This window comes from Ruegeria sp. SAZA006, assembly GCF_059613465.1.
Genome location: NZ_JBXWSO010000014.1, coordinates 54,590 through 112,260, shown reverse-complemented (window position 1 = coordinate 112,260; position 57,671 = coordinate 54,590). Strand labels below are relative to the sequence as shown.

The following is a 57,671-nucleotide window of genomic DNA, read 5'->3' as shown; positions in this document are numbered from 1 at the left end:
CCCGTGGGTCGGCCTGTTCGTTCTGGCCGCCGGCATGTCGGTGCTGCGCTGGCCGGTGATCTATCTGACCCGTTGGACAAAGGCGAAAATGCAAGGCATGAAGGCGGCGGACAAATAACCCGACACCCCTTCGGAGACCAACGATGACGGACATCGCCACATTTGCTTACCTGCCGCTCGCGGCGCTTGTGCTCGGGACGTTGGCCGGCTTTGTCGCCGCGCGATGGCTTGGCCTGCGCGCGCTGTTTTGGCTGATCGGTTTGACTTCGGTTGTTGCGCTTGTCCTGATCGTGATGTTGGCGGGCGTCGGCACGGGCGAGGAGGAGCAGGCCTTTGGCCCCTTCGTCTGGCTGACCGGAGGTGTTCTGCCAATTCTGTTCGCGGAAATCATGGGCGGAGTCGTCGGGCGCAGCCTGGCGGTGCGATCCGGACAATGACCACGATCCCAACGCCTCGTGGCCGTCTGACCGCGGCCCGTGCTCTGAACGACCTCACGTGGCTGCGTGTCGGTGGCCCGGCGGATTTCCTGTTTCAACCGGCCGATCTGCAGGACTTGCAAGCCTTTCTGCGCGATCTTCCAGCCGAGGTGCCGGTGTTTCCGATGGGCGTCGGCTCGAACCTGATCGTCCGCGACGGGGGGCTGCGGGCCGTGGTGATCCGACTGGGGCGCGGCTTTAACGGCATCTCGGTCGCGGGCACCACCGTCACTGCGGGGGCGGCCGCGCTGGATGCGCATGTGGCGCGCAAGGCAGCGGATGCGGGGGTGGACCTAACTTTTCTGCGCACCATCCCCGGTTCCATCGGCGGGGCCGTGCGGATGAACGCCGGTTGCTATGGCAGCTACACGGCGGATGTTCTGAAATCGGCCACCATCGTCACCCGGCAGGGCGAGGTGGTCGAGCTGACGCCGGCCGACCTGAACTTCCGCTATCGTCAGTCCGACCTGCCCGAGGGTGCGGTGCTGGTGTCGGCCACGTTCCAGGGCCCGGCGGGTGATCCGGCCGACCTGCACGCCCGGATGGAGGCGCAGCTGAAAAAGCGCGACGAGACCCAGCCCACCAAGGACCGCAGCGCCGGGTCGACCTTCCGCAATCCGGCCGGGTTTTCCTCGACCGGGCGGGCCGATGATGTGCACGACCTGAAGGCCTGGAAGGTGATCGACGACGCCGGAATGCGCGGCGCCCGACGCGGGGGCGCACAGATGAGCCCCAAGCACGCGAATTTCCTGATCAACACCGGAAACGCCACCGCCGCCGACCTCGAAGGGCTGGGCGAAGAGGTGCGAAAAAAGGTTTACGAAACAAGCGGGATCACGCTAGAGTGGGAAATCATGCGGGTCGGTGATCCGCTAACAGATTAAAGCCCCGACCGTCAGACCAAAACAGGCAAATTCAGGCGACGGATCAAAGGCATAACGAAATACGGACCACCAGATAAGGTCCGGGGACATTGAGGCGCACGAACGTGGGTAGGTCGAGCAGGACAAACCCCAAAGTGGCGGTATTGATGGGTGGCCCCTCGGCGGAACGCGAGGTGTCTCTCAGCAGCGGGCGCGAATGCGCAGCCGCCCTTGTGGGAGAAGGGATCGAGGTCGTCGAACTGGACGCCGGTCCTGACCTTTGTGCGCGTTTGCAGGACATCAAGCCCGACGTGGTTTTCAACGCCCTGCATGGCCGCTGGGGCGAGGACGGTTGCGTACAGGGTCTGCTGGAGTGGCTGCGAATGCCCTACACGCATTCCGGCGTGTTGGCCTCGGCGCTGGCCATGGACAAACAGCGCAGCAAAGAGGTGTACCGCGCGGCCGGCCTGCCGGTGGCCGACAGCGTGATCGTTCCGAAATCGGACGTGATGGCGGGGCACGTCATGCCCGCGCCATATGTGGTCAAGCCCAACAACGAAGGCTCGAGCGTCGGGATCTACCTTGTGTTCGAAGGGTCGAACGGCCCGCCGCACCTGTCGGATGACATGCCCGAACAGGTCATGGTCGAACAATACGTGGCCGGGCGCGAGCTGACGGCGACCGTGATGGGCGACCGCGCCCTGACCGTGACCGAGATCCTGACAGACGGCTGGTACGACTACGACGCCAAATACAAGCCCGGCGGTTCGCGCCACGTGCTGCCCGCCGACATTCCGCCGCGGATCTTCGATCTGTGCATGGAGTATGCTCTGCGTGCCCATCAGGTTCTGGGGTGCCGGGGCGTCAGTCGCACCGACTACCGCTGGGACGACGCCAAGGGCGAAGAGGGCCTGTTCCTACTGGAGACCAACACCCAGCCGGGTATGACCCCCACCTCGCTGGTGCCTGAACAAGCCGCGCATCTGGGCATGACCTTCGGTCAGCTCTGCGCCTGGATGGTCGAGGACGCCTCATGCGACCGCTGACCGCCACTCGTGCGCCGGTGATCCACCGCGCCAAGCCTCTGTCCGGCCCGGATGCCGAGTTCCAGTCTGCGGATGCCGACGCCGACCGCGCAGAGCCCAAATTGCGGTTGCGCGGTGGTCGGTTTTTCCGCCGTGGCAAGGGCCGTGCGGACCCGGCACCGTCGCGGTTCAGTTATCGGTTCCAGCGATGGATGCTGACGCCGGGAATCCGGCTGGGGGTCAAGATCGGTGTGCCGCTCTGCGCGGTCGTGGCGACGGTTGGGCTCTACTTCGCAGCCGAAGATCGGCGAGAAGCGGTTCGGGCGCAGGTGGACAACTTGATCACGTCGTTTCAGGAGCGTCCTGAATTCATGGTCAAGCTCATGGCGATCGACGGGGCGGGGGCCGGCCTTGCTGATGACATCCGCGAAGTCGTGCCTTTGGACTTCCCGCTCAGCTCTTGGGATCTGGATGTCGAGCAGATCCGGGACACGATCACCGGCTTGGATCCGGTCAAATCGGCAACCGTGCGGATCCGTCCGGGCGGCATTCTGCAGGTCGATGTTGTTGAACGTCAGCCCGTGATCGTCTGGCGCACCCGTGAAGGCATCCAGCTGTTGGACGAAACGGGTACCCACGTGGCCGAGATCGCGGCTCGGACCGAGCGCTCCGATCTTCCGCTGATTGCCGGTCAAGGTGCAGATCAGCATGTGGCCGAGGCACTGGACCTTCTGGCCACCGCGCGCAGCTTGGGCAGCCGGGTGCGCGGTCTGGTCCGCGTCGGCGAGCGGCGCTGGGACCTGGTTCTGGATCGGGGCCAACGGGTCATGCTGCCGACGGAACGTCCGGTGCGCGCGCTCGAGCGTGTACTGGCAGTGAACGAGGTGCAGGACCTTCTGGAACGGGATGTTGCCGTGGTCGATATGCGCATAGGGGCGCGGCCGACCATTCGGATGACAGAAGCCGCCAGCGCGGACTGGTGGAATACAAAAGTGACTAAGGGTAACGGGCAGTAATACGATGATGACGGATCTCTATCAGTCTCAACGCGCAATGCGTCAGATGCGCAGACAGGCCATGCAACGCGGTGTCGTTGCGATCCTGGATGTCGGAAGTTCCAAGATCGCCTGTCTTGTGCTGCGGTTTGATGGGTCGGCGCGGCTCAGCGAGGACAACTCGATCGGGTCCATGGCCGGGCAGACCGGGTTTCGGGTGATCGGTGCGGCGACGACCCGATCGCGCGGGGTGCGCTTTGGTGAGATCACGGCCATGCAGGAAACCGAGCGCGCCATCCGCACCGCGCTGCAGGCTGCTCAGAAGATGGCCGATATCAGGGTAGACCATGTGATCGCCTGTTTCTCGGGGGCAAACCCTCGGTCTTATGGGCTGGATGCGCAGGTGGATCTGGACGGTCAGCTGGTGACCGAGGCCGAGATCGGTCGTGTCCTGAACGCCTGCGATGTCCCGGACTATGGGGCAGGGCGCGAGGTGCTGCATGCACAACCTGTGAACTTCGCTCTGGACAACCGATCTGGCTTGATCGACCCGCGGGGGCAGATGGGTCAGACGCTTGCGGTCGACATGCACATGTTGACGGTCGATGCGGTGGCGATTCAGAACATCGTTCGTTGCGTCAAGCGGTGCGACCTGGAATTGGCTGGCATCGCGAACTCAGCCTATGTGTCGGGGATTTCTGCGCTGGTTGAAGACGAACAGGAACTTGGGGCGGCTTGTATCGACATGGGCGGTGGGTCCACCGGCGTTTCGATCTTCATCAAAAAGCACATGATCTATGCCGACAGTGTCCGCATGGGCGGGGATCATGTCACCAGTGACATTTCGATGGGGCTTGGTGTGTCCGCCTCGGTTGCCGAGCGGATCAAGACCTTCAATGGCGGGGTTCACGCCACCGGAGCCGATGACCGCGACATGATCGACATTGGCGGGGACACCGGGGATTGGGAACACGACCGGCGTACCGTCAGCCGGGCCGAGCTGATCGGCATCATGCGTCCGCGCGTCGAAGAAATCCTCGAGGAAGTCCGTGTTCGGCTGGACGCTGCAGGGTTCGAACATATGCCAAGCCAACAGATCGTTCTGACTGGTGGAGCCAGTCAGATCCCCGGTCTGGATGGGCTGGCCAGCCGCATACTGGGTCAGCGGGTGCGTCTGGGCCGACCGCTGCGTGTGCATGGGTTGCCGCAATCCGCGACGGGCCCGGGGTTCTCCTCGGCGGTCGGTCTTGCGCTGTTCGCGGCGCATCCGCAGGACGAATGGTGGGATTTTGAAATCCCGGTCGATACCTACGCAGCACGGCCATTCAAGCGTGCCGTGCGCTGGTTCCGTGACAACTGGTAGGTTCCTGCTCCGGGCTGCGGTGTTTTGCGCAGCCTGGGTTCCGGCTGCGGCTGTCGCGCAGACCCGTATCTCACCCGAAGCATTCCTGGACGCGGTGGTCGGAAAAACCGTCACGTTCCACGAATTGACCAGCGGTATGCTTGTCGGCACCGAGGAGTTCCTCAGCCCAACCCGCTCGGTCTGGCGGCGAGAGGGCGAGGGCTGTGTCTACGGCCAGATCACGACGCCTGACGGCAAGCTGTGCTTCCTCTATGACACCGAGCCCGGCCCGGTATGCTGGTGGCCATTCGAGCATGATGGGCGGTTGCTGGTCCGGATCGCGCGGCTGGGGGATGGCGAAATCCAGGAAGTCAGCGGATTTTCGGACGACGGCCTTGATTGTCCTTCCGTTCCCATCAGCTGAAAATTCCGGTTGCGGTGCAGGGATTTATCCCTCAGAATATCAACAAGGCCCGTCAGAGGCTCGTCGGCAGGACCCGAGCAGTCAGCCGCAGTTTGAACAGGATGTCCAGCATCGCACCCGCGAAATCAGGCTGGGCGTTTTCGCGTGTGTGGTGGTCTGTCCGCCCTGAACCGCTATATTTACGCAGTCGGGCGAAATGCCGCGAAGAACCGCCTTATTTCTTCCATATTTTGTGGATTCACGCGATTTTTGGCGTGACGTTTGACGTTTGGAAAGGTAGAATCACAAGCGGATAGGCAAGAAAAACACCGCTTTGCGGGATCATAAATACAGGCGGACAGAGCATGACATTGAATCTTTCGATGCCCGGGCACGACGAACTCAAGCCTCGGATTACGGTATTTGGCGTAGGCGGTGCAGGTGGAAACGCCGTCAACAACATGATTGAAAAACAACTCGACGGTGTCGACTTCGTCGTGGCCAACACGGACGCGCAGGCATTGCAGCAAAGCCGCTCTTCGGCGCGGGTGCAGTTGGGCATCAAGGTGACCGAGGGTCTGGGCGCGGGCGCCCGCGCATCGGTAGGGGCCGCCGCCGCCGAAGAGAGCATCGAACAGATCGTCGACCATCTGGCAGGCGCGCATATGTGCTTCATCACCGCCGGTATGGGCGGGGGCACCGGTACCGGCGCCGCTCCGATCATCGCGCAGGCCGCGCGTGAGCTGGGTGTGCTGACCGTGGGCGTGGTGACCAAGCCGTTCCAGTTCGAGGGCGCCAAGCGCATGCGTCAGGCCGAAGACGGTGTCGAGGCGCTGCAGAAGGTCGTCGATACGCTGATCATCATCCCGAACCAGAACCTGTTCCGTCTGGCCAACGAAAAGACCACGTTCACCGAGGCCTTTTCGATGGCCGATGATGTGCTGTACCAGGGCGTCAAGGGCGTGACTGATCTGATGGTGCGTCCGGGCCTGATCAACCTCGACTTCGCCGACGTCCGCGCGGTGATGGACGAGATGGGCAAGGCCATGATGGGCACCGGCGAGGCCGAGGGCGAAGATCGCGCCATCCAGGCTGCGGAAAAGGCCATCGCCAACCCGCTGCTGGACGAAATCAGCCTCAAGGGCGCCAAGGGTGTTCTGATCAACATCACCGGCAGCCATGACCTGACTCTGTTCGAACTGGACGAGGCCGCCAACCGCATCCGCGAGGAAGTGGACCCCGAGGCCAACATCATTGTCGGCTCCACTCTGGACCCCGAGATGGAAGGCAAGATGCGCGTATCGGTCGTGGCAACCGGCATCGACGCCAGCGAAAGCGGCTCCGAGGCACCGGCTCCGCGTCGGTCCATGTCCGCACCTCTGACCCGTACCGTATCGGCGGAAGAAGAGGCGGCACAGCCGGCTCCGGTCGCGGCGGAAGTTGCTGAACCTGCGCCGCAGCCCGAAGCTCCGCGCGAACCGTCTCTGTTTGAAGCGGCCGAAGAGCCTTCGCACACGACTGTGCAATTCGGTCAGGGCGCCGATGAGGCTGTAGAGGACGATGACGACGGGCTGCCTCCCCCGGCCTATCAGCCACGCAGCGCCGAGTTCGATCCGCAGCCCGAGCCGGTCGAACGCCCGGCGGAAAGCTATCAGCCGCAACAGGTGCCGCATACCCCTGGAACGCCTTCGCCCGCCGCGCTGGAACGGCTGCAGGCAGCTGTTCAGAACGTACCGACTTCGGCCCAGCGTCTGACCGCGTCGCGCCCGCAGGAACCGGCGCCGCAGCGCCAGCCCGCCGCCGAGGAACGGCCGCGGTTCGGGTTCAACCGTTTGATCGACCGGATGACTGGGCACGCCCCTGATACCCCCGCTCAACCGGCCCGGCAACAGCCTGCGATGCGCCAGACTGACGCTACGGCACCCTCGCATGAAGAGGTCGATCCTGAGCAGGAGCGGATCGAAATTCCGGCTTTCCTGCGCCGTCAGGCCAACTGATCGCGGTAACAATATCCACTCACGGGGCTGCCGAAAGGCGGCCCTTTTTCCTTTTGATGCAAACGTTTAAGTGCCAGTAAGCAGGGTTTTGCCGATCTGTTGCAGAACTGTTTCATTCAGTTGCAAAGAGTGAGTTGAGCCTTGACCCGCCCTTCCTTAACTGAGGGTGCAACACAGCCGAAAAAGGCTGGACACCGCTCACCGAGGTTCAATTTGCAACAGACGCTCAAATCTTCGATCACGTTCAAAGGCGTGGGTCTGCACAGCGGCAAGCCCGCGACGATGGTTCTTAAACCGGCGGCTGCCGGTCACGGGATCTGGTTCAAGCGGACCGATATCGAACTGGGCAATGCGTTGATCCCGGCCATCTACGATGTGGTCGAAAGAACCCAACTGTGTACGCGCCTGGTCAATGACGCTGGTGTTTCGGTGTCGACCGTCGAGCATATCATGGCCGCGCTGGCAGGGTGCGGGATCCACAACGCATTGATCGAGATTGATGGACCCGAAGTTCCGATCATGGACGGTTCGTCGATCGACTTCGTGCGGGGTATCATCGCCAAGGGCGTTCGCCGTCAGGCCAGCCCGGTTCTGGCGTATGAGGTCCTCAAGCCGATCGTGGCCGAGCGGGAAGGTGCCCGTGCGTCGATCCGGCCGGCAGACGGTTTGATCATCGAGTTCCACATTGATTTCGAAGACACTGCGATCGGCAGCCAGTCGAAGATCCTGGATATGCGCAACGGGTCGTTTGCTCGGGAACTGTCCGACTGCCGGACCTTCTGCCGCCGAACCGATGTTGAGGCGATGCGCGAAAACGGTCTGGCCTTGGGCGGCACACTGGAGAATGCGGTTGTTGTTCAAGGGGCCGAAGTGCTGACACCGGGTGGGTTCCGTCACCAGGATGAAGCCGTGCGCCACAAAATGCTGGACGCGTTGGGAGACCTGTATCTGGCCGGCGGCCCGATCTTTGGTCACTTCGTCGGTGAGAAATCCGGCCATGCCATGACCAACACATTGCTGCGCAAGCTGTTCGAGACGCCTGGCGCCGTGCGCCCGGTGCTGTGTACGCCTGAACAAGCCGCGCAACTGCCCGGGCAGGGGTTGGTCTGGGACGAAATCCCCGAAGTTGCCTGATCCGGCACGGCCCGGCGACAAATCGGTCGGGGGGCCGATAAGGCGTTTTGCACCGGAATTTTATGTGCTAGACCAAAGCTCAATCCGGGGTTACCCAAAGAGACAAGACGACTAGGATGGGCGGTATGGTTGGCACCAAAGCGGCAGTCAGGCTTGCGGGCGCGATTCTTCTGGCAGCTACTTTGACGGCCTGCGGCGACGCGGGCGGCCTGTTTGGCAACAAGGGCGCGGACAAATCCCAGAACCTTGAAGGCTTTACGCCCGAGCAGATCTACACCCGTGGCGAATACGAGCTTGCTCAGAATCGTCCCGCAGATGCGGCTTGGTACTTTTCCGAAGTCGAACGGCTTTATCCTTATTCCGACTGGGCCAAGCGGTCACTGATCATGCAGGCTTTCGCGTTCCACTCGGACAAGGAGTATGAGGAAAGCCGCGCAGCCGCGCAGCGGTATATAGACTTCTACCCAACCGACGAAGACGCAGCTTATGCGCAATACCTTCTGGCGCTCAGCTATTATGACCAGATCGACGAGGTCGGCCGCGACCAGGGCCTGACCTTCCAGGCGTTGCAGGCGCTGCGCACGGTGATCGAGGTCTATCCCGACAGCGAATACGCCACCTCGGCAGTGCTGAAATTCGATCTGGCCTTCGACCATCTGGCGGGCAAGGAAATGGAGATTGGGCGCTACTACCTGCGTCAGGATCACTATACCGCGGCCATCAACCGTTTCCGTGTCGTGGTCGAGGATTTCCAGACCACCAGCCACACAGCCGAGGCGCTGTACCGCTTGGTCGAGGCTTATCTGGCCTTGGGTCTGGTCGACGAGGCTCAATCGGCCGGCGCGATCCTGGGCTACAACTACCAGTCGTCTGAATGGTATGATGCGGCCTACAAGCTGCTGACCTCGCGCGGGCTTGAACTCAAGAGCCGCGGCAACAACTGGCTCAGCACGATCTACCGCCAGACCATCAAGGGCCAGTGGTTGTAGTCGCCATGGTCACAGGCTTGGGACGCTGACGACCCGATGCTGCGCGCCCTTGATATCCGCGATATGCTGATCATCGACCGGCTGGAATTGACCTTTCAGCCGGGCCTGAACGCGCTGACCGGCGAAACGGGCGCGGGCAAGTCGATCCTGCTCGACTCGCTGGGCTTCGTGCTAGGCTGGCGCGGACGGGCCGAACTGGTCCGGCAGGGGGCTGCGCAGGGCGAGGTCGTGGCCGAGTTCGAACTGCCCGAGGGTCATCCCGCCCATGCGATCCTGGCCGAGGCTGGTTTGCCCGGCGGCTCGGAACTGATCCTGCGCCGCGTCAACACTGCCGAAGGGCGCAAGACCGCTTGGGTCAATGACCGCCGCTGCTCGGGCGAGGTGCTGCGCGCGCTGTCGGAAACCTTGGTCGAACTGCACGGCCAACATGATGACCGCGGCCTGCTGAACCCGCGCGGCCATCGCGCCATGCTGGACGCCTATGCCGGGGCCGAGCCGCAACTGGCCGCCGTACGCGCTGCCTGGGCCGAGATGGCACGCGCCCGCAAGGCCCTGGCCGAGACCGAGGCCGCCGTGGCCGCCGTGCGCAGCGAAGAGGACTTTCTGCGGCATTCCGTGACCGAACTCGACAAGCTTGATCCGCAGCCGGGCGAGGACGCCGAGCTCGACGCCCGCCGCCGGATGATGCAGGGGGCCGAGCGCATCCGCGACGACGTGGCCCGCGCCTTTGCCCTGCTGGGCGGTGACGGGGCCGAAGGGGCGATGGCGGATGCCGTGCGCTGGCTGGAAGGTGTCGCCGACCGGGCCGAGGGTCAACTGGACGAGCCGATCGCCGCCCTGGGGCGCGCCCTGATCGAACTGGGCGAGGCGCAGGACGGCGTGACCGCCTGCCTTGAGGCGCTGGACTTCAACCCTGTCGAGTTGGAGCAGACCGAGGAACGTCTGTTTGCCATCCGCGCACTGGCCCGCAAACATGACGTGGCGCCCGATGACCTGAGCGGTTTCGCCGACACGCTGCGCGCCCGTCTGGGCCAGCTTGAGGCCGGAGACGCTGACCTGGCCGACCGCCGTGCCGCGGTTCAGGCCGCGCAGGCCACCTATGATGCTGCCGCCGAGGCGCTCAGCGCCCTGCGGCGAGAGGCTGCCGATCAGCTGGACGGGGCGGTAATGGCCGAGCTTGCGCCGCTGAAGATGGAGCGTGCGGTGTTCCAAACCCAGATCACGCCCGCCGAGCCCGGACCCGAGGGGCAGGACGCTGTGGCCTTTACCGTGGCCACCAACCCGGGCGCCCCGTCGGGGCCGCTGAACAAGATCGCCTCGGGCGGAGAGCTCAGCCGCTTTCTGCTGGCGCTCAAGGTGTGCCTGTCGGGCGATGACAGCACCCGGACCATGATTTTTGACGAGATCGACCGCGGGGTGGGCGGCGCCACGGCCGATGCCGTGGGCCGCAGGCTTGCGGCGCTAGCGCAGGGCGGGCAGGTGCTGGTGGTAACCCATTCGCCGCAGGTCGCGGCCCGTGCGGCGCATCACTGGCGGGTTCAGAAGCACGTGACCGACGGGCAGACCCTGTCCACTGTCCTGCCGCTGTCCGAACCGGACCGGATCGACGAGATCGCGCGCATGGTTTCGGGCGACGTCATCACGGATGAAGCCCGCGCGGCCGCCCGTTCGTTGTTGCAAGCCTGATGCAGCCGGGCGGCGACACTTGCCTTCAATATCTTGTCAGCCGACTTTTCTAAGCGCCCGGCGTGGCTTAGTAAGGGATACCTGTTTATCCACAAAGCCCTATGACACAATCAACCCGAACCGTCCTGCGCACTCAGCTCAACCAGGCCCTGGCCGCGCTCAAGGACGCGTGGCGGGTGCTGCGGCACCGCGGGCCAAGCCAGATCCAGTTCTGGTTTATTGCGCTGGTGATCGGGATCACGGCAGGTTTCATGGCCTTGGGATTTCGCAAGGGGATCGCGGCTCTGCAAGCGCTGGTCTATCAGACCGATGACATCCTGTTTCTGCACAGCTTTGCGGAGAAACTGCACTGGACCTGGATTTTGGCGATCCCCACGGTTGGAGGGCTGGTCGTCGGTATAATCCTGCACCGTTTTACCGATGACGGGAGAGTTCGGTCTGTCGCCGATGTGATCGAAGGATCCGCGATCAGCGATGGCCGGGTCGAAACCAAGGCCGGGGTCGCGTCGTTTTTCGCCTCGCTGATCACACTCAGCACGGGCGGGTCGACGGGCCGGGAAGGACCTGTCGTGCACATGGCCGGCGTGATTTCGACCTGGGTGTGCCAGCGCATCAATGCGGATGGAATAACCGGCCGCGACCTGCTGGGTTGCGCGGTGGCTGCCGCTGTATCGGCCAGTTTCAACGCCCCGATCGCCGGAGCGCTGTTCGCGTTGGAAGTCGTGTTGCGTCATTTTGCAGTCCACGCATTCGCACCGATCGTGATCGCGTCGGTGGCTGGCACCGTCATCAACCGGCTGGCATATGGCGATGTGACAGAGTTTGTCCTGGATACGCCCGGATCCCTGCAATTTTACGTCGAACTTCCGGCCTTTTTGATCCTTGGGCTGATCTGTGGGCTGGTCTCGCTGTTGCTGATGCGGTCGATCTTTTTTGCCGAAGATTTTGGCAATCACGTGCAGGCGCGCCTGTCGCTGCCGCGCTGGCTGCGACCCGCCGTGTCCGGTGCGATGCTGGGCGTGCTGGCGGTGTGGTTCCCGCATATCATCGGCGTCGGATACGAGACGACCATCCGTGCCCTGACCGGAGATCTGGTGCTGACCACGGCCATTCTGTTTGCAGTGATGAAAACCGTGGCAGTGGCCATAACCATGGGTGGTCGTATGGGCGGCGGGGTGTTTTCTCCGTCGTTGATGATCGGCGCGCTGACCGGCCTTGCCTTTGGCCTGATCGCCACAGGCCTTCTGCCAAGCGTTTCGGGCACGCATACGCTTTATGCTTTTGCCGGCATGGGGGCTGTCGCGGCGGCGGTTCTGGGCGCTCCGATTTCGACCACGTTGATTGTGTTCGAATTGACCGGAGACTGGCAGATCGGGCTTGCCGTGATGGTCTCGGTGTCCATGTCCACGGCGTTGGCCTCGCGCCTTGTGGACCGGTCCTTCTTCCTGACCCAGCTGGAGCGTCGCGGGGTGCATTTGGCAGCCGGGCCACAGGCTTATTTGCTGGCGATGCTGCGCGCCGGGGCCGTGATGCGACCGCTGGGAGATCCGAATACGGCAAGCAGGGAAGAGGTTCAGGAGATGATTGAGCAGGGTCTGTGCGTCCGGGCCAGCGCAACCCTCGAGGCGGCAATGCCGTATTTCGATCGAGACGGAATCACCTGGCTCCCGGTGGTTGTTCGGGATGATGACGGGGTCGAGAACCCGGTCGGAGCCTTGTACCACGTGGACGCATTGAAGGCGTACAACCGTGCACTGGCCGCAACAGCTGCCGAGGAACACTCATGACGCAGAAGTGGCTGGCGAGCCACAGAGGGTTTCTCTTTGATTTTGATACCTTGTCAAAAAATGGGAGCATTCTAGCCTGATTCAAGAAGTACTCCTGATAGCCACTTTGATTGAGGTGTAAACATGGTTTTCGAACGGTCTTCTTTGCTGACTGTCGTGGTTGCGGTTTCGATGATTGGTGCTGTCCCCGCGCGGGCGCAGGAGGCTCCGTATGTGACCGGCTTTCTCGGTACCACCGATATGGGCGACTATGATTTTGATTTTTTCCAGACAATTCCTTCGGTCGTGGTTGGCCAAGGCACCATCACAACCGACAACGGCGTAACCTACGGTCTGGCCGTCGGACTACGTGTCGCGTCAAATTTCCGGGCCGAGTTCGAACTTTCATATGCTTCGAATGATACCAAGGAAATCGGTCGCCCGTTTACTCAGTATGACGGAAGCTTTGATGCGACCTTCGGGATGGCAAACCTTTGGTATGACGTCCCGGTACAGGGCAGGTTCAAGCCCTATGTTGGTGGCGGGCTCGGGTTTGCGCGCGTGTCCCACGACGGTCAGTCCGGTGCTGGCGTCACATTGGTCGATGACAGTGACACCGCCATTGCGGGGCAATTGGGGTTTGGCGGACGCTTTCAGGTAGGGGAACGCGGGAACATTGACATCGGGTACCGCTACAAGACGACCGGCGATCTTGATTTCACCACGACCCAAGTGTTCATCCCAACAGATCTCACGAATGGCCGCTACTCTTCGCACTCGCTCATTCTCGGATACAGCTACAGTTTCTGACAGACGTAGTTGAGGGCTAGGTTTGTCCGGCCCTCAAATCTGTTCGACCTTCACCGATTCCAGCGGGTAGAAAGCAAGGTAACCCTTGATTTCGGCAACGGCGGGTATGGGATCTTCATAGCTCCAGACCGCATTCTGCGTCACGCTCGACTTGTTGACGATCGAGTAATGCGTGGCATCGCCTTTGTGCGGGCAATGGGTCAACTTGTCGGTCTTGTCCAGAAAGGCCATCGCGATGTCTGCGCGTGGAAAGTAGATGACGGGGGCCAGATCGCCTTCCAACAGTTCCAGGGCGTTGGTCGTTTCGCCCAGAATCGCGCCACCGGACCTGACGCACCACTTGCCAGGTGCTTTGCGGATCTTGATGTAATCTGTCATGTCTGCTCCTTCCCTCGTCTTCGCGGCCTCGTTGTGTTCAGGCCTTCGCCTATGCCCACACTATGTGACAAACGGGTGTCACAAGGGCGCGGTTGCGGCATCCAACCACAGTTGCGCGGCATGTGACAGTCTTGGCCTGAGTTTTTCCGCCACGTCCCGGTGATACGCGTTCAGCCAATCACGCTCGGCACTGGTCAGCATGTCGACGACGATCAGGCGTCGATCGATGGGGACATATGTCAGTGTCCGCCAGCACAGCATCGCGCGCTCGGGATCTGCGCCGGGCAGGGCGGGGGCTTCCTCAACAACCAGCAGGTTTTCAATCCGAATGCCGAAGGCACCTTCGCGGTAGTAACCCGGTTCATTCGACAGGATCATCCCGGGCTCGAGCGGAACGTGGCTGACCCGCGCCAAGCGCTGTGGCCCTTCGTGAACGCTCAGGTATGCGCCGACACCGTGACCGACGCCGTGATTGAAATCCTGGCCCGCGGCCCACAAAGGTGCCCGGGCGATGCACTCGATGTCTCGACCGGCCAAGCCTACGGGCCAGCGCAGTTGCGACATCGCGATCATTCCCTTCAGAACCCGGGTAAAGCAGGTCTTTTCCTCGTCTCCCACCGTGCCGATGGGGATCGTTCGGGTGATGTCCGTGGTGCCATCCAGATACTGTCCGCCGCTGTCCAGAACCAGAATATGACCGTCCTCAAGCCGGCTGTCAGTTTCCTCGGTCACTCTGTAGTGCATGATGGCGCCGTTTGGCCCGGTGCCGGCAATGGTGTCGAACGAGATATCCTGCAACGCATTGTCGCGCCGCCGGTTCTCCTCCAGCCGTGTGACCACTTGCGTTTCGGTCAGGCTGCCGGGGGGGTGGGCATCCAGCCAGCACAGTGTTTCGATCACTGCGGCGGCGTCACGAAGATGCGCGGCGGCGCTGCCGGCAATTTCGGCTTCGTTCTTGCAGGCCTTGGGCCGGGCGCAGGGGTCGCCGCCATCCACAGCCCGGTCGCCAAGCACATCGGCAACGGCCTGCGGCAGAGTTCCCATGTCCACTTGCACCGCGCCCTCAAGCGCCGCAACAGCGTTCAGGAACGCGTCGGGCTCGTGGATCGAAACCCGCGGCCCCAGATGCTCGTCCATCCCATTCAGCTTTTTTGCGGCCATGAACAGGTCCACGTGCCCGTTGGCCTGCAAAATCGCAAACCCATGCGCAACCGGGTTGTACGGAATATCTGACCCGCGGATGTTCAGCAGCCACATGATCGAATCCGGCAAAGTGATGACGGCAGCCGACCTCCCGTTTCGAGCCAGCGCCGAAGCCAGCCGCGAGACCTTGCTTTCGGCGCTTTCGCCTGCAAATTCCAGCGGGTGCACCTTGACCGGGTTCATTGGCGGTGGTGGCTGGTCGGACCAGATGCGGTCCACAAGATTGTCTGACGGAACCAACTCGATCCCGCTATTCTGCAGCTCGGCCCGGGTTGTGGTGATCTGTCCGGCGGAATGCAGCCAGGGATCGAATGCCACCCGCCCTCCATCGGGCAACTGCTGTTTCAACCACGCCGAAAGGCTTACGTCGGGCCACGGTACCGGCGTGAAATCGGACGCCACCTGCGCCTTGACCTGAGTGCGATACCGTCCGTCCACAAATACGCCGGCCACGTTTCGCAGCGCAACGCAGAACCCGGCAGAACCAGTGAACCCGGTCAGCCATGCCAGCCGACCATCACGGGGAGCTACATATTCGCCCTGATGCGCGTCGGCACGCGGGACGATGAAGCCATCCAGTCGTTCGCGCTCCAATTCTGTGCGCAACGCCGCCAATCGTGGCGGCCCCTGTTCGGGCCGCGCCGTGACTTCGAAAGACTGGAACATCTGCTTCTCCTTCGGCTCACTACAGGTCTTGGTCGCCTGCCTTCACCTTTCTTTCTTAAATGCTACCGCTGGAGGCAAGACCGGCCTCAGCCGGCCTTTTTCATGCCCATCACGCGGGCCCGCGCGCGCGGGTCGCTGTCGAACAGCGCGGCCAATTGCTCGGTCATAGCTCCTGCCAGCTGTTCGACATCGGTGATCGTGACAGCACGATCATAATAACGGGTGACATCGTGGCCGATGCCGATGGCCAGCAACTCGACCATCTTGCGCTTTTCGACCATGGCGATGACATCGCGCAGATGCTTCTCAAGGTAGTTGGCCGGGTTCACGCTGAGTGTTGAATCATCGACCGGAGCCCCATCCGAGATCACCATCAGGATCTTGCGCTGTTCGCGGCGCGCCAGCATCCGGCGGTGGGCCCATTCCAGCGCCTCGCCGTCAATGTTTTCCTTTAGAAGGCCTTCTTTCATCATCAGGCCAAGATTGGGCCGTGCGCGGCGCCAAGGCGCGTCGGCGCCCTTGTAGACGATGTGGCGCAGGTCGTTCAGGCGGCCGGGCTGCTGTGGGCGGCCATCGTTCAGCCACGCCTCACGCGCTTGTCCACCCTTCCATGCCCGCGTCGTGAAGCCCAGGATCTCGACCTTCACGTTGCACCGTTCCAGCGTGCGGGCCAAAACATCGGCGCAGATCGCTGCAATGGAAATCGGCCGTCCACGCATCGAACCAGAATTGTCCAGCAACAGCGTCACCACGGTGTCGCGGAACTCGGTATCCTTCTCGACCTTGAAGCTGAGCGGCGTCGTGGGGTTGGCCACCACCCGCGCCAGCCGGCCGGCATCCAGAATGCCCTCTTCGCGGTCAAACTCCCAGCTGCGGTTCTGCTGCGCCTGAAGGCGGCGCTGCAGCTTGTTGGCCAAACGGCTGACGGCGCCCTTCAGCGGCTCGAGCTGCTGATCAAGATAGGCCCGCAGCCGTTCCAGTTCGGCGGGCTCTGCAAGGTCCTCGGCCGCAATCTCTTCGTCATGCGTGCTCAGGTAGACCATGTAGTCCGGATCGGCCTCGGATGCGGGCGGAGGGGCAGGCGGCTCCAAAGGCGCTTCGCCTTCGGGCATCTCGGCTTCTTCACCCATCTCGTCCTCGGCCATCTCGTCCATCGAGACCTGTGCCTGAGACTGATCCTGTTGCTCTTCCTGAGTTTGCTCGGGCGTCGCGTCGGCGTCCTGTTCGTCTTGGTCGTCCTGGCCGGTGCTGTCCGGATCGGGCTGTTCTTCGGCGTCTTCCTCGGCCTGATCTTCCTGATCTTCGTCCAGTTCGTCCGGGTCGTCACCCAACTGGTCGCCATAGCCCAGATCCTTGATCATCTGGCGCGCGAATCTGGCGAATTCGGCCTGATCCGAGAGCACCTCGTCGAGATTCTCCAACACACCGCCGGCCTGTTCCTCGATGAACCCGCGCCACAGGTTCATGACGTTCTCGGCTGCAGCGGGCAATTCACGCCCCGTGGCCAGATGACGGATCAGATAACCCGCCGCCACCGCAAGCGGTGCCTCGGAGGGTTGCTTGCACTGGTCATAGCCGCGCCGCAACGCCTCGTGGCCGATCTTGACGTCAATGTTCGAAGCCGTGCCGGGCATGTCCCGGGCGCCCATCGCTTCGCACCGGGCGGTTTCCATCGCTTCATAGAGGTCGCGCGCCATATCTCCGGGAGGCGCATAGCGCGCATGCGTCGCATCGTCATGGTAGCGCCGGTTCAGCGCGAGGGCATCTGCGGTGCCCCGCGCCAAAAGAACCTCTTCGCGTGTCATTCGACGTGACACCTGCGGCAGGCGCATCGAGTCTCCGGACAGGCCCGACGGGTCGACGGAATAGCTTACCGACAACTCGGGATCATCGGCCATGACCTTGGTCGCCTCGGCCAGAGCCTTCTTGAACGGATCAGCAGGGTTGTCGTTCTTCTGCGCCATATCTATCAGCCCTCACTCACGCCCTTAGGCCCGACGACCGGTCGAAGTGACCGGACCCCGTCTTCATCTGGCCCCCGATGTCCCCGCCGGGGGCGTTGCGCCCGAACCGGGCGCAGCCGATGCCATCAACCCAGGCTCACGCTGGCCGCGCTTTCCGGCAGTTCTTCATCAAAACAACGCTGATAGAACTCGGCAACGGTCTGCCGTTCCAGCTCGTCGCATTTGTTCAGGAAAGACAGGCGGAAGGCGTAGCCCACGTCGCGGAAGATTTCGGCGTTCTGCGCCCAGTTGATAACCGTACGCGGGCTCATCACGGTCGACAGATCGCCGTTCATGAACGCTGTCCGGGTCAGGTCGGCAACGGTGACCATCTGGCTGACGGTCTTGCGGCCTTTTTCGGTGTTGTAATGCGGCGCCTTGGACAGAACGATCATCACCTCGGCGTCGTGGCTGAGGTAGTTGAGCGTCGCCACCAGCGACCAGCGGTCCATCTGGGCCTGGTTGATCTGCTGAACGCCATGATACAGGCCGGTGGTGTCACCCAGGCCGACGGTGTTGGCGGTCGCGAACAGGCGGAAATAGGGGTTCGGCGTGATGATCTCGTTTTGGTCCAGCAAGGTCAGCTTGCCGTCATGCTCCAGAACCCGCTGGATCACGAACATCACGTCGGCGCGGCCGGCATCGTATTCGTCGAACACGATGGCCACAGGGTTGCGCAGCGCCCAGGGCAGGATGCCTTCGTGGAATTCAGTCACCTGTTTGCCATCACGCAGCTTGATCGCATCCTTGCCGATCAGGTCGATCCGGCTGATGTGGCTGTCCAGATTGACACGCACAGCAGGCCAGTTCAGTCGCGCAGCGACCTGCTCGATATGGGTCGATTTGCCGGTGCCGTGATAGCCCTGGATCATCACCCGGCGGTTGTGGGTGAACCCGGCCAGAATTGCCAGCGTGGTTTCGGGATCAAACTTGTAGGTAGGGTCGATTGCCGGAACGCGGTCGCTGCTTTCGGCGAACCCTTTGACGGACATATTGCTGTCGATCCCGAACACGTCACGGACCGAGATCTCTTCGGTGGGTTTTGCGTTGATATCGGTCGATCCGTCAGCCATTCGCCTTGTCCTTATCCTTTGGCCCGTTTTGCCGGGTTTGAACCCGTGTGTGGTGCAACATATTGCAGATAAGGGCAAGGGAAAGCGGCCCCCTTGGAAAGGTGAGCAGGTTTTTCTTTCAAACTGGCCCTATTGACGCGCGGGCGATCCTTGGTCGCGACGCGTACCAGGTGCAGGTCAAGCCGCGTTTGTCAACAAAGGCACTGCGGCCTGTTCGGACGCACATGCCGATCCATGTGTCGGAAATGCTGTATGCAGGTAAGTATTCAATAATCCAAATGTTGAAAATGACCTTATCAGACATATGAAAAATGGTCTCATGGGGCTTTTTGCAAGTTGCTCAAGTACACAGCAGATTTCTTTGCTAGTCGCGAGCCAGAACTGTCAGGTGGCAATACCAGACGTCGAGATGGCAGTTTCTGGATTCAGCGTCATCCTAAGGACGTGTAGAAACTAGGCAGGGCAACACTTTCGGCGAACGGGAAAGTGACCTCGGGCAAATGCCACAAGAAATCGTCACAACTTGCGGCTCGTCACGTGCAGATATTGAAATGTGTTGTGGAGGTGGTACACTATTTCGGACTTAGTTTAAGTAAAAGGTTGCCATGGCTTTAGTAATTACCGGTCCAACGAGGATTTTCTTTCCTCCGAACACGGACACATTTTCTGTGGACTACAACTCCAGCAAGCCAGCGTCTTGGTTTGTATCTGTAACAGATGACGGACTTCTTTCCCCTTCAGATTACTCGGTTACGATTTCCAGTGCTGGTTTACTAACAGTGGACCTGCAGCCGGGGGTTATTGTTCCCCCAAATACAACTCTGAGTTTGATCGTCAGAGCCTCCAGCGGGTCTGGAAATGGCAACAATGCCTCGATTGGGGTAACCGTTAGGTTGCCCGCTGGAACGGTGCCGTGTTTCGTGAAAGGGACATTGATTGAAACTGAAAGTGGCTGTCGCGCTGTTGAGGAACTCGCTGTTGGTGACAAAGTGCGTGCTTCCAGTGGTGAACTGCTACGCATCGAGTGGATCGGAGAGAAGACCCTGCAGGCAGAAGCTTTGAAGCGAAACCCCCAGTTACGTCCGGTTTGCATTCAGAAAGGTGCATTCGGAAAAGGACTGCCTGACCGAGATTTGTACGTTTCTCCACAACATAGGATTGTCGTGGAGGGTTGGCGCGCAGAGTTGCTGTTTGGAGAGCCAAAAGTTTTCGCCGCGGCAGTTCATCTCGTTAACGATCATACAATTCGCCAAGTAAATACTTATGATCCCGTTACATACTACCATATTGCTTGCTATCGCCACGCGATACTGTTGTCGAATGGTTTGCCAACTGAAAGTTTGTTTTTAGGTGAAATGGCGGTGATGTCCTTCGATCGGGAAGATGCCGAGGAACTCCGTGTGCTATTTCCCGAACTGCGAAACGCGGCATCCGCTTTTGAGCAAACGCGCGTACGTTGCCTAAAACGCCCCGAAGCTGCTGCGTTACGCGATACGTTCGCGCACTAAAACCGCTATTTGAAGTTCCTGCTGTCCTTGATCTGATCCCAGGCCCAGACGACTTCCTGCAGCTGTTCTTCCTGGCTGCGGTCGCCGCCGTTCATGTCCGGGTGCAGCACCTTGATCAGCTTTTTGTAGGCTTTGCGAACCTCGGCCTTGGTCCAAGTGTCCTTGGCTTCGAGGATTTCGATCGCACGACGCTCAGTAGGCGGCAGGCGACGGCCTGTTGCGGCTCGACCGGGGTTCTTGGTCGCGTTTTCGCCCAGAACCTGATGCGGATCTTCGATGCCAAGCCGGGCCCAGGCCCGCGCCTCGGGGTCTCCCATGGGCTTGGTTTCGCGTTCCCACACTTTGTCTTTCGACCGTTGGGCGTTCAACTCGGCCTCGGTGGTGCCGTCGAAGAAATTCCACTTCTGGTTATATTCGCGCACGTGCTGCTGGCAGAACCAGAAAAAGTCGTCCAGCACATCCGGTGCCTTGGGCGCGCGGAACTTGCCGGCTTCCTGGCATCCTTCGTGGTCACAGACCCGGGTCGAGGTCTCGGACGCGCCCGACATGCCCCGACGCCCGCGCGGGTTTTTCTTCTTGGCGCTGGACACCGACATGTCGAATCCGAAGGGATCTGATTTCACCATATGCTCATCCTCATGAACGCGTCTTTTCGACTCGGAGGCAGCAGTTTAATCTAAGTGATCGAAAGTAGAAGAGGGGCGCGGCAAAATATTTGCCGCTGAGAGTAAAAATGACCGTGACCGACGAAATCCGCCAGCGACTTCAGGCCGAGTTCAACCCGCGTGAGCTGGAAGTCGTGGATGATAGTGAACGCCATCGCGGCCACGCAGGGTTTCAGGAAGGCGGCGAAAGCCACTTCAACGTCCGAATCCGCGCAGCCGCCTTTCAGGGGCAGTCCCGCGTTGCGCGTCACCGGGCCGTTCACAAGGCCCTGGGCGACATCGTTCCGCGCATCCACGCCCTGGCTTTGGACATCGGTGACTGAAGCCTTTCGCCCGACTTTTTCGATTATTGTCGGTTCTTGCCAATAATCTGCTATGTTTCCCGTGATTTGCGCGGAGGAAACTATGGAACAGATGAGCCACGCCGTTCGTACGGTGCTGTCAAAATACGCAACCTTTCAAGGGCGCGCACCGCGCTCCGAGTTCTGGTGGTGGGTGTTGGCGATCTTTTTGGTGCTGGTTGTCACACAATTGATCGACGGTGCGGTGGTGGCGCCTTTGCTGGGGTTCGATGCTTTCGCTTCGGAAGCCGGTCAACCGCTGTCGTGGCTAGTCTCGTTGGGCGTGATCCTGCCGAACATCGCGGTGGGCGTGCGACGCCTGCATGACACCGGGCGGTCCGGTTGGTGGATCCTGATCGGTTTGATTCCGCTGATCGGCACGTTGATCCTTCTGTATTTCTACATTCAACCCAGCGAGCAGGCCGAAAACGCCTATGGTGCCGCGCCGGCCTGACGCGGTCTGAGCCTAGCTGTCGGGCTTTTCTTTTTCGTCCTCGGCATCCGCTTTGGGGGCATCTTCTGACTTGGCCGGTTTCAGCGTCAACGGCGGGTCGTCGTGATCCTGCGCGATGCGGGCCGGAGCCTCGACTTGACCGGCCGCAGCCGCGTCGTCCGGGCCAGGAACCGGCCGTGCCAGAGGAGTGTCATCCTCTTCTGGCGGGGTCAGGAGTGCGGCGATGTCGTCGTTGGCGACTTCGGTTTCGACCGCACGGCGAAACACCAGAACATTGCGCCAGTTTTCTGCGGTTCCGGTCAGGCCGACCCGCTCCTCGCTGGGCAGCAGCTCGGCGCGCTGGTACTCCCAGCCTTTCGCACCCAACTCGTTCAACAAATGCTCGATAGTGACGGCAAACCGGCCCTCGGGCGTTTTGACCCCTTTGGCTTTGGTGCCTTTCTTGGGGGCCGGGACGACCTTGTATTCGTAACGCTGCATCAATGGTTCCTGAACTGGTGTTGGCGGGCAATGTATCGTTCCGTCAGGGACGGGGAACAGAAAACTTCGCGCCCCGGCGAATTTCAGCCTCGACTGTGGCTTTCCCCCTGCGTCGCCTTCGAGGCGATCTTCAGGCACAGCTCGGTTGCCACCGCCATGTCCTGGACCGAGATCCACTCCAGCGGCCCGTGGATGCATTGCATGCCGGTAAAGATGTTGGGGCAGGGGGTGCCGAACTCGGTCAGGCGCGACCCGTCGGTGCCGCCGCGGATCGGAACCGAGACCGGATCGATCCCCATTTCGCGGCAGGCCTCGCGCGCCAAGTCCACCGGTGTCATGTCCTTTTCCAGCCAGTAGCGCATGTTGCGGTATTGGTGGCTGATCTCGACGCTGATCTTGGCGCGCGGTTCGCTGGCCTGTACTGCATCACAGACCTTGCGCACCAGCTCGCCCTTGGCTTCCAGCCCGTCCATCTCGAAATCTCGCAGGATCAGCTTGATCTCCATCTCGGACGAGCCGCCGTTCAGGTCGGTCACGTGGATGAATCCTTCGCGCCCGTCGGTGACTTCGGGGGTCATGGTGGCCTGAGGCAGCGTCTGCACGATCTTGGCCGCCAGGTGGGTCGCGTTCACCATCTTGTCTTTGGCCAGACCCGGGTGAATGGAAACGCCCTCGATCCTGATCACTGCCCGGTCGGCCGAGAAGCTTTCATATTCGATCTCGCCCAGTTGCTGACCATCCAGCGTATAGGCGAAGTCGGCGCCCAGATCATTGGGAAGCGCTTCAGTCACACCCCGGCCGATTTCCTCGTCGGGGGTAAAGGCGATGCGGATCGGTCCGTGCGCGATCGTCCGATCGGCCAGCAGGTGCCGGGCCATCGTCATGATGATCGACACGCCCGCCTTGTCGTCGGCGCCCAGCAGCGTGGAGCCCGAGGCGGTGATCAGGTCGTCGCCGACCTTGCTGGCCAGATAGGGATGCTCGGCCGGGGACAGCACCAGTGACGGATCGTCGGGAAAGGTGATGTCGCCGCCATTGTAGCCTTTGATGACCCGCGGTTTGACCCCGGTCGCGTTGAACTGCGGCGCGGTGTCCACATGGGCCAGAAAGCCGATGGTCGGCCCTGGCGCGGTGCCCGGAATGGTGGCCAGAACGACTCCATAGCCCGTCATGGTCACATCCTGCGCGCCCATCTCTGCCAGCTCCTGCTGCAGCAGGTTCAGCATGTCGTATTGGATTTCCGTGCTGGGGGTGGTGGGCGAGTTTTCGTCGCTCTGGCTGTCGATGGCCGCATATCGAACCAGCCGGTCCACCAGCTCCTGGTCAAATCTGTTCTGCATGGCACCTCACCTCTCTGGCCAAGACAAAGGCCGCAACCGGTCGCCCGAGTCAAGCGCTGCCTCGGGCCCTGAAAGCGTCAACAACTCCGGGCAAAATCTGTACAAACCGGACAAACCCAGTTGCCCGGCCTGTACAAACCGAAAGACCTTATTGGCCCAGCTTCTGCGCAACCAACTGGTTGACCGCCTTGGGGTTGGCCTTGCCGCCGGTGGCCTTCATCACCTGTCCGACGAACCAGCCGGCCAGTTTCGGGTTCACCTTGGCCTTCTCGACCTGGGCCGGGTTGGCAGCGATGATCTCGTCCAAAGCAGCCTCGATGGCACCGGTGTCGGTCACCTGCTTCATGCCGCGCTCTTCGACGATCTGCGCCGGGTCGCCGCCTTCGGTATAGACGATCTCGAACAGGTCCTTGGCGATCTTGCCCGAGATGGCGTCCGAGGCGATCAGGTCGATGATCCCGCCCAGCTGCGCGGGTGAAACCGGCGAGTCGGTGATGTCGCGGTCGTCTTTCTTCAGGCTGCCGAACAGCTCGTTGATGACCCAGTTCGCGGCCAGCTTGCCGTTGCGGCCCTTGGCGACCTCTTCGAAGTACACGGCCGATTCAACCTCGGCGGTCAGCACCGATGCGTCATAGTCGGTCAGGCCGAAATCATTGATGAAACGGGCTTTTTTCTCGTCCGGCAGCTCGGGCAGCTTGGCGGCGATGTCATCGACCCAGGCCTGCTCGATTTCCAGCGGCAGCAGGTCGGGGTCGGGAAAATAGCGATAGTCATGCGCCTCTTCCTTGGACCGCATCGAGCGCGTCTCGCCCTTGTCGGGGTCATACAGACGGGTTTCCTGCTCGACCTTGCCGCCGGCCTCGACGATGGCGATCTGGCGGCGCGCCTCGACCTCGATGGCCTGCTGGATGAACCGCATCGAGTTCATGTTCTTGATCTCGCAACGCGTGCCCAGGTGCGAAAAGTCCTGCGTTTCCATGTATTTCTCATAGTCGCCCGGACGGCAGATCGACACGTTCACGTCGGCCCGCAGGTTGCCGTTCTGCATGTTGCCGTCGCAGGTGCCCAGATAACGCATGATCTGGCGCAGCTTGGCGATATAGGCGGCGGCCTCTTCCGGGCCGCGGATGTCGGGGCGGCTTACGATCTCCATCAGGCAGACCCCGGTGCGGTTTAGGTCGACGAAGGACATGTTCGGATCCATGTCATGGATCGATTTGCCCGCGTCCTGCTCCATGTGGATGCGCTCGATGCGCACCATGCGCGCGGTGCCGTCGCCCAGTTCCACCAGAACTTCGCCTTCGCCCACGATCGGGTGATACAGCTGGCTGATCTGATAGCCCTGCGGCAGGTCGGGATAGAAATAGTTCTTGCGGTCAAAGGCCGATTTCAGGTTGATGTCGGCTTTCAGACCCAGACCGGTGCGCACGGCCTGTTCCACACAGAATTCGTTGATCACCGGCAGCATGCCCGGCATGGCCGCATCCACAAAGGCCACATTCGAGTTCGGTTCGGCTCCGAATTTGGTCGATGCGCCAGAAAACAGCTTGGCATTGGACGAGACCTGCGCGTGCACCTCCATCCCGATCACCAGTTCCCAGTCGTGCTTGGCACCGGCGATGGTCTTTGGTTTGGGCAGTTCATAGGTCAAGTCGAGCATGGCGCGCCTCATTTCCGCAGAAGTTCAGGCATGGGTATTATGCCCGGCAAGGCCAAGGGGCAAGGGGCAAAGGGCGCCGAGACGCAATTCTCAGTGGCTGGTCAGTTGCAGACCTGAAGGCGTGAAGGTCACGTCGGTCCCGTTGCGCAATTCCTCGCGGAACAGATCACCGATGGCGCGCAAGGCGTCACGCTGTCCACGTGCCGCGAACCGCTCGGGTGAGTTGACGCGGACCGAGTTGTTGAACCCGTTGGCCGCGTGGGCCCAGATCAGCGGGTGCAGTTCGGTCAAATGATCGCGGATCAGCCATTGGGCGGCCTCCCTGATCTGGGACCGGACCAGATCGGCCTTGTCGTCCAGACCGAACCCATTCTGCACCGTGATCGCGCAATACGAGGCCAGCAGGTTGATCGTTTTCTGGTCCGGCATCCGTTGCACGATGTCGCGTAGACCTTCCAGAAAATACTCGATGTCCAGCCGCGCGCAGGCTTGTTCATCCAATGCAATTGCGTCGAACTGAACCCATGTGTATCCGCCGGCACCCCACGTGTCGCGCGTGTTCGCGGCATTGCGCAGGGCCTGCACCTCAAGCTCTGCATAGCTGCCGAACCATCGCGGTAGCAGGTGGCTGCCCATCGCGCGCATGTGTCGATGGTTTCGCGGATCCAGCGAAATAAGGCGTTCGTACTGATCCGCCACCCGGGCCCGCTTGGTGCGCTGACCAGCCAGCAGGGCACAGTCGGCGGCGGCGACCACAGGGCTGTCCGGCAGCGCCTTGCGGCACTCGGGCAGTATGGCTGCAGCCCGGTCAAAATGTGCAGCACAGCGTGAACGATGCAGCGGCGGTAGCGCCGCGTCCAGAGCCGTGCCACGCCACGCCCATGCCAGATCGATGTGGGCCAGAGCGACGATGAGAGCAATCATCGGATCATCGGGATGATCCTGTTTCACACCCTCAAGCTCGGAAATACCGCCAAGCAGGTCGTACTCGGCGATCGCACCGCCGTCGGACAGCGCGTGTTCGGCGGCCAAGACAACATCCGATCGCGCGCCAAACGCCAGAAGATCGGCGATCGGCAGCCCGTCCGGGGCTGTTGTCCGGGCTTGGTCCGCGGCCTGGATCTCGGCTGACAGTTCGGCCCAACGATCCTGCCGAGCAAGATGGCGCCCGCGTTCGATCATGTCCCGCCCGATCAGGTCAGCCGCACCCAGTTCCGCAACGGGAATATTGAGACGCCCGACATCTTCCAGACAGCGGGAACCCGCGTCCGAAACCGGAGCCACGTGACTTGATATGGGATTGATACGGGCAAGACCTGCCCAGAACGACCGGAACATCGAAAACACTCGAAACTGTACAAACTTGTTAACTAACGATGAATTCTGAACCGGAATTGTGACCAGTTCAAGGATTCTAACATTAAACTTTCTGCTTCAATGGATCAGACAGGATCAATCGACGCGGATTCCGTGAATCGTTTCAGAATACCGTGAAATGGTGTCGGTCAACCCGAAACCCAGCCTGTTGCAGCGCCTGTTCCAGCTGCTTGTGCGGCGGCAGAGCTTCGTCGGGCAGGCGCAGGCGTTTGCCGTTGGTCAGGATGATCGACACGCGCACCGAGAAGTCCCAGCGCGTGTCGAAGCGGAAGAAGTCGATCTCGGTCACGTCGATCTCGCCCTGCCGAGCGCCCGAATGCCAGCGCAGTTTTGCCGAGTCCAGGTTCAGCCCGGCATCGGTGTCGCGCAGCACGTCCCACAACGCGGGCAGGGTGCCCAGAGCCAGCAACCCGATCAACCACCATGCCGCGTCGAATACCAGCACCAGCGCCAGCAGCCCCGCATAGACAGCGGCCAGAATGGCGATGCTGCGGGGCGACCGGTTGTGGCGGGTAAAGCGGAACCCGGAGCCCTCGGGCGCCGTCATGCCCCGAGGATGCGCGAGATCATCTCGGTCGTGTCGCGGGACAGGTTCGGGGTTTCGGCGATGCGGCTCAGCTGCGTGCGGATCAGGTCCTGGCGGTCGGCGTCATAGCGTTTCCAGGTCTGAAAGGCGGTGCACATGCGCGCGGTGGTCTGCGGGTTGACCGGGTCCAGCCGGATCAGCCAGTCGGCCAGCAAGGCGTAGGACGCGCCGCCGGCATGGTGGAACCCGGCGTGGTTCATCGCCAGCCCACCTATCAGTGCACGGAACCGGTTGGGGTTCTTCCAGTTGAAATCGGGATGCTCGGACAAGGTGCGGGCGATCCGCGGTGCATCATCCGGTGCGGCAAGCGAGGCCTGAAGCCCAAACCATTTGTCCAGAACCAGCCGGTCGTCGTGCCACTGGTCGTAGAATGCCGCCAGTTCCGACTGACCTTTGCCGGCACGCAGCAGGCAGGACAGGGCGCTGAGCTGCAGGGTCATGTTGTCGGCCTTGGCATAGACCTCGGCCGCCATGGCCCCGCCGTCCAGCCGGGTGGTCAGCGCCAGCGCGGCGCTGCCCAGGGCGCGCTTGCCCGCCTGTTCGGCATCGGGCGAATAGGGGCTGTCCACCAGCGCCTCGGAGTGCAGGCGGGGCAGCAGGTCCTGCATGTGCTGGGCGGTGGCCTGGCGCAGGGTCTCGACCGCGCGCCAGATCGCCATCGGGTCGGGCGTTTCGCCCTGTTCGTGCAGCGCGGCGGCCAGTTCCGATTGGGTCGGCAGGCCCAGCATCAGCGCGCGATAGGCCGGGTCCAGATCGGCGTCGCGCAGAACGGCCAGCAAGCCATCCAGATATTCGGCATCGGGTGCCGCGTCCTGGGTGATCATGCGCAGCAGGGTATCCTGCGCTAGCGTCCGTCCGGCCTCCCACCGGTTGAACGGATCGGTGTCATGGGCCAGCAAAAACGCGCGTTCGGCGTTCGGGCGGTCGTGTTCAAGGATCACCGGCGCCGAGAACCCTCGCAGGATCGAGGCGACGGGGCGGGCGGCCAGCCCCTCGAACGTGAAGCTCTGGCGCGCTTCGGTCAGTTCCAGCACCTCGGTCCCGCGCACCTCGTCGCCATTGGGGCCCAGCAGGCCCACGGCCACGGGGATCACCTGTGGCAGCTTCTCGGGCTGGCCGGGTGTGGGTGGGGTGCTTTGGGACAGGGTCAGGGTAAAGGTGCCGTCGGCCCAATCCTCCTCGACCTTTACCCGGGGCGTGCCAGACTGGCTGTACCAACGCTTGAACTGGGCCAGGTCGCGGCCAGTCGTGTCCTCGAACACTTTCAGCCAGTCCTCAATCGTGCAGGCTTGCCCGTCATGGCGTTCGAAATACAAGTCCAGCGCCTTGGAATAGGCGTCGTCCCCCACCAGCGTTTTCAGCATGCCGATCACCTCGGCGCCTTTTTCATAGACGGTCGCGGTGTAGAAGTTGTTGATCTCTTGAAAGCTTTCGGGGCGCACGGGGTGCGACAGCGGGCCGTTGTCCTCGGGGAACTGGCGCGCGCGCAGGTCGATCACGTCATGGATGCGCTTGACCGGGGCCGAGCGCATGTCCGAGGTGAACTGCGCGTCGCGGAACACGGTCAGCCCCTCTTTCAGGCACAGCTGGAACCAGTCGCGGCAGGTGATGCGGTTGCCGGTCCAGTTGTGGAAATATTCATGCGCGATGATCGCCTCGATCCGTTCGAAATTGGCATCGGTCGAGGTTTCAGGGCTAGCCAGCACCGCCGACGAGTTGAAGATGTTCAGCCCCTTGTTCTCCATCGCGCCCATGTTGAAATCATCGACGGCGACGATGTTGAACACGTCCAGATCGTATTCGCGGCCATAGACATCCTCGTCCCATTTCATCGACCGCTTCAGGGCCTCCATGCCAAAGGCGCATTTACCCTCGTCCCCGGGGCGGACCCAGAGGTTCAGATCGACATGCCGCCCCGAGAGGGTGGTGAAACTGTCGGAATGGGCAAGCAGTTCTCCGGCGACCAGCGCGAACAGGTAGGCCGGCTTGGGCCAGGGGTCGGTCCATTCGGCCCACCCTTCGCCCTTGCCCGTCGGGTTGCCGTTGGACAGCAGCACCGGCAGGTCGCCGTTGATGCGCACGGTGAAGGTGGACATCACGTCGGGCCGGTCGGGATAGAAGGTGATCTTGCGGAACCCCTCGGCCTCGCACTGGGTGCAATACATGCCGTTGGACATGTACAGCCCTTCCAGCGCGGTGTTGTTGCCGGGGTCGATCTCGACCTCGGCCTCCCAGACGAAGGGGGCATCGGGGACGCTGGCGGTCAGGCCCTTGTCGGTGACGTCGGGCGTGATCTCGGCGCCGTCGATGCTGGCGCGGATCAGCTTAAGCTCTTCCCCGTGCAAAAAGAACGTGCGGTCGGTGGCCTGCGGATTGGGCCGGAACGCGATGCGCGATGTCACGCGCGTCGCGTTCGGGGCCAGATCGAAGGTCAGGTGAACGCTGTCGACCAGAAAACCGAAGGGCGAATAGTCGGACAGGTAGATCGTGGTGGGGGCGGCGTCGCGCATCTGGGGCCTCGTGTCGGTGTGTTCCCGCGCGACGTTAGGAGGATCGCAGTGGCGCTGCAAGCAGGCGGGTCGGGGCGGCATTAACTTGCACGGTTTGAAGCTGTTTCAGGCGGAATTGAAACGCGGATTGATGCAGCGGCAAGTTGCCTATCGGAAACAATGCCCCTAATTGATGACTGCATACAACGGCACACGAAGGGCAGGAGATTCGAGTCATGAGCGGCAGAGCTATCCGGAGCGGGTTGGACGTAGATCAGGTTCTGATCGATTTCATCGAGGAACGCGCGCTTCCCGGAACAGGCGTTGAGCCCGACGCATTCTGGGCTGGTCTTTCGCGGATGGTGTCCGAGTTTGGCCCAAAAAACCGCGACCTGCTGCAAAAGCGCTCGGATATCCAGGGCCGGGTCGACGCATGGCACCTTGCGCGTAAGGGGCAGCCCATCGACATGGCCGAGTATCAGGCGTTCCTGCGCGAAATCGGCTATCTGCTGGATGAAGGCCCCGATTTCCAGATCGACACGGCGAATGTCGACCCCGAGATCGCCGCGACGCCGGGGCCACAGCTGGTTGTGCCGATCACCAACGCGCGTTTTGCCCTGAACGCGGCCAATGCCCGCTGGGGCAGCCTGTATGACGCGCTCTATGGCACCGACGCGATGGGCGACCTGCCGCAGGGGGGCGGCTATGACGCGGCCCGCGGCGCGCGGGTGATCGCGTGGGCCAAGGCGTTTCTGGACGAGGCCGTGCCGCTGGCCCAAGGCAGCTGGGCCGATGTGTCCGGTCTGAAGGTCGAAGGCGGCGCATTGGTCCCGGCGCTGGCCGATCCCGGGAAATTCGTGGGCTTCGACGGCGCGGCCGAGGCCCCGGACTTCGTGCTGCTGAAGAACAACGGTCTGCACGTCCAGATCATGATCGACCCGTCCAGCACCATTGGCGCCTCGGACCCGGCGGGCATTTCCGATGTGCGCCTGGAGTCGGCCCTGTCCACCATCATGGACTGCGAAGATTCGGTGGCCTGCGTCGATGCCGAGGACAAGGTCGTGGCCTATGGCAATTGGCTGGGCCTGATGAAGGGCGATCTGACCGAAGAGGTCACGAAGGGCGGCCGGACATTTACCCGCAAACTGTCCGAGGACATCGCCTTTACCCGGCCCGACGGGTCGGCCGGCAGCCTCAAGGGCCGGTCGCTGATGCTGGTGCGCAATGTGGGCCACCTGATGACCAACCCCGCCGTGCTGGACGTCGACGGCAACGAGATCGGCGAGGGGCTGATGGATGCGCTCTGCACCACGCTGATCGCCATGCATGACTTGCAGCGTGATGGCGGCAACTCGGTCCACGGTTCGGTCTACGTGGTCAAGCCCAAGATGCACGGCCCAGAAGAGGTCGCATTCTCGGTCGAGATTTTCGACATGGTCGAAGACATTCTGGGCCTGCCGCGCAACACCGTGAAACTGGGCATCATGGATGAGGAACGCCGGACTTCGGTGAACCTCAAGGAATGCATCCGTGCGGCGAAATCGCGGGTGGCCTTCATCAATACCGGCTTCCTGGACCGGACGGGGGATGAGATCCACACCTCGATGGAGGCCGGGCCGATGCTGCCCAAGGGCGACATGAAGAATACGCCCTGGATCCAGTCCTACGAGGATCGCAATGTCGATATCGGGCTGGCCTGCGGGCTGAAGGGCCGGGCGCAGATCGGCAAGGGCATGTGGGCCATGCCCGACCGGATGGGTGAGATGCTCGAGGCCAAGATCGGCCACCCGATGGCCGGTGCGACCTGTGCCTGGGTGCCGTCTCCCACCGCAGCGACCCTGCACGCGACCCATTACCATAAGGTAGACGTTCTGGCCCGTCAGGACGAGATCGCTACCGGAGGTCCGCGCGGCACGCTGGACGATCTGCTGACCATCCCGCTGCTGAGCGGCCGCAACCTCAGCGACGATGAAATCACTCGCGAGATCGAGAACAACGCGCAGGGCATCCTGGGCTATGTCGTGCGCTGGGTCGATCAGGGTGTCGGCTGCTCGAAGGTGCCCGATATCAACGACGTGGGTCTGATGGAGGATCGCGCCACCTGCCGGATTTCGAGCCAGGCGCTGGCCAACTGGCTGCATCACGACGTGATCCGCGCCGATCAGGTGATGGCCGCGATGAAGAAGATGGCCGCCGTGGTCGACCGCCAGAACGCGGACGACCCGGCCTATCGGCCCATGGCGCCGGGGTTCGACGGCATCGCCTTCCAGGCCGCCTGCGATCTGGTGTTCAAGGGGCGGGTGCAGCCCTCGGGCTATACCGAGCCGGTCCTGCATGCGCGGCGGCTGGAACTGAAGGCTCGTCAAGGCTAGAACCGGGACAGACCACCGCAGACAGAGGACAAGATCATGTCGGTTTCACTCAGAAAGGCCCGCACCATCATTCGCAAAACCCTTGAGAAAGGGCGCGAGATGGACCTGAAACCCCTGTCGGTGGTGGTTCTGGACGCCGGCGGCCATGTCATCGCCTTCGAGCGCGAGGACGGCGCGGCCCCGGGCCGGTTCGCGATTGCCCATGGCAAGGCCTATGGCTCGGTCATGCTGGGCATGGCAGGCACCGCCCAGATGCAGCGGGCCGAGGCGCAGGCCTATTTCATGGCCGCGGTGAACGGGGTCTATGGCGGCCAGGTCGTTCCGGTTCCGGGCGGCGTGCTTTTGCGCGACCGCAAGGGTGCCGTGATCGGGGCTGTCGGGGTAACCGGCGACACCTCGGACAACGATGCCGCTGCCGCCATGGCAGGGATCGAGGCCTCCGGGCTGACTGGCGAGACCTGATCTGAAGAAGCGCCGTTCCGCCGAGGCCGCCTCTTTCGGGAAATCGATCCAGCGCTCTGCGGAAATCGGGAACATTGTGTGCGTATCTGAACACGTCCTTGCGCCATGGTGCAGGGCGTGTTTTCTTGCACGTTACTGAAGGGGCGGATAATTTCCGACCAGTTCAAGTAAAACAGCAAGGTAGCACAATGTCCCGACCCGTCGTTGGCATCATCGGCAATTCGTATCTGATGAACGACCAGTACCCCACCCATGCCGGGGGCACGATGAATTCGGACGCGGTCGCGAATGTTTCGAACTGTCTGCCGCTGCTGATCCCGGCCGACCCGCGTTATGTCGACGTGGCCGAACTGCTTGAGGTTTGCGACGGGTTCCTTCTGACCGGTGGCCGCCCCAACGTTCACCCCGAGGAATACGGCGAGTCGGCAACTGACGCGCATGGTGAATTCGACCGGGCGCGCGATGCGATCACCCTGCCGCTGGTGCGGGCCTGCGTCGAGCGCGGCCAGCCCTTTCTGGGCATCTGCCGGGGTTTCCAGGAGGTCAACGTGGCCATGGGCGGCACTCTGTACCCGGAAATCCGCGATCTGCCCGGCCGGATGAACCACCGCATGCCGCCCGATGGCACTCTGGAAGAGAAATTCGCCCTGCGCCACGTGGTCAATCTGACCGAGGGCGGGGTATTCCACCGACTGTTCGGCGCCAGCGAGGTGATGACCAATACGCTGCATGGGCAGGGTATCAAGACGGTGGGCAAGAGCGTGGTGATCGACGGCCACGCGCCGGATGGTACACCCGAGGCGATCTATATCCAGGATGCGCCCGGTTTTACCTTGTCGGTTCAGTGGCACCCGGAATGGGATGCGGCGAATGACCCGGTGTCGCGGCCCCTGTTTCAGGCTTTTGGCGACGCGGTGCGGGCTTGGTCGGCAGGCGCCATGCCGACGCCGGTGCGGCAATCGGCCTAAAAGTCAGCTTTCAGATTTCTTCAAAAGACCGGCGCGACAATCACCGCGCCGGTCTTTTTTGTTTCACACCAGCAGGTTGAACTGTTTGTTGAGCGGCAGGGTCCGCGCGCGTTGGCCGGTCAGGTCAAACAGCGCGTTGCCCAGCGCCGGCATCGAGGGTGGCGTGCCGGGTTCACCCGCGCCACCCATGAAGCGGTTGGTTTCCAGCACCTGAACCTCAACCTGCGGCGCGGTGTGCATGCGCAGCGCGTCATAGTCGGGGAAGTTGTACTGTTCGACCTCGCCATCGGCGAAGGTGATCTCGCCGTAACAAGCCGCCGACAGGCCATACATCATGCCGCCGAACATCTGCGCCTTGACGTTTTCGGGGTCAAGGGCCAGCCCCATGTCACAGGCGATCCAGGCCTTGCTGATGCGGATGGTGCCGTCTTCGTCGACCAACTCGATCACCTGCGCGACCGGGGTGCCGAAGCTGTAGGTAAGGGCCACGCCGCGCCCCACGCCATCGGGGGTGTTGCCCGTCCAGCCGGACATGTCGCGCACCGCCTCAAGACACCCGGCCGAGGGCGCATGTTCGCCGCCCGCCAGTTCCAGCCGGAAGTCCAGCGGGTCGCGGCCGGCCGCGTAAGCCATCTCATCCATGAAGGTTTCGTGGAAGAACCCGTTGTGGCTGTTGCCGACCGAGCGCCAGAAGCCCACCGGGATCTTCAGATCGGCGATATGGCCGCTCATGCGATAATTGGGCACCGCGTAGGGCTGGTTGAAGAACCCTTCGACCAGAACCTTGTCCGGGCCAGCGCCGGGCATTCCGGTATAGCGCTCGACGGCTTGCTGCGTGCAGGATTGCGCTGCGACTGCACCATCGATGAGCACTGCCTTACCATCCTGAACCGCACCGCGCATCCGCGCCATCGCACCGGGACGGTAGTAGTCGTGGCGCATATCCTCTTCGCGGCTCCAGGTCGTCTGGACCGGAGTGCCGGGCACCGCCATGGCCACCTTGGTTGCGATTTCGCCGAAATCCAGTTCTCCACGGCGACCAAACCCGCCGCCCAGATAGGTGGTGTGGATTTGGACGGCTTCGGTGTCCAGACCCGCCGTGTTGGCAACGCGGAACTGAATCAGCGTGGGGGCCTGGTTGCCGCACCACAATTCCAAGGCGTCGCCGGTGAACAGCGCGGTGGCGTTCATCGGTTCCATCGTGGCGTGGGCCAGGTAGGGGACGGTGTATTCAGCCTCGATCACGATTGCGCCTTCGGGAACGGTGCTGACGTCGCCGTCATCGCGCATGGTCGAGTTCGGGTCCGTGTCGAAAGCCTTGGCGATCTCGGCAAAGATGGCGTCGGTTTCAGGGGGATAGGGGGCCTCGCCCCAATCAACGTCGATGGCCTCGACCGCCTGGTTGGCCAGCCAGGTGTTGGTGGCGATCACCGCGACACCATTGCCCAGATCGACGATCTCTTCGACGCCCGGCATTGCCTTGGCGGCGCTGTCGTCGAAGCCGTTCATCTGGCCGCCCAGCTTGGGGTTCATCCGGACGCTGGCGAATTTCATGCCGGGCAGGCGCACGTCAACGCCGAACTGGGCGGTGCCGGTGGCCTTTTCCACCATGTCCAGACGTGGCAGGGTCCGGCCCAGATAGCGCCACTCGGACGGGTCGCGTAGTTCTGCGTCGATGGGCTCCATCTGCGCCACGTCGGCAGCCAGGTCGGTATAGGCGATCTTGCTGTCATCAGGCGCGATGACATGGCCCGAAGCGGTCTTCAACTGAGCCCGATCCACCCCCAGTCGGCCGGCGGCGGCCTGTTTCAGCGTCTCGCGGGCCGAGGCACCAGCCGCGCGCATGCGTTCGAACCCGTCCTTCATCGAGGTCGAGCCGCCGGTGACCTGCAGGCTGAGCGCCTTGCCGATCACGCCCAGGGCCTCGCCCAGATTGTGCTGGAAGTTCGAGACGTCATAGCCCTTGTTGGGCAGGCTCTCGCCGATCAGGGCCGAGTTGTAATAGGCCGCCGCCGCAGGTCCGTGCAAAACGGTGACCTGATCCAGATCCACGTCCAGCTCCTCGGCGATCAGGGCGGCCCATGTGGTTTTGACGCCCTGGCCCATCTCGGCGCGCGGTGCAAACAAGGTCACGCCGTTCTGGTCGATCAGGATGAACGGATTCAGGGCCGCTTCACCGTCCCCCGGTTTCAGCGGGTTCTTGGCAGGGCGATTGACATAATAGACCCCGAAAGCCACGCCGCCGACGATGGCGGCGGACCCGATCAGGAAGGTGCGGCGCAGGATTTTTCCGATGCTGGCCATGGATCAGGCCTCCTTCAGCTTGGCGGCGGCGTCGTGGATCGCGGCGCGGATGCGCGGATAGGTGCCGCAGCGGCACAGGTTGCCCTGCATCGCCTCGTCGATTTCTTCGTCAGAGGGGGCGGGGTTTTCGGCCAGAAGCGCGGCGGCCTGCATGATCTGCCCCGACTGGCAATAGCCGCATTGCGCGACCTGATGATCGACCCAGGCCTGCTGGATCGTGGCCAGGTTGTCGGGCGTTCCCAACCCTTCGATCGTGGTGACCTCGCCCCAGACATCGGACAGGGCAACCTGGCACGAGCGGACGGCCTCACCGTCGATTTGCACCGTGCAGGCCCCGCAGGCGGCAACCCCGCAGCCGAACTTGGTTCCGGTCAGGCCCACCTCGTCGCGCAGCACCCACAGTAGGGGGACATCGTCGGGCAGATCGACCTGATGTGGCTTTCCGTTGATCGTCAGCGTGGTCGCCATGGCGCACCTCTTTTGGCTGTGGCTGGTTTCTGACATAATCGATGAAAAATGTCAGTGCGTCAATTGACAATTTCGCGGGAAACTGTCAGAGGTCAATTCATGGCGGAAAAACTGGATGATACACGGGCAAAGGCGATCCTGACTTCGGCGTTTCAGGCCTTTTCCGCCTATGGGTTCCGCAAGACCTCGATGGATGACATAGCGCGTGGCGCGGGCATGTCCCGTCCGGCGGTCTATCTGCATTACAAGAACAAAGAGGCCATCGTTCGCAGCCTGACGCAGGCGCATTACGCCGAGAAGATCGCGGCGGTGGCGCAGGCGCTGCAGGGCGACGGAACGGTGCCCGAGATCCTCGCGCGGGCGATTGACGCGCAGATCGCCGGGATGGCGGCAATACTGGCCTCGCCGCATGGGCTCGAAATGCTGGATACCAGCAAGTCCACCGCTGCCGACATCGTGGCCGAGGGCGAGGCGGCGCTGGCGGATCTCTACGCCGAGTGGCTGGAGCGCGAACTGGCGGCCGGTCGCGTGCGCCTGCCGGACGGACCGGCCGAGACCGCGCGGACCATCACCGCCGCGCTGAAGGGGATCAAGATGACCGCCTCGAACGCCGAGGAGTTCGAGCAGCGCATCGCCCAGCTGACCGCGCTGATCGGCGCGGGGCTTGAGGTCAGGTAACCCGCTGCCGGATTTTGTATTCCGGCGTGTCCCACAACCGGTTCTGCATGATGTCGGCCAGAATCTCGACGGCGCGCGTCACGTCGCCCTCGTCGATATACAGTGGCGTGAAGCCGAACCGCATGATGTCGGGCGCGCGGAAATCCCCGATCACGCCGCGGGCGATCAAGGCCTGCATCGCTGCATAACCGTCGGCAAACCGGAACGAAACCTGGCTGCCGCGCATCGCGGGGTCGCGGGGGCTGGCCAGTTCCAGATCGGGGCAGGTGGCCTCGACCTGCTGGATGAACTGTTCGGTCAGGGCGATGGACTTGGCGCGCACATCGTCCATGTCGGCCATGTCCCAGATATCCATTGCCGCGGCCAGCGCGGTCATCTGGATCACCGGGGGCGTGCCGACGCGCATGCGCTCGATGCCTGCGCCGGGGCGGTAGTCCAGGTCGAAGGCAAACGGCGCCTCGTGCCCCAGCCAACCCGACAGGGCCGGGCGCGCGGTGTCGGCCCATTTCGGCGCGACATAGATGAAGGCCGGGGCGCCCGGACCGCCGTTGAGGTACTTGTAGGTGCAGCCTACCGCGAAATCCGCGTTGCACCCGGCCAGATCCACAGGAATGGCGCCGGCGGAATGGGCCAGATCCCACACGGTGATGGCGCCGTTTGCGTGGGCCAGTTCGGTCAACGCCTTCATGTCGTGCTTGCGGCCGGTGCGATAGTCGACCTCGGTCAGCATCAGCACGGCGACTTCATCGGTGATGTGCTCGGCCACGGCCTCGGGGTCCGCGACCCGCAGCTCGTACTCCTCGCCCAGCGAGCGCAGCAGCCCGTCAGCCATGTAGAGATCGGAGGGGAAGTTGCCGTTGTCCGACAGGACCACCTTGCGCCCCGGGTTCAGCTCCAACGCCGAGGCAACCGCTTGATAGACCTTGATCGACAGCGTGTCGCCGACCACGACCGTGCCGGGTGCGGCGCCGATCAGGCGGCCGATCCGATCGCCCAGGTCAGTCGGCATGCTCATCCATCCGGCCTTGTTCCACCCGGTGATCAGCATCTGGCCCCATTCCTCGGTCAGCATCTTCTGCACTTTCGCGGCCGCCGCCTTGGGCAGAGGGCCCAGCGAGTTGCCGTCCAGATACAGCACTCCTTCCGGCAGGTGGAACATGGCTTTGGTGGCGGCGAAATCGGTCATGATCAATCCCGGTGTTTTCTTGTGTCCGAACCGGGGTATCGGATCGGTGCCGGGCTGTCTACGCCCACCTGTTTGTGGCCTGGGTGCACAATATTCGGCCGCAGGGCCAAGATGCTTTGCCATCGGGGTCTGAAAGCGGTAGGACTTGGCCCGGAAGCGACATGTGTCGGTGCATGTCGTCATTCAAAAGGGATGCTCATGCGCCGTATCGACGTACCGCCACTGTGGCTTTTGGGCTTCGCGGTGTTGGCCTGGTTGCAGGGCCGTTATCTGTCGCTCGGCCTGTCGCTGGAAGGCGGGTTGACCGACCTGCTGAGCGGTCTGCTGATTGGTGGGGGTATCCTGTTGGCGGTTCTGGCAATCGTAGAATTCCGCCGCCACCGTACGACGGTCATTCCGCATGAAACACCCACCGCAATGGTGCAGTCGGGCATCTACAAACGCAGCCGCAATCCAATCTATCTGGGCGATGTCCTGATCCTTGCCGGGCTGATCCTGCGCTTCGATGCGGTGCTGTCGCTGGTTTTGGTTCCGGTTTTCGTCTGGGTTCTGGAGCGGCGGTTCATCCTGCCCGAAGAGGACCGCCTGCGCCGCACCTTCCGTGCGGATTTCGCGCGTTACGAACGCAAAACCCGTCGGTGGATCTGAAATGCGCCGAACCGTGACACAACGTAATGAATGCTGCGCTTGCGAAATAATGTTGCGCAGGATAGATCTTTGCTTAACAAACAATACCGACCACCCGCTCGGTCAGAGTGAAAATTAGGGGGACTTGCCGGTGAAAATAGGCACGCCAAAGGAAATACTGAAAGGCGAGAACCGGGTCGCGATGACTCCGGAGTCAGCCGTGCAGCTGCAGAAATTGGGCTACGAATGCGCCATCGAGAAGGGGGCCGGTGCTGCCGCTGGTTTCTCGGACGAGGCTTACGAGGCCGTCGGGGTGGAAATCGTCAAGACAGCCGCCTCTTTGTGGAAATCGTCGGAGATCATCGCCAAGGTGCGCGTGCCCACCGAGACAGAAATGAAGCGTCTGACCAAGGGCAAGACGCTGATCTCGTTCTTCAACCCGGCAGGGAACGAAGAAGGGATGGAATTGGCGAAAGCCAAGGGCGCCAATGTCATCGCGATGGAAATGGTGCCCCGCATCAGCCGCGCGCAGAAGATGGACGCTTTGTCTTCGATGGCCAACATCGCCGGGTACCGTGCGGTGATCGAAGCGGGCAACAACTTTGGCCGTTTCTTCACCGGCCAGGTGACGGCCGCGGGCAAGGTGCCGCCGGCCAAGGTTTTGATCGTTGGTGCCGGCGTGGCAGGTCTGGCCGCCATCGGGACGTCGACGTCGCTTGGCGCTATCACCTATGCGTTCGATGTGCGCCCCGAGGTCGCCGAACAGGTCGAGTCGATGGGCGCCGAATTCGTCTATCTGGACTTTGAGGAAGAACAGCAGGATGGCTCGGCCACCGGTGGGTATGCTTCCGTTCAGTCCGAGGAGTTCCGCAATGCTCAGCTGGCCAAGTTCCGCGAGCTGGCGCCCGAGATGGACATCGTTATCACTACGGCCCTGATCCCCAACCGCCCGGCCCCCAAGCTGTGGCTTGAGGATATGGTCAAGGCGATGAAGCCCGGCTCGGTCATTGTAGACCTTGCGGCCGAGCGTGGAGGCAATGTCGAAGGCACCGTGCCGGATGAAAAGGTCGTGACCGACAATGGCGTGACCATCATCGGCTATACCGATTTCCCCAGCCGGATGGCGGCTCAGTCTTCGTCGCTTTATGCGACCAACATCCGTCACATGATGACTGACCTGACCCCCGACAAGGACGGTCAGATCAACCACAACATGGAAGATGACGTGATCCGTGGCGCGACCGTCACCTACGAAGGTGAGATCACATTCCCGCCACCACCGCCCAAGGTGCAGGCCATAGCGGCCAAACCCAAGGCCGAGGTCAAGGAACTGACGCCCGAAGAAAAGCGCGCGCAAGAGATCGCGGCCTTCAAGGCGCAGACCAAGCAGCAGGTCACCCTGCTGGGCGTGGGTGGTGCGCTGATGCTGTTGGTGGGGCTGGTGGCTCCGGCCAGCTTCATGCAGCATTTCATCGTCTTCGTGCTGGCCGTTTTTGTGGGCTTCCAGGTGATCTGGAACGTCAGCCACAGTCTGCACACACCGTTGATGGCGATCACCAACGCGATTTCCTCGATCATCATCGTGGGCGCGTTGATGCAGATCGGGTCGGGGTCTTTCCTAGTCATTCTGCTGGCGGCGCTGTCGATTTTCATGGCCGGGATCAACATCTTCGGCGGTTTCCTCGTAACCCGGCGCATGCTCGCCATGTTCCAGAAATCTTAAGGAGGCCGGGCACATGGAATTTGGCTTCACCACTGCCGCCTATGTCGTTGCGGCTGTTCTGTTCATCCTTTCGCTCGGCGGCCTGTCGAACCAGGAAAGCGCCAAGCGCGCGGTTTGGTACGGCATCGTCGGTATGGCCTTGGCGGTGTTCGCCACGCTGGTCGGCCCCGGATCGGGCCTGTGGCTGCTGTCGCTGCTGCTGATCATCGGCGGTGGTCTGATTGGTCAATACGTGGCGCAGCGCGTCCAGATGACCGAGATGCCGCAACTTGTGGCCGCCATGCACTCGCTGGTGGGTCTGGCGGCTGTTTTCGTCGGCTACAACGCCCATTTCGAGATCAAGAACGTCGCCGAAGTCTTTGCGATCGTTGACGCGGCCAAGGATGCCGACCTGTCGGATCTGGGCGCCTTCGCGAAACTGATCGCCAAGAAAACCCCGGCCGAGCTGGCCATTCTGCATGTCGAGCTGTTCCTGGGCATCTTCATCGGTGCGATCACCTTTACCGGTTCGGTCGTGGCCTATGGCAAGCTGGCCGGCAAGGTCACCTCGGCGGCCACCAAGCTGCCGGGCGGGCATGCGCTGAACGCGACGGCGGCTGGCCTCTCGCTGATCTGTCTGATCTGGTACACCGCTTCGGGTGGCTTCTTCCCGCTGTTCCTGATGACGCTGGCGGCGCTGTTCATCGGTTATCACCTGATCATGGGCATCGGCGGTGCCGACATGCCGGTGGTGGTTTCGATGCTGAACAGCTACTCGGGCTGGGCCGCGGCTGCGATCGGTTTCTCGTTGGGCAACGACTTGCTGATCGTCGTCGGCGCGCTGGTCGGCTCGTCGGGCGCGATCCTGTCCTACATCATGTGCAAGGCGATGAACCGTCACTTTGTCAGCGTGATCCTGGGCGGCTTTGGCGGCACTTCGGGGCCCCAGATGGAGGTCGAAGGCGAACAGGTGGCGATCGACGCCGACGGTGTTGCAGCAGCGTTGAACGATGCCGACAGCGTCATCATCATCCCCGGCTACGGAATGGCGGTGGCGCAGGCGCAGCAATCGGTCAGCGAATTGGTCCGCAAGCTGCGCGCCAAGGGCAAGAATGTGCGCTTTGCCATCCACCCCGTCGCGGGCCGTCTTCCGGGCCACATGAACGTGCTGCTGGCCGAGGCCAAGGTGCCCTATGACATCGTGCTGGAAATGGACGAGATCAACGACGACTTCCCGGAAACGGATGTGGCGATCGTCATTGGCTCGAACGACATCGTGAACCCTGCGGCGCAGGAGGACCCGAACAGCCCCATTGCCGGAATGCCGGTTCTGGAATGCTGGAAGGCCAAGCAGGTGATCGTCTCGAAACGCGGGCAGGGAACTGGGTATTCGGGCATCGAAAACCCGCTGTTCTACAAGGAAAATACCCGCATGTTCTATGGCGACGCCAAGCAGTCGCTGGACAAGCTGCTGCCAATGATCGACTGATCCGTGGCTCATATCCTTGGAAAAGGCGCCCCTCGCGGGCGCCTTTTTTCGTTTCAGGGTATGATGCCGTATCAACCCCCAACGGCAGGAGGTGTTCCATGCAGAAGGTAAACGGCATTGGCGGAGTGTTCTTCCGCGCCCGTGATCCGAAGGCTCAGTCGCAATGGTACGATGCCCATCTGGGCGTCAATCACTATGACCCGGTCCTGTGGAAGCAGCGCGAAGGCTACACCGTGTTTGCCCCTTTCGCCGCAGACACGGACTATTTCGGCGATGCGGCGCAACAATGGATGATCAATTTCCGAGTCGACGATTTGGCGGCCATGGTCGACCAACTGCGTGCGGCTGGAATCGAGGTGGAGACCCGTGACGAATGGAACAGCGAGATCGGAAAATTCGCCCGCTTGCACGACCCCGAGGGCAATCCCATCGAGCTCTGGCAGCCAAATCAATGAGATAGCCGGCTTGTATACCGCGGTATCCACGTAAGTATATGAAATAAAAAGAGAATTGATGAAATGCTCCGGTGTCGTATAGTGCCCGGAACACAAGGAGCCGTTCATGACGCCAATCGAGGATCATCCGCTGCGCTATGCGCTGGCCAATGAATTGCACGCCCGGCCGTTCCCCGTGGCGCAGGCGCCGTGCACGGTTGTCTTCCTTGCGATCAAAAAGCCGGTCGCCGCGGTGGCGCGCGACCGGGCCGAAGATATGGCCCACCTGATCGACCTGCTGGACCGCCACGGGGCGCAGCATCCGCAGCCCGATGCCACCCACTATGCCGGCCAGATCGGGCGGCATTGGTTGAAGTGGGAACACCACACGGAATTCGTGACCTATACGGCCATTACTCAGAATGTCAGCGAGCGCGCGTTCAACCCCGCCGATTTCGAGGTATTCCCCCCCGACTGGCTGATGGCCAGTCCGGGCCAGCGCGTGACCTCGATCATGCTGCGGGTGGTGCCGCGCCCGGATGACGGGGCCACGCAAGCCGCGCTGGCGGATTGGTTCGAACCGGAAAGCCTGGCGGTGTCGCGGGTGCTGGACGACTCGGCGATTTGCGCCAGCGATTTTCGCATCGACCCGGCGGGCCACATGCGGTTTGCCCTGTTCGTGTCCGAGGGCACCGGGCGCAGGCGCACCGGCCGGATCATCCAGCGCCTGTGCGAGATCGAGACCTACAAGGCGATGTCCATGTTGGGCTTTGCCCGGGTCAAGGCCCTGATGCCCCAGATCGGTGAGTTGGACCGGCAACTGACCCAGCTGATGGGTGAAATGACCAAGGACACGACCCATCCCGACGACCTGCTGCCGCAATTGCTGGCCACCTCGACCGAGCTCGAGACGCTGTCGGCGCGTTCGGCCTTTCGCTTTGCCGCGACGGGGGCCTACGAGGCCATCGTGCACCAGCGGATCGAGGCGCTGCGCGAGGATCGCTTTCACGGGCGTCAGACATTCGCCGATTTCATGATGCGCCGCTATGACCCGGCCATGCGCACGGTCAAGGCGACCGAACGGCGGCTGCAGGCGCTTTCGGATCGGGCCATTCGCGCCGGCGACCTGCTGCGGACGCGCGTCGACGTCGAACGGAGCGCGCAGAACCAGGCCTTGTTGGAGAGCATGGACCGCCGGGCGGATCTGGCCCTACGCCTGCAGCATACGGTCGAAGGTCTGTCGGTGGTCGCCATCAGCTACTATGCCGTGTCGCTGGTCAGTTATCTGCTGTACCCGTTGACCAATGCGGGGATCAGCAAGGGGATGCTGACCGCAGGCGTGACGCTGCCTGTTGTGGCGCTTGTCTGGCTGGCCGTGCGCCGCATCCGTCGCAAGCTGGAATAGCACGGCTTGCCAACCGGCGCGCTGCCTGTATTGCTGCAAGGCAGATATTTCGCAGGCAGGGCAGGTTTCATGATCGGATTGGTTTCAGCCTGGCGGGCCGTGGCCGCCATGTTCATCCTGAATGGCGCTCTGTTCGGCATCTGGGCCTCGCGCATCCCGGCCGTCCGTGACCGTCTGGGGCTGAGCCACGAAGAGTTGGGCTATGGCCTGCTGTTCATGGCGGCCGGAGCGGTGTGTTCCTTTCCCGTCACCGGACGCCTGACCGACCGGTTCGGCGCGGTGACGGTGACGCGGGTGATCGCGGTCCTGTACACAGCATCACTGATCCTTCTTGCGGCCGCCGACAGCTTCGGCATGCTGGCTGCCTTCCTGTTCATCTTCGGGGCCTTCCACGGCTCGATGGATGTGGCCATGAACGCCTGGGCCGCCGAGGTCGAGCAGGCCTATGCCAAACCGGTCATGTCCTCGTTCCACGCGATGTGGAGCCTCGGCGCCGGGCTAGGGGCGCTCAGCGGCTATGGCGCGGTTCAGATGCAACTTGCCGTGTTACCGCATTTCCTGCTGGCCGGCGGGGCAACCGTCGCGCTCGCGCTTGCCCTGTCCTGGGTCCGATGGACGTCGCGGCGGGTGCAGTCCGACGGCGCCGCGATCTTTGCCTTGCCCAGCGGCGTTCTGGTTCTGGTCGGGCTGACCGCGATGTGCGGCGCGCTGGGCGAGGGCGCGGTGGCCGATTGGAGCGCCATCTTCCTGCGGGATGTCACGGGTGTGGCTGAAAGCGTTGCGGCCCTGGGCTATGCCGTTTTTTCGGTGTCCATGGTTGCCGTGCGGCTGCTGGGGGGGCTCGTGATCGCCCGGATCGGCCCGGTGCCGGTGGCCCGGGTCAGTGGAGCCTGCGCGGCCGTTGGCGTGTTCCTGGTGGTATCGGCCGGGGGCGCGGTCGGGGCGCTGGCTGGATTCGCGATGATGGGCGTGGGCTATGCGGTGATCATGCCGCTGGCCTTCAGCCGGGCCGCGAATGACCCGCATGTTCCGCCGGGGCAGGCCATAGCCAGTGTCGCCACCTTGGGATACGGAGGTTTGCTGATCGGTCCGCCGCTGATCGGGCTTCTGGCAGGTATTCTGTCACTGCGGCTGGCCTTTGCTGTCCTGCTGCCGCTGGCAGTTGTGATCGTGGTGTTGGCCGGCGCGCTCAGGCGCGCCGACTGACTTTGGTTCAGCGTCCGCGGATCCGCGGATCGAGCGCATCGCGCAGGCCGTCGCCCAGATAGTTCACGCTGAGAACGGTCAGCGAGATCGCCAGGCCGGGCCAGAACACACGCTCGGGGTATTGCTGCAGATAGTCGACACCATCGAACAGCAGCCGGCCCCAGGTGGGGAAGTCAGGCGGGAAGCCCAGCCCCAGGAAGGACAGCGCGCTTTCGGTGATGATCGCCGTGGCGATGCCCAGCGTGGCCGACACCATGATCGGCGACAGCACGTTGGGCAGGATGTGCCGGGTGATGATCTGCGTGTTGCTGGTGCCGATCGAGCGGGCGGCCAGAACGAACTCGCGTTCCTTGATGGCCAGCACGTCGCCGCGCACGATCCGCGCCGTAGGCATCCACGAGGTGATGCCGATGGCGCAGACGATCAGGATGAAGATCCCACGCTCGAGCCCGAACGCAGCGGACAGAGGCTCGCGGAACAGCAGCATCATCACCAGCAGCAGCGGCAGCAGCGGCAGGGCGAGGAACAGGTCGGTCAGGCGCATCAGCGGCCCGTCCAGCCGTTTGAAGAACCCGGCAACCACGCCGATGAACGACCCCAGGAACAGCGCCAGCAGCATCGCAGTGATGCCAACCGAGACCGAAGTCTGCCCCCCCGACATCATTCGCGCCATGATGTCCCGGCCCAGCTGATCGGTGCCGAACGGGTGGGCCCAGCTGGGCCCCTGGTTGCGGGCACGGATGTCGATCTGGGTCGGGTCGATGGTCCACAGGAACGGGCCCAGGTAGACGGCTGCGACGATGAAGATGAACAGCATCGCGCCGATCATGGCGCCCTTGTGGGTCTTGAACTGGTCCCACACGTCGCGCCACTGGCTGCGGGGCGGGGTGGTCAGTTCTTCCATTACATCGGCAGTCGGCAAGGCCGTCGAGGCCGGCGCAAGGCCCTCATCAGGGACCAGCGTGTCTGATTGATTGTGATCAGTCATAGCGGATCCTCGGGTCCAGAATGCCGTAGAGAACGTCTGCGATCAGGTTGAACAGGACGATCAACACGGCAAAGATGAAGGTCAGCGTCTGCACCATCGGGAGGTCATTGGCCTGAATTGCGCCGATCAGCAGCTGGCCGATGCCGTTCACCTTGAACACCTGCTCGGTGATGATCGCGCCACCAAATATCGCCGGGATCCCTAGGGCGATCACGGTGACCACCGGGATCATCGAGTTGCGCAGGACATGCACCATGACGACGGTGTACTCGCTCAGCCCCTTGGCGCGAGCAGTACGGACGTAGTCCTGGTTCAGGTTGTCCAGCATCGAGGCGCGCATGAACCGGCTGAGCTGCGCGGTGATCTGCAACGCCAGCACCATCACGGGCATGATCATCTGTTTCAGCTGAACGACGAAGCTGTCCCAGTCATTGACCACATGCGTCGTGTCATAGATCGACGGGAACCAGCCCAGCTGGACCGAGAAAATTACGATCACCAGCACCCCCGAGAAGAACGGCGGAACCGAGAAGCCGACCATCGACACGAAGGTGCCCATCTGGTCGAACCAGGAATACTGGCGATAGGCCGAATAGATACCGATGGGCAGGGCGATCAGGATGGCGACCACATAGGCGGTGCCTACAACCCACAGGGTCTGCGGGATACGCTGAACGACGATGTCCATGACGGGCGAGCGGGTCTGCCACGAAATCACACGCAGGTCACCTTCGGAAAAGGTGGTGCCAAAGATGTGGTCGACCAGAACCTGCGGTTCGATCCAGAAGAACTGCACGATCCATTTCCAGAACCGGACATGCATCGGCTGGCCGAGGCCAAGCGCCTCGCGCATCTTCTCTTTGACTTCGGGCGGAACGGTAAGCGGAACCTGTGCCATCGGGTCGCCAGGGGCGAGCTCGAGCAGCAGGAAGATGACGAGGCTGATGAACAAGAGCGTCGGAACGGCCAGGATCAGTCGTCGAATGGTGAAGTTGAGCATTAAGAGGCGCCTTTATATGCGTCTTCTTGTTGGTGGAACTTGCGAAAGACCGCGCCCCGATACAGATCGGGACGCGGCTGTGCAAGGCTAGCGCTTAGGAACCGGTCTTGCGGTACCAGTCAGCGATGTTCCACAGTTCGCTGTCCCACACGTTCAGGACGACACCGCCCAGAGTGTTTGCATGGGCCGACAGACGACCACGGTGGACCAGCGGGATCATGCCGCCGTTCTGAACCATGATGTCGTTCAGCTGCTTCGCGATTTCGGCGCGCTGCTCCAGACCGGCGGTCTGCGCCAGTTGGGCGTGCAGCTTGTCGAACTCTTCGTTGCAGAAGCGGCTGATGTTCTCACCCTGCCACTGGGTCTCGGGACGCGGTGCCTTGTCGCACAGGCCGTTGCCCAGATAGCTTTGCGGGTCGGTGCCGTTGAAGGTGTTGGCGTACATTTCAACGTCCGCATAGAACTTCTGGAACGTGTCGGGCGAGCCCGGGTCACCACCGAAGAAGACCGAAGCGTTGATGTTGCGCAGTTCGGTTTCAATGCCGATCTGGCTCCACCATTCCTTGATCAGCGCCTGGAAGTCCTGGCGGACGGCGTTGGTCGAGGTCTGATAGACGATCTTCAGCGGAACGCCGTCCTTCTCGCGGACGCCGTCGCCGTCGGTGTCGACGATGCCGGCATCATCCAGCAGTTTCTTGGCGCCTTCGATATCCTGCGTGTCGCAGGTCATCGAGGTCGAGTTGAACGCAGCCGGAGCCGGTACCCAGTTGCAGGTCACTTTACCCGCCTGGCCATAGCCGATCTCAACCAGCAGCGGGCGGTCGATTGCCATCGACATAGCCTTGTAGACCGCCGGATCCTGCAGGAACGGGTGCGGGTGCTTGGCCGTCGAACGCTCGCCTTCCGGCAGTTCGGGCGACGGGTTGGTCTGGTTCAGCATGATGCGCTCGACCAGCGGGCCAAAGCCTGCCACCGGAGTGCCTTTGCCGCCTTCCTGCATCTGCGCGATCACTTCGGGCGCCAGCTGCAGGTTCCAGGCATAGTCGAACTCGCCGGTTTCCATCACGGCGCGACCGGCCGCGGTCGCATCGCCGCCGCCCTTGAAGGTCACGGTTGCGAAGGCCGGTTTCGCCGGGTCACGATAGTTGTCGTTGGCCTTGAAGGTGATCACGTCGTTCGGCTTGAACTCGGTGACGACAAACGGGCCGGTGCCGATCGGGTTGAAGTTCTGCTCGGTGCACTCCGGAGCTTTCGCGCCCATGCAGTCCGCGAACTGAGCTGCCTGGATGATCGGGCTTTCGCCGCCGACGAACGGACCGTAGGGGAACGGGGTCGGCTTGTCGAAAGTGACCTTGACGGTCAGATCATCCACAGCTTCGACGCTGGTGACGCCTTCGAACTTGGTCACCTGCGCACAGCCACCTTCGGGGTCCATGCAGTAATCGGCGGTGAATTTCACGTCGGCCGAGGTGAACGGCGTGCCATCCGACCAGGTGATCCCCGGAGCGATCTTCCACGTGATCGAGGTGAGATCCTCGCTCACACCGCCGTTTTCGACGGTCGGGATTTCGGCTGCCAGATAGGGCACCATGTTGCCGTCCTGGTCGTAGCGTGCCAGGGGTTCGATCACCAGCGAGGCCGCTTCGACGTCTTTGGTGCCGCCCGACAGGAACGGGTTCAGGATCGAGGGTGCTTGCCAATAGATGATGCTGACGTTGCCGTCCGATCCGCGCTCGGCCATGGCCATCGGGGCCATCGCCGTGCTTGCAATCGCACCAAGCAAAAGGGTTTTGATTTTCATCATACACTCCTTGTTGGACACATTCGTGTCTCGATTTTCTCCGCAAGGCCTGCGGATTTGGCGTTGCCGTGCCGGGCTCAAGTCGCTGAAACAAAAGACAATTGCGCAAATGTCTGCGCACTACGCCCAATTTCTCGGCACGGTTACGCGGGGTATCGAAACAGAGTTTGCAGAAATTGCAAGCCTTGCCGCAGCGAAACTGGCAATGCGTTTGACTTTTCCTGTCAGCCCGCCTTAGCGTTTGGCAACCAAAACACTCATGCAGCCAAGGGGAGCGCTCGCGTGCTGGATCAGCCTATCGCCCAGATCAGGGAACTTCGGGTCGAATTCCAAACCAAGGATGGGCCCGTCGTCGGGGTCGAGGACGTCTCGTTCGAGGTCCGTCCGGGCGAAACCGTCTGCATCGTGGGCGAATCGGGATCGGGCAAGTCCGTGTCTTCGCTGTCGTTGATGCGCCTTGTTGAATTTGGCGGGGGTGAGATCGCCGGCGGACAGCTGATTTTCGACCGTACCGACGGAACCGAGCTGGATTTGGGCAAGACCGATCAGGACCTTATGAAGCAGATTCGCGGCAACGAAATCGGGATGATCTTTCAGGAGCCGATGACGGCGCTGAACCCCGTTTTCACGGTTGGGCGACAGCTGACCGAAGGGTTGCGGATTCACAAGGATATGTCCAAGTCCCAGGCCGAAGCACGGGCCTTGGAACTGCTGAAACAGGTCCGTATCCCCGAACCCGAGCGGCGGCTCAAGCAGTATCCGCACGAATTGTCTGGCGGGATGCGCCAGCGGGTTGTGATCGCCATGGCCATGGCCTGCGAGCCGCGGTTGCTGATCGCCGATGAACCCACCACGGCGCTGGACGTGACGATCCAGGCCGAGATCCTGGCCCTGATGGACCGGCTTAAGCGCGAAACCGGCACGGCGGTCATGTTCATCACCCATGACATGGCCGTGGTCGCCCAGATGGCCGACAGGGTTGTCGTCATGTACCGCGGCAACAAGGTCGAAGAGGGCACCGTCACCGAGATTTTCGAGAATCCCCAGCATGACTACACCAAGGCTCTGCTAGCCGCGGTGCCCAAGCTGGGTGAGATGCGCGGGAAGTCCGCCCCCGAGCCGATGAAGTTGTTGGGTGTCGAAGGACAGAAGATCGCCCCGATTCCCGGAACCGAGGAAGTTTTGCTGTCAGTCCGGAACCTGACCACGCGGTTCCCGGTCAAAGGCGGGATCCTGCGCCGCACCATTTCGAATGTGCACGCGGTTGAAGATGTCTCATTCACCCTGAACAGAGGGCAGACGTTGAGCCTTGTTGGGGAGTCGGGTTGTGGAAAATCCTCGGCCGGCCGCTCGATCCTGCGGTTGATAGAGCCGATGGCCGGCGAAATCAGTCTTGATGGTGTGGACATCATGAAGCTGGACCAGAAGGGCCTGCGCAAGGCCCGTCTGGACATGCAGATGATATTTCAGGACCCATTCGCATCGCTGAACCCGCAGATGCAGTTGGTTGATCAGGTGGCCGAGCCGATGCGCAACTATGGCGTGGCATCGGGGTCGGAACTGCAGGACCGGGTCGCACAGCTGTTCGACAAGGTGCACCTGCCACGAAGCTTCATGCGCCGGTTCCCGCACGAAATGTCGGGTGGGCAGCGGCAGAGAATTGCGATTGCCCGGGCGCTGGCCCTGAACCCGAAATTGATCATTGCGGACGAAGCGGTTTCCGCGCTGGACGTTTCCGTTCAGGCGCAGGTTCTGAACCTGATGATGGAATTGCAGTCCGAACTTGGGCTGAGCTATCTGTTCATCAGCCACGACATGGCCGTGGTTGAGCGGGTCAGCCACCACGTGGGTGTGATGTATCTGGGTCGGATCGTCGAACTGGGCCCACGGGCGCGTGTTTTTGAGAACCCGCAGCACCCCTATACGCAGGCATTGATGAAGGCGGTTCCGATCGCGGATCCCAATCAGCGCAAGTCGGAAAAAGATCTGAATTTCAAACCGATCCCGTCTCCAATTCACCCAATCGGCTATGAGCCTGCGCCTTCGGAATACCGAGAGGTCGAGCCGGGTCACTTCATTCTGACGACCGACAGCGGCTACTGACCCACATGCCACAGCGCCTGACTCCGCTTGAGATCATGACCAAGCTGATCTCGTTTCCCACCGTCAGCCGCGACAGCAACCTGCCGCTGATCGACTGGGTCGAGGACTACCTGAACGGCCACGGAATCCGCGCCCACCGATGGCCGGATCCGGACCAGCCGCACAAGGCGGCCCTGTTTGCCCATGTCGGCCCCTGGGAGGAAGGTGCGGTCGTGCTTTCCGGTCACACGGATGTGGTGCCGGTGGACGGACAACCCTGGGACAGCGACCCGTTTGTCGTGACCGAACGGGACAGCAAGTATTTCGGACGGGGCACATGTGACATGAAGGGCTTTGACGCCCTCGCCATCTGGGCGCTGGTCGAGGCGCAGTACGCCGACGTCAAACGCCCGCTACAATTGGCGCTGAGCTTTGACGAGGAGGTCGGCTGCACCGGTGCGCCGCCCATGATCGTCGCCATGCAGGAGGTTCTGCCCAAGGGCTCGGCCGTGGTGGTTGGCGAGCCGTCGATGATGCAAGCCGTCACCGGCCACAAGGGCAGTTTCGGCTATGATACCCATGTGGTGGGATACGAGGTGCACAGTTCGATCATGCATACCGGTGTCAATGCGATCATGTATGCCGCGCCGCTGATCGACTGGGCAAATGCCCAGAACGACATCAACATGGCGGCGGACCCCAGCGACATCGCGGCAGTCTTTGATCCTCCTTGGACAACCTGCCACGTGGGCATGATCAAGGGCGGCACTGCGCACAACATCACGGCCAAGGATTGCCGTTTCATGATGGATTTCCGGGTCGTCCCCGGCGAGCAGGCATCGGCTTGGAAAGAAGCCTATCTGGAACAGGTAAAAGTGGCGGAAAGGAAGATGCAGCAAGTGCATCCGGACGCCCATATCGAGGTGAAGGCCAGCTTTGCCGTTCCGGCGTTGGTCCCGGAAACCGATGGCGAAGCCGAGACGCTGGTGCGTGCCCTTACGGGCGACAACGCAACCCATGTCGTCAGCTATGGCACCGAAGCCGGTCAGTTCCAGGAAGCCGGTTACTCGGCCGTGATCTGTGGACCCGGAGATATCGCCCAGGCGCACCAGCCGAACGAATACATCACGATCGCTCAGTTCAACGCCGGCCATGACTTCATGCAGCGTCTGGTCTACAAACTGGCGGCGTGACCCAAAATAGACACTGGAAACTCAGGATTTCAGTCAGAAGCTCGGAGAGTTGAACATGCCGGTCAAAAACAGACTTGCCGAAATGCACGCCGAGATCACCAAGTGGCGGCGGCACCTGCATGCGCATCCCGAGTTGATGTACGACGTGCAAGAAACCGCCGGCTTCGTTGTCGACCGGCTCAAGGCGTTCGGTGTCGATGAAATCACGCCGGGTATAGGTAAAACCGGTGTCGTGGCCGTGATCCGAGGGCGAACGGACACGCAGGGCCGCGTGATCGGGTTGCGGGCCGACATGGATGCCTTGCCGATCAACGAGGCGACCGGAGTGGACTATGCCTCGACCCTGCCGGGCAAGATGCATGCCTGCGGGCATGACGGGCATACGTCGATCTTGCTCGGCGCTGCGCAATACCTTGCGGAGACGCGAAATTTCGACGGAGCGGTGGTTCTGATCTTTCAACCGGCCGAAGAGGGCGGGGCCGGCGGTCTGGCCATGTGCCGCGATGGGCTTATGGATCGCTGGGGCATTCAGGAAGTCTACGGCTTGCACAACATGCCCGGCCTGCCTGTCGGAGAGTTCGCAATCCGGCCCGGCGCGCTGCTGGCGTCGTCGGACGAGTTCGAGATCGTCGTGACCGGCAAGGGTGGCCATGCCGCCGCGCCGCATGAAGCCATCGACACAACCTTGGTGGCATCGCACATCGTGGTTGCGCTGCAATCGGTGGTGTCACGCACCGTTGATCCGATCCGGCGGGTAGTGCTGACGGTGGGGACGTTTGAAACTGACAGCGTTGCCTCGAACGTGATTGCACACACAGTCCGGCTGCAGGGCACGGTTCGCACACTGGACGCGGAATACCGCAGCATCGCCGAGGAGCGCATACGTCGGATCGCCGAAGACACAGCCTCGGCTTTTGGCGCCAAAGCCCGCGTGACCTGGACGCCCGGATACCCGGTGACGGTGAACTCCGAGGCGGAAACGGCCTTCGCCGCCGAAGCCGCCGAGGCGGTGGCGGGCAAGGTCAATGACGCAACGGATCCGATCATGCCGTCGGAAGACTTCGCCTACATGCTTGAAGAACGGCCCGGAGCCTACATCTTCTTGGGGAACGGCGACACGGCCATGTGCCACCATCCCGAGTACAATTTCGACGACCAGGCCATTCCGGCCGGATGCAGCTGGTTCGCCGAGCTTGTCGAACGACGAATGCCCATCGCCTGAAACAGGAAAGACAGTCATGCCGATCAAGAACCGTTTTGCCGAAATGCACCCCGAAATCACCGGTTGGCGGCGCGACATACATCAACACCCCGAAATTCTCTACGATACCCATCGGACCAGCGCATTGGTTGCGGAAAAACTGAAAGAGTTCGGTTGCGACGATGTCGTGACCGGGATTGGCCGGACCGGGGTGGTCGGCGTGATCAAGGGCAGGACCGACACCCAAGGCCGCGTGATCGGCCTGCGGGCCGATATGGATGCGCTGCCAATGCAGGAGCAGACGGGAGCGGAATATGCCTCCAAGACTGCGGGCGCCATGCATGCCTGCGGCCATGACGGTCACACTGCGATGGTTCTGGGCGCCGCCAAATATCTGGCCGAGACCCGAAACTTCGATGGGACCGCGATCGTGATCTTTCAACCGGCCGAAGAAGGCGGCAACGGTGCTGAAGCCATGTGCCAGGACGGTTTGATGGACCGCTTCGGCATCCAGGAAGTCTATGCGATGCATAACGTGCCGGGCCTGCCGACCGGGCAGTTTGCCATTCGCTCTGGGCCTCTGCTGGCGGCGGCGGACGAGTTCGACATCCATCTTGAAGGCCGCGGCGGTCATGCCGCCAAGCCGCAGGAAACCGTGGATACTACGGTCATGCTGTCGCAACTGATCGTGGCCCTGCAGACCATCGTTTCGCGCAACGCCGACCCGATCTTGCAGGCCGTTCTGTCGGTCACCGCGGTCGAGACCTCGTCGAATGCGTTCAACGTGATCCCGCAATCGGCCCGGCTGCGCGGCACCGTCCGCACCCATTCGAACGAGATGCGCGACCTGATCGAACAGCGGCTGAAAGAAGTTGTGCAAGGTGTCGCGGCGACCATGGGTGGCACCGCCACGGTGACCTACTCGCGCGGCGTTCCGGTCACGATCAACGCGGAAGAGCAGACTGGATATGCAGAATCCGCGGCAATTGCCGTCGGTGGCAGCTGTGCCGAGGCACCGATGGTGATGGGGGGCGAAGACTTCTCGTTCATGTTGCAGGAACGTCCCGGGGCCTTCATAGTCCTGGGAAATGGCGACAGCGCCGGGCTTCACCACCCCGAATACGATTTCAATGACGAGATCATTCCGATCGGATGCTCGTGGTTTGCAGAAATGGTCGAACGCCGGATGCCGGTGGCCTGAGATTTTTAAGGAGAGAAGACGAAAATGCCAGTGAAGAACCGCTTTGCCGAATTGCAGGATGAAATCACCGCCTGGCGGCGTGATATTCACGAGAATCCTGAAATTCTGTTCGATACGCATCGCACCAGTGCGCTGGTTGCGGAAAAGCTGAGAGAATTCGGCTGCGACGAGGTGGTCACGGGGATTGGCCGCACCGGAGTTGTCGGGGTGATCAAGGGCAAGGCCGACACCAAGGGGAAGGTGATCGGATTGCGGGCGGATATGGACGCTTTGCCGATCCACGAGGCGACGGGGTTGGACTATTCTTCGAAAACGCCGGGTGCGATGCATGCCTGCGGCCATGACGGCCACACCGCCATGCTGCTGGGGGCGGCCAAATACCTGTCCGAAACGCGCAATTTCGACGGAACCGTCGTTGTTATCTTCCAGCCCGCCGAGGAGGGTGGCGGCGGCGGCCGCGAAATGTGCGAAGACAACCTGATGGAGCGTTGGGGCATTCAGGAAGTCTACGGAATGCACAATTGGCCCGGTAAGCCTGTGGGCAGCTTCTCGATCCGGCCGGGGGCGTTCTTCGCGGCGACTGACCAGTTCGATATCACGTTCGAAGGTCGTGGTGGTCATGCCGCCAAACCGCATGAAACCGTGGACACCACTGTCATGACTGCGCAGGCGGTTCTGGCGTTGCAGACCATCGCGTCGCGCAATGCCGATCCGATCGATCAGGTCGTTGTTTCGGTCACCTCGTTCGAGACCTCGTCGAAGGCGTTCAACGTGATCCCGCAGAAAGTGCAGATCAAGGGCACCGTGCGCACGATGAGCAAAGAGATGCGCGACCTTGCTGAGCAGCGCATCAACGAAATCTGCTCGGGCGTCGCCGCGACATTCGGCGGTACTGCCGATGTTAACTATATCCGGGGCTATCCGGTCATGATCAACAGCGACGAACAGACCGAGTTCGCCGCCGAGGTCGCCCGCTCGGTTTCGGGGGCCTGCGAGGAGGCGCCTTTGGTCATGGGCGGCGAGGATTTCGCCTACATGCTGGAAGAGCGCCCCGGCGCCTATATCCTGGTCGGCAATGGCGACACGGCGATGGTTCACCACCCGGAATACAATTTCAACGACGAGGCGATCCCTGCCGGGTGCAGCTGGTGGGCCGAGATCGTCGAACAGCGGATGCCCGCAGCCTGATACCGTGGCGGGGGCGCAGGCCCCCGCTGCCGCTTGCGGTCAGGGGCCTGCGTCCTCAAGATCCAGTTTGTCGCACAGCGTATCCACAATCGCATCAAGCGCCGATTTCTGGGTGTTCACGCAGGATTGCGCCGCCGCTTGCGCCGCTGCCAGCGCCGATTTGTCCGACAGCCAGAGCTCGACCGCCTTGGCCAACTCCGGCGCCGAAGCGACTTCGACCGCGCCGCCGCTGTCCACCAGCGGGGCAAATGTCTCGGCGAAATTGTAGTAACCTGGCCCGGTGATCACCGCGGCGCCAGCCTGCGCCGGCTCGAACGGGTTGTGGCCGCCAATCTCTTTCAGCGACCCGCCCAGAAACACGATCGGGCACAAAGCGTACCACGTTCCGGTTTCGCCCAGCGTATCGGCCACATAGACCTGCGTGTCGCCGGTGATCGGCTGCCCGGCGCTGCGCAGGGCGTGGCTTTGACCTGCGGCATCAATCAGGGCGCAGACCTCGTCCCGCCGTTCCGGGTGGCGGGGGATCAGCAGCAGCAGCAGGCCGGGCCAGCGGTTCAGCAATTCGGCATGGGCGGCCAGAACGGTCTCTTCCTCGCCTGCGTGGGTCGAGCTGGCGATCCAGACCGGCCGCGCGCCGATCTGCGCGCGGATCTGTATCAGCGTGTCTTGATCCACCGGCAGCGGATCGGACATGGCCTTGAGGTTGGTTCCGGGCTGCACCAGATCGGCGGGCGCGCCCATGGCGATCAGGTTTGCGGCCGTGCGGTCGTTTTGCGTCAGGAACAGGCGGAACTGGCTAAGGACAAAGCGGGCGGTGTCGGGGCGCTTCTTCCACCCGGCCACCGATTTCTCGGACAGGCGCGCGTTCAGCAGGGCCAGTGGTGTCCCACGCTGGGCGGTCTCGACGATCAGTCGTGGCCAGATCTCGCTTTCGACAAAGACGCCGGCATCGGGCCGCCAGTGATCCAGGAACCGCGCCACCGGGCCGGCGCTGTCCAGAGGGGGGTATTGGTGGCGGGTGCGCGGCGGCAGACGTTTTTCCACCAGCGCCGCCGAGGTCGGGGTGCCAGAGGTGATCAGGAACTGTGCATCCTCGATCCGTTCGCTCATGCGCCTGATAAGGCTCAGAACCGACAGGCTTTCGCCAACGCTGGCCGCATGGAACCAGATCAGCCGACCGTTAGGGCGGGGCAGACTCGCATGGCCCAGCCGCTCGCGCTGACGGATTTCGGAAACACCCGCCGATTGCAGCTTGGCGCGAACGGTGCGCCAGGCCAACGGCATGGCGATGGACGTCAACGCGCAGTACACACGGTACAGCGCCGTGGGTCGCCCCGACAAGTCTGACATGTCAGCCGCCCGTATGGCTCATGTGACGGCTCATCTGGCCGTCGATCTTCTGGCGGGAATAGTCAAAATCATGGCCCTTGGGCTTGAGGGTAATCGCCGCGCGGATCGCCTGTTCCAGCGGCTCTTCGCTGTTGGTGTGGTCGCGTAGGGGCGCGCGCAGGTCGGCCATGTCCTCTTGCCCCAGGCACATGTACAACTCGCCCGTACAGGTCAGGCGTACGCGGTTGCAGCTTTCGCAGAAATTATGGCTGAGCGGTGTGATGAAACCGATCTTTTGCCCGGTTTCCTCCAACCGGACATAGCGCGCCGGGCCGCCGGTGCGCTCGGCCAGATCAGTGACGGTATAGTGGTTTTCGTACTCGGCCCGCACGTCTTTCAGTGACCAGTACTGGTCCAGCCGATCCTCGTTGCCGATGTCACCCATCGGCATGACCTCGATCCAGGTCAGGTCCATGTCGCGCTCGGCGCACCATCGTGTGATCTTGGGCAGTTCTTCCTCGTTGAACCCTTTCAGGGCCACCGCGTTGATCTTGACGCGCAACCCGGCCTTCTGTGCGGCATCGATCCCGCCCAAGACCTGTTTCAAGCGACCCCAACGGGTGATCTTGGCGAACTTATCCTCGTCCAGCGTGTCGAGCGAAACATTCACCCGCCGCA

Annotated in this window: 50 protein-coding genes (2 of these 50 running past the window's edge); 31 read left to right on the top strand and 19 right to left on the bottom strand. The window is 62.2% G+C overall.

Annotated elements, in window-relative coordinates; translation table 11 throughout:
* The 13 genes from AC2FNZ_RS12635 to AC2FNZ_RS12575 all read left to right on the top strand — a co-directional run.
* On the top strand, positions 1-118 hold the 3' portion of the coding sequence (locus tag AC2FNZ_RS12635; RefSeq protein ID WP_005984154.1) for a DUF2484 family protein. It extends 149 nt beyond the left edge of the window; the window shows 118 of its 267 coding nt (coding positions 150-267); its start codon lies beyond the left edge, outside the window; the stop codon is at positions 116-118.
* Between the two features lie 25 nt (positions 119-143).
* The gene (locus AC2FNZ_RS12630) at positions 144-437 is read left to right on the top strand and encodes a hypothetical protein (RefSeq protein ID WP_170585746.1); all 294 of its coding nucleotides are present in this window, start codon (positions 144-146) and stop codon (positions 435-437) included.
* Positions 434-1,360, top strand: coding sequence for a UDP-N-acetylmuramate dehydrogenase (gene murB, locus AC2FNZ_RS12625; protein ID WP_496840863.1), 927 nt, complete (start codon positions 434-436; stop codon positions 1,358-1,360). The genes AC2FNZ_RS12630 and murB overlap by 4 nt, the downstream gene beginning before the upstream one ends.
* A gap of 104 nt (positions 1,361-1,464) precedes the next feature.
* Entirely contained in the window at positions 1,465-2,385 is a 921-nt protein-coding gene (locus AC2FNZ_RS12620) for a D-alanine--D-alanine ligase (protein WP_496840862.1), read from the top strand.
* Positions 2,373-3,380, top strand: a complete 1,008-nt coding sequence (locus AC2FNZ_RS12615) for a cell division protein FtsQ/DivIB (RefSeq protein WP_496840861.1) — start codon at positions 2,373-2,375, stop codon at positions 3,378-3,380. The genes AC2FNZ_RS12620 and AC2FNZ_RS12615 overlap by 13 nt, the downstream gene beginning before the upstream one ends.
* A gap of 7 nt (positions 3,381-3,387) precedes the next feature.
* Positions 3,388-4,722 carry a cell division protein FtsA gene (gene ftsA, locus AC2FNZ_RS12610; protein WP_093964849.1) on the top strand — a complete coding sequence of 445 codons (1,335 nt, stop codon included), beginning with the start codon at positions 3,388-3,390 and terminating at the stop codon, positions 4,720-4,722.
* Positions 4,709-5,125, top strand: coding sequence for a hypothetical protein (locus tag AC2FNZ_RS12605; protein ID WP_170368144.1), 417 nt, complete (start codon positions 4,709-4,711; stop codon positions 5,123-5,125). The genes ftsA and AC2FNZ_RS12605 overlap by 14 nt, the downstream gene beginning before the upstream one ends.
* 344 nt (positions 5,126-5,469) lie before the next feature.
* Complete coding sequence (gene ftsZ / locus AC2FNZ_RS12600; protein ID WP_496840860.1) at positions 5,470-7,101, top strand: cell division protein FtsZ; 1,632 nt, start codon at positions 5,470-5,472, stop codon at positions 7,099-7,101.
* A 213-nt stretch (positions 7,102-7,314) separates the two neighbouring features.
* A complete protein-coding gene (lpxC, locus tag AC2FNZ_RS12595) occupies positions 7,315-8,235 on the top strand; it encodes a UDP-3-O-acyl-N-acetylglucosamine deacetylase (RefSeq protein WP_496840859.1) in 921 nt (306 codons plus the stop codon).
* 125 nt (positions 8,236-8,360) lie between these two features.
* Positions 8,361-9,224 (top strand): outer membrane protein assembly factor BamD, encoded by an 864-nt coding sequence (locus tag AC2FNZ_RS12590; RefSeq protein ID WP_496833886.1) that lies wholly within the window; start codon positions 8,361-8,363, stop codon positions 9,222-9,224.
* Between the two features lie 36 nt (positions 9,225-9,260).
* The gene (recN, locus tag AC2FNZ_RS12585; protein WP_496840858.1) at positions 9,261-10,910 is read left to right on the top strand and encodes a DNA repair protein RecN; all 1,650 of its coding nucleotides are present in this window, start codon (positions 9,261-9,263) and stop codon (positions 10,908-10,910) included.
* Between the two features lie 101 nt (positions 10,911-11,011).
* On the top strand, positions 11,012-12,697 hold the full coding sequence (locus AC2FNZ_RS12580) for a chloride channel protein (RefSeq protein ID WP_093964854.1): 1,686 nt from the start codon (positions 11,012-11,014) through the stop codon (positions 12,695-12,697).
* A 123-nt stretch (positions 12,698-12,820) separates the two neighbouring features.
* Complete coding sequence (locus tag AC2FNZ_RS12575; RefSeq protein WP_496840857.1) at positions 12,821-13,486, top strand: outer membrane protein; 666 nt, start codon at positions 12,821-12,823, stop codon at positions 13,484-13,486.
* A 33-nt stretch (positions 13,487-13,519) separates the two neighbouring features.
* Here AC2FNZ_RS12575 and AC2FNZ_RS12570 read toward each other — a convergent pair whose 3' ends face one another.
* From AC2FNZ_RS12570 to cobS, 4 genes are all read right to left on the bottom strand, one after another.
* Positions 13,520-13,864 carry a DUF427 domain-containing protein gene (locus AC2FNZ_RS12570; RefSeq protein ID WP_170340927.1) on the bottom strand — a complete coding sequence of 115 codons (345 nt, stop codon included), beginning with the start codon at positions 13,862-13,864 and terminating at the stop codon, positions 13,520-13,522.
* Between the two features lie 78 nt (positions 13,865-13,942).
* Positions 13,943-15,733 carry an aminopeptidase P family protein gene (locus AC2FNZ_RS12565; protein ID WP_496840856.1) on the bottom strand — a complete coding sequence of 597 codons (1,791 nt, stop codon included), beginning with the start codon at positions 15,731-15,733 and terminating at the stop codon, positions 13,943-13,945.
* Positions 15,734-15,819: 86 nt separating this feature from the next.
* Positions 15,820-17,697 (bottom strand): cobaltochelatase subunit CobT, encoded by a 1,878-nt coding sequence (gene cobT, locus AC2FNZ_RS12560; protein WP_496840855.1) that lies wholly within the window; start codon positions 17,695-17,697, stop codon positions 15,820-15,822.
* A 125-nt stretch (positions 17,698-17,822) separates the two neighbouring features.
* Positions 17,823-18,809: a cobaltochelatase subunit CobS gene (cobS, locus tag AC2FNZ_RS12555; protein ID WP_093964859.1), complete on the bottom strand. Its 987-nt coding sequence runs from the start codon at positions 18,807-18,809 to the stop codon at positions 17,823-17,825.
* A gap of 605 nt (positions 18,810-19,414) precedes the next feature.
* On the opposite strand from cobS, the gene AC2FNZ_RS12550 reads away from it, so the two are divergent.
* Positions 19,415-20,317, top strand: a complete 903-nt coding sequence (locus tag AC2FNZ_RS12550) for a Hint domain-containing protein (protein WP_496840854.1) — start codon at positions 19,415-19,417, stop codon at positions 20,315-20,317.
* A gap of 5 nt (positions 20,318-20,322) precedes the next feature.
* On the opposite strand, the gene AC2FNZ_RS12545 is transcribed toward AC2FNZ_RS12550, so the two are convergent.
* On the bottom strand, positions 20,323-20,943 hold the full coding sequence (locus AC2FNZ_RS12545) for a J domain-containing protein (protein ID WP_093964862.1): 621 nt from the start codon (positions 20,941-20,943) through the stop codon (positions 20,323-20,325).
* Positions 20,944-21,050: 107 nt separating this feature from the next.
* Here AC2FNZ_RS12545 and AC2FNZ_RS12540 point away from each other — a divergent pair, with 107 nt between their 5' ends.
* Both AC2FNZ_RS12540 and AC2FNZ_RS12535 read left to right on the top strand, forming a co-directional pair.
* A complete protein-coding gene (locus AC2FNZ_RS12540) occupies positions 21,051-21,305 on the top strand; it encodes a BolA family protein (RefSeq protein ID WP_093964863.1) in 255 nt (84 codons plus the stop codon).
* An 82-nt stretch (positions 21,306-21,387) separates the two neighbouring features.
* Complete coding sequence (locus AC2FNZ_RS12535) at positions 21,388-21,777, top strand: DUF805 domain-containing protein (RefSeq protein ID WP_170440791.1); 390 nt, start codon at positions 21,388-21,390, stop codon at positions 21,775-21,777.
* A gap of 12 nt (positions 21,778-21,789) precedes the next feature.
* On the opposite strand, the gene AC2FNZ_RS12530 is transcribed toward AC2FNZ_RS12535, so the two are convergent.
* The 6 genes from AC2FNZ_RS12530 to pepN all read right to left on the bottom strand — a co-directional run bounded on the left by AC2FNZ_RS12530 (position 21,790) and on the right by pepN (position 29,730).
* Positions 21,790-22,257: a DUF4177 domain-containing protein gene (locus AC2FNZ_RS12530; RefSeq protein WP_093964865.1), complete on the bottom strand. Its 468-nt coding sequence runs from the start codon at positions 22,255-22,257 to the stop codon at positions 21,790-21,792.
* Between the two features lie 83 nt (positions 22,258-22,340).
* On the bottom strand, positions 22,341-23,597 hold the full coding sequence (gene pepT, locus AC2FNZ_RS12525) for a peptidase T (RefSeq protein ID WP_496840853.1): 1,257 nt from the start codon (positions 23,595-23,597) through the stop codon (positions 22,341-22,343).
* Between the two features lie 148 nt (positions 23,598-23,745).
* On the bottom strand, positions 23,746-25,257 hold the full coding sequence (gene gatB / locus AC2FNZ_RS12520) for an Asp-tRNA(Asn)/Glu-tRNA(Gln) amidotransferase subunit GatB (RefSeq protein ID WP_496840852.1): 1,512 nt from the start codon (positions 25,255-25,257) through the stop codon (positions 23,746-23,748).
* Between the two features lie 90 nt (positions 25,258-25,347).
* On the bottom strand, positions 25,348-26,595 hold the full coding sequence (locus tag AC2FNZ_RS12515; protein WP_496840851.1) for a hypothetical protein: 1,248 nt from the start codon (positions 26,593-26,595) through the stop codon (positions 25,348-25,350).
* A gap of 142 nt (positions 26,596-26,737) precedes the next feature.
* Entirely contained in the window at positions 26,738-27,181 is a 444-nt protein-coding gene (locus AC2FNZ_RS12510) for a hypothetical protein (RefSeq protein WP_093964868.1), read from the bottom strand.
* Positions 27,178-29,730: an aminopeptidase N gene (gene pepN / locus AC2FNZ_RS12505; protein ID WP_496840850.1), complete on the bottom strand. Its 2,553-nt coding sequence runs from the start codon at positions 29,728-29,730 to the stop codon at positions 27,178-27,180. Before pepN ends, AC2FNZ_RS12510 begins: the two co-directional genes overlap by 4 nt.
* Before the next feature lie 215 nt (positions 29,731-29,945).
* Here pepN and AC2FNZ_RS12500 point away from each other — a divergent pair, with 215 nt between their 5' ends.
* The 3 genes from AC2FNZ_RS12500 (at position 29,946) to AC2FNZ_RS12490 (ending at position 33,511) form a co-directional block, all read left to right on the top strand.
* Positions 29,946-32,081, top strand: a complete 2,136-nt coding sequence (locus tag AC2FNZ_RS12500) for a malate synthase G (RefSeq protein WP_496840849.1) — start codon at positions 29,946-29,948, stop codon at positions 32,079-32,081.
* A 36-nt stretch (positions 32,082-32,117) separates the two neighbouring features.
* Complete coding sequence (locus tag AC2FNZ_RS12495; protein WP_496736514.1) at positions 32,118-32,543, top strand: GlcG/HbpS family heme-binding protein; 426 nt, start codon at positions 32,118-32,120, stop codon at positions 32,541-32,543.
* A gap of 188 nt (positions 32,544-32,731) precedes the next feature.
* Positions 32,732-33,511: a gamma-glutamyl-gamma-aminobutyrate hydrolase family protein gene (locus AC2FNZ_RS12490; protein WP_093964872.1), complete on the top strand. Its 780-nt coding sequence runs from the start codon at positions 32,732-32,734 to the stop codon at positions 33,509-33,511.
* Positions 33,512-33,574: 63 nt separating this feature from the next.
* Here the strand turns inward: AC2FNZ_RS12490 and AC2FNZ_RS12485 are convergent, their stop codons facing one another.
* Positions 33,575-35,815 carry a xanthine dehydrogenase family protein molybdopterin-binding subunit gene (locus tag AC2FNZ_RS12485; RefSeq protein ID WP_496840848.1) on the bottom strand — a complete coding sequence of 747 codons (2,241 nt, stop codon included), beginning with the start codon at positions 35,813-35,815 and terminating at the stop codon, positions 33,575-33,577.
* A gap of 3 nt (positions 35,816-35,818) precedes the next feature.
* The gene (locus tag AC2FNZ_RS12480; RefSeq protein ID WP_170357311.1) at positions 35,819-36,283 is read right to left on the bottom strand and encodes a (2Fe-2S)-binding protein; all 465 of its coding nucleotides are present in this window, start codon (positions 36,281-36,283) and stop codon (positions 35,819-35,821) included.
* A gap of 99 nt (positions 36,284-36,382) precedes the next feature.
* Here AC2FNZ_RS12480 and AC2FNZ_RS12475 point away from each other — a divergent pair, with 99 nt between their 5' ends.
* On the top strand, positions 36,383-36,961 hold the full coding sequence (locus AC2FNZ_RS12475) for a TetR/AcrR family transcriptional regulator (protein WP_496840847.1): 579 nt from the start codon (positions 36,383-36,385) through the stop codon (positions 36,959-36,961).
* Here the strand turns inward: AC2FNZ_RS12475 and kynU are convergent.
* Positions 36,954-38,147, bottom strand: coding sequence for a kynureninase (gene kynU, locus AC2FNZ_RS12470; protein WP_496840846.1), 1,194 nt, complete (start codon positions 38,145-38,147; stop codon positions 36,954-36,956). The genes AC2FNZ_RS12475 and kynU overlap by 8 nt on opposite strands.
* A gap of 198 nt (positions 38,148-38,345) precedes the next feature.
* Here kynU and AC2FNZ_RS12465 point away from each other — a divergent pair, with 198 nt between their 5' ends.
* From AC2FNZ_RS12465 to AC2FNZ_RS12440, 6 genes are all read left to right on the top strand, one after another.
* Positions 38,346-38,795, top strand: a complete 450-nt coding sequence (locus AC2FNZ_RS12465) for a methyltransferase family protein (protein ID WP_093964875.1) — start codon at positions 38,346-38,348, stop codon at positions 38,793-38,795.
* Between the two features lie 130 nt (positions 38,796-38,925).
* Positions 38,926-40,497, top strand: coding sequence for a Re/Si-specific NAD(P)(+) transhydrogenase subunit alpha (locus AC2FNZ_RS12460; protein WP_496840845.1), 1,572 nt, complete (start codon positions 38,926-38,928; stop codon positions 40,495-40,497).
* Positions 40,498-40,510: 13 nt separating this feature from the next.
* Positions 40,511-41,965 carry an NAD(P)(+) transhydrogenase (Re/Si-specific) subunit beta gene (locus AC2FNZ_RS12455; protein WP_496840844.1) on the top strand — a complete coding sequence of 485 codons (1,455 nt, stop codon included), beginning with the start codon at positions 40,511-40,513 and terminating at the stop codon, positions 41,963-41,965.
* Positions 41,966-42,063: 98 nt separating this feature from the next.
* Positions 42,064-42,420 carry a VOC family protein gene (locus AC2FNZ_RS12450; protein WP_496840843.1) on the top strand — a complete coding sequence of 119 codons (357 nt, stop codon included), beginning with the start codon at positions 42,064-42,066 and terminating at the stop codon, positions 42,418-42,420.
* A gap of 106 nt (positions 42,421-42,526) precedes the next feature.
* Positions 42,527-43,804 carry a DUF3422 family protein gene (locus AC2FNZ_RS12445; RefSeq protein ID WP_170527968.1) on the top strand — a complete coding sequence of 426 codons (1,278 nt, stop codon included), beginning with the start codon at positions 42,527-42,529 and terminating at the stop codon, positions 43,802-43,804.
* A gap of 69 nt (positions 43,805-43,873) precedes the next feature.
* Positions 43,874-45,010, top strand: coding sequence for an MFS transporter (locus AC2FNZ_RS12440; RefSeq protein WP_496840842.1), 1,137 nt, complete (start codon positions 43,874-43,876; stop codon positions 45,008-45,010).
* A gap of 7 nt (positions 45,011-45,017) precedes the next feature.
* Here the strand turns inward: AC2FNZ_RS12440 and AC2FNZ_RS12435 are convergent, their stop codons facing one another.
* The 3 genes from AC2FNZ_RS12435 to AC2FNZ_RS12425 form a co-directional block, all read right to left on the bottom strand.
* On the bottom strand, positions 45,018-45,998 hold the full coding sequence (locus AC2FNZ_RS12435; RefSeq protein ID WP_093964881.1) for an ABC transporter permease: 981 nt from the start codon (positions 45,996-45,998) through the stop codon (positions 45,018-45,020).
* The gene (locus tag AC2FNZ_RS12430; RefSeq protein WP_170340351.1) at positions 45,991-46,998 is read right to left on the bottom strand and encodes an ABC transporter permease; all 1,008 of its coding nucleotides are present in this window, start codon (positions 46,996-46,998) and stop codon (positions 45,991-45,993) included. Before AC2FNZ_RS12430 ends, AC2FNZ_RS12435 begins: the two co-directional genes overlap by 8 nt.
* A gap of 94 nt (positions 46,999-47,092) precedes the next feature.
* On the bottom strand, positions 47,093-48,799 hold the full coding sequence (locus AC2FNZ_RS12425) for a peptide ABC transporter substrate-binding protein (protein WP_093965071.1): 1,707 nt from the start codon (positions 48,797-48,799) through the stop codon (positions 47,093-47,095).
* 282 nt (positions 48,800-49,081) lie between these two features.
* On the opposite strand from AC2FNZ_RS12425, the gene AC2FNZ_RS12420 reads away from it, so the two are divergent.
* Genes AC2FNZ_RS12420 through AC2FNZ_RS12400 form a run of 5 tightly spaced genes read left to right on the top strand, consistent with a single transcriptional unit; the run spans position 49,082 to position 55,664 of the window.
* On the top strand, positions 49,082-50,902 hold the full coding sequence (locus AC2FNZ_RS12420; RefSeq protein ID WP_496840841.1) for an ABC transporter ATP-binding protein: 1,821 nt from the start codon (positions 49,082-49,084) through the stop codon (positions 50,900-50,902).
* A 5-nt stretch (positions 50,903-50,907) separates the two neighbouring features.
* Positions 50,908-52,074 (top strand): acetylornithine deacetylase, encoded by a 1,167-nt coding sequence (gene argE, locus AC2FNZ_RS12415; RefSeq protein WP_496840840.1) that lies wholly within the window; start codon positions 50,908-50,910, stop codon positions 52,072-52,074.
* Positions 52,075-52,129: 55 nt separating this feature from the next.
* Positions 52,130-53,296, top strand: a complete 1,167-nt coding sequence (locus AC2FNZ_RS12410; RefSeq protein ID WP_496840839.1) for a M20 aminoacylase family protein — start codon at positions 52,130-52,132, stop codon at positions 53,294-53,296.
* Between the two features lie 16 nt (positions 53,297-53,312).
* On the top strand, positions 53,313-54,476 hold the full coding sequence (locus AC2FNZ_RS12405; RefSeq protein WP_170581416.1) for a M20 aminoacylase family protein: 1,164 nt from the start codon (positions 53,313-53,315) through the stop codon (positions 54,474-54,476).
* 24 nt (positions 54,477-54,500) lie between these two features.
* A complete protein-coding gene (locus AC2FNZ_RS12400; protein ID WP_170527977.1) occupies positions 54,501-55,664 on the top strand; it encodes a M20 aminoacylase family protein in 1,164 nt (387 codons plus the stop codon).
* Between the two features lie 39 nt (positions 55,665-55,703).
* Here AC2FNZ_RS12400 and AC2FNZ_RS12395 read toward each other — a convergent pair whose 3' ends face one another.
* On the bottom strand, positions 55,704-57,014 hold the full coding sequence (locus AC2FNZ_RS12395) for a 3-deoxy-D-manno-octulosonic acid transferase (RefSeq protein ID WP_170340362.1): 1,311 nt from the start codon (positions 57,012-57,014) through the stop codon (positions 55,704-55,706).
* 1 nt (position 57,015) lies between these two features.
* On the bottom strand, positions 57,016-57,671 hold the 3' portion of the coding sequence (moaA, locus tag AC2FNZ_RS12390) for a GTP 3',8-cyclase MoaA (protein ID WP_496840838.1). It continues 352 nt past the right edge of the window; 656 of the gene's 1,008 nt are visible here — the last part of the coding sequence; its start codon lies off the right edge, out of view; the stop codon is at positions 57,016-57,018.

Bases quoted from the DNA above. Each gene is read 5' to 3' on its own strand.
- AC2FNZ_RS12630 (WP_170585746.1), top strand. From the start codon at position 144: ATGACGGACATCGCCACATTTGCTTACCTGCCGCTCGCGGCGCTTGTG.
- murB (WP_496840863.1), top strand. From the start codon at position 434: ATGACCACGATCCCAACGCCTCGTGGCCGTCTGACCGCGGCCCGTGCT.
- AC2FNZ_RS12615 (WP_496840861.1), top strand. From the start codon at position 2,373: ATGCGACCGCTGACCGCCACTCGTGCGCCGGTGATCCACCGCGCCAAG.
- ftsA (WP_093964849.1), top strand. From the start codon at position 3,388: ATGACGGATCTCTATCAGTCTCAACGCGCAATGCGTCAGATGCGCAGA.
- ftsZ (WP_496840860.1), top strand. From the start codon at position 5,470: ATGACATTGAATCTTTCGATGCCCGGGCACGACGAACTCAAGCCTCGG.
- AC2FNZ_RS12590 (WP_496833886.1), top strand. From the start codon at position 8,361: ATGGTTGGCACCAAAGCGGCAGTCAGGCTTGCGGGCGCGATTCTTCTG.
- recN (WP_496840858.1), top strand. From the start codon at position 9,261: ATGCTGCGCGCCCTTGATATCCGCGATATGCTGATCATCGACCGGCTG.
- AC2FNZ_RS12580 (WP_093964854.1), top strand. From the start codon at position 11,012: ATGACACAATCAACCCGAACCGTCCTGCGCACTCAGCTCAACCAGGCC.
- AC2FNZ_RS12575 (WP_496840857.1), top strand. From the start codon at position 12,821: ATGGTTTTCGAACGGTCTTCTTTGCTGACTGTCGTGGTTGCGGTTTCG.
- AC2FNZ_RS12570 (WP_170340927.1), bottom strand. From the start codon at position 13,864: ATGACAGATTACATCAAGATCCGCAAAGCACCTGGCAAGTGGTGCGTC.
- AC2FNZ_RS12565 (WP_496840856.1), bottom strand. From the start codon at position 15,733: ATGTTCCAGTCTTTCGAAGTCACGGCGCGGCCCGAACAGGGGCCGCCA.
- cobT (WP_496840855.1), bottom strand. From the start codon at position 17,697: ATGGCGCAGAAGAACGACAACCCTGCTGATCCGTTCAAGAAGGCTCTG.
- cobS (WP_093964859.1), bottom strand. From the start codon at position 18,809: ATGGCTGACGGATCGACCGATATCAACGCAAAACCCACCGAAGAGATC.
- AC2FNZ_RS12550 (WP_496840854.1), top strand. From the start codon at position 19,415: ATGGCTTTAGTAATTACCGGTCCAACGAGGATTTTCTTTCCTCCGAAC.
- AC2FNZ_RS12545 (WP_093964862.1), bottom strand. From the start codon at position 20,943: ATGGTGAAATCAGATCCCTTCGGATTCGACATGTCGGTGTCCAGCGCC.
- AC2FNZ_RS12540 (WP_093964863.1), top strand. From the start codon at position 21,051: ATGACCGTGACCGACGAAATCCGCCAGCGACTTCAGGCCGAGTTCAAC.
- AC2FNZ_RS12535 (WP_170440791.1), top strand. From the start codon at position 21,388: ATGGAACAGATGAGCCACGCCGTTCGTACGGTGCTGTCAAAATACGCA.
- AC2FNZ_RS12530 (WP_093964865.1), bottom strand. From the start codon at position 22,257: ATGCAGCGTTACGAATACAAGGTCGTCCCGGCCCCCAAGAAAGGCACC.
- pepT (WP_496840853.1), bottom strand. From the start codon at position 23,597: ATGCAGAACAGATTTGACCAGGAGCTGGTGGACCGGCTGGTTCGATAT.
- gatB (WP_496840852.1), bottom strand. From the start codon at position 25,257: ATGCTCGACTTGACCTATGAACTGCCCAAACCAAAGACCATCGCCGGT.
- AC2FNZ_RS12515 (WP_496840851.1), bottom strand. From the start codon at position 26,595: ATGTTCCGGTCGTTCTGGGCAGGTCTTGCCCGTATCAATCCCATATCA.
- AC2FNZ_RS12510 (WP_093964868.1), bottom strand. From the start codon at position 27,181: ATGACGGCGCCCGAGGGCTCCGGGTTCCGCTTTACCCGCCACAACCGG.
- pepN (WP_496840850.1), bottom strand. From the start codon at position 29,730: ATGCGCGACGCCGCCCCCACCACGATCTACCTGTCCGACTATTCGCCC.
- AC2FNZ_RS12500 (WP_496840849.1), top strand. From the start codon at position 29,946: ATGAGCGGCAGAGCTATCCGGAGCGGGTTGGACGTAGATCAGGTTCTG.
- AC2FNZ_RS12495 (WP_496736514.1), top strand. From the start codon at position 32,118: ATGTCGGTTTCACTCAGAAAGGCCCGCACCATCATTCGCAAAACCCTT.
- AC2FNZ_RS12490 (WP_093964872.1), top strand. From the start codon at position 32,732: ATGTCCCGACCCGTCGTTGGCATCATCGGCAATTCGTATCTGATGAAC.
- AC2FNZ_RS12485 (WP_496840848.1), bottom strand. From the start codon at position 35,815: ATGGCCAGCATCGGAAAAATCCTGCGCCGCACCTTCCTGATCGGGTCC.
- AC2FNZ_RS12480 (WP_170357311.1), bottom strand. From the start codon at position 36,283: ATGGCGACCACGCTGACGATCAACGGAAAGCCACATCAGGTCGATCTG.
- AC2FNZ_RS12475 (WP_496840847.1), top strand. From the start codon at position 36,383: ATGGCGGAAAAACTGGATGATACACGGGCAAAGGCGATCCTGACTTCG.
- kynU (WP_496840846.1), bottom strand. From the start codon at position 38,147: ATGACCGATTTCGCCGCCACCAAAGCCATGTTCCACCTGCCGGAAGGA.
- AC2FNZ_RS12465 (WP_093964875.1), top strand. From the start codon at position 38,346: ATGCGCCGTATCGACGTACCGCCACTGTGGCTTTTGGGCTTCGCGGTG.
- AC2FNZ_RS12455 (WP_496840844.1), top strand. From the start codon at position 40,511: ATGGAATTTGGCTTCACCACTGCCGCCTATGTCGTTGCGGCTGTTCTG.
- AC2FNZ_RS12450 (WP_496840843.1), top strand. From the start codon at position 42,064: ATGCAGAAGGTAAACGGCATTGGCGGAGTGTTCTTCCGCGCCCGTGAT.
- AC2FNZ_RS12445 (WP_170527968.1), top strand. From the start codon at position 42,527: ATGACGCCAATCGAGGATCATCCGCTGCGCTATGCGCTGGCCAATGAA.
- AC2FNZ_RS12440 (WP_496840842.1), top strand. From the start codon at position 43,874: ATGATCGGATTGGTTTCAGCCTGGCGGGCCGTGGCCGCCATGTTCATC.
- AC2FNZ_RS12435 (WP_093964881.1), bottom strand. From the start codon at position 45,998: ATGACTGATCACAATCAATCAGACACGCTGGTCCCTGATGAGGGCCTT.
- AC2FNZ_RS12430 (WP_170340351.1), bottom strand. From the start codon at position 46,998: ATGCTCAACTTCACCATTCGACGACTGATCCTGGCCGTTCCGACGCTC.
- AC2FNZ_RS12425 (WP_093965071.1), bottom strand. From the start codon at position 48,799: ATGAAAATCAAAACCCTTTTGCTTGGTGCGATTGCAAGCACGGCGATG.
- argE (WP_496840840.1), top strand. From the start codon at position 50,908: ATGCCACAGCGCCTGACTCCGCTTGAGATCATGACCAAGCTGATCTCG.
- AC2FNZ_RS12410 (WP_496840839.1), top strand. From the start codon at position 52,130: ATGCCGGTCAAAAACAGACTTGCCGAAATGCACGCCGAGATCACCAAG.
- AC2FNZ_RS12405 (WP_170581416.1), top strand. From the start codon at position 53,313: ATGCCGATCAAGAACCGTTTTGCCGAAATGCACCCCGAAATCACCGGT.
- AC2FNZ_RS12400 (WP_170527977.1), top strand. From the start codon at position 54,501: ATGCCAGTGAAGAACCGCTTTGCCGAATTGCAGGATGAAATCACCGCC.
- AC2FNZ_RS12395 (WP_170340362.1), bottom strand. From the start codon at position 57,014: ATGTCAGACTTGTCGGGGCGACCCACGGCGCTGTACCGTGTGTACTGC.